This window comes from Pseudoalteromonas amylolytica, from assembly GCF_001854605.1.
Taxonomy (GTDB): Bacteria; Pseudomonadota; Gammaproteobacteria; order Enterobacterales; family Alteromonadaceae; genus Pseudoalteromonas; species Pseudoalteromonas amylolytica.
Genome location: NZ_MKJU01000006.1, coordinates 173,014 through 230,684, shown reverse-complemented (window position 1 = coordinate 230,684; position 57,671 = coordinate 173,014). Strand labels below are relative to the sequence as shown.

General features: G+C 43.0%; 47 protein-coding genes and 1 tRNA gene (2 of these 48 only partly in view). 7 read left to right on the top strand and 41 right to left on the bottom strand.

The features are described 5' to 3' along the window. Together BET10_RS02515 and wecA are read right to left on the bottom strand one after the other, a co-directional pair. Positions 1–678 carry the 5' portion of a nucleotide sugar dehydrogenase gene (locus BET10_RS02515; RefSeq protein WP_070983427.1) on the bottom strand. It extends 507 nt beyond the left edge of the window, so the window shows 678 of its 1,185 coding nt (coding positions 1–678); the start codon lies at positions 676–678; its stop codon lies beyond the left edge, outside the window. Between the two features lie 14 nt (positions 679–692). Continuing rightward, positions 693–1,739 (bottom strand): UDP-N-acetylglucosamine--undecaprenyl-phosphate N-acetylglucosaminephosphotransferase, encoded by a 1,047-nt coding sequence (gene wecA, locus BET10_RS02510; RefSeq protein ID WP_070983244.1) that lies wholly within the window; start codon positions 1,737–1,739, stop codon positions 693–695. A gap of 476 nt (positions 1,740–2,215) precedes the next feature. On the opposite strand from wecA, the gene BET10_RS02505 reads away from it, so the two are divergent. The 4 genes from BET10_RS02505 (at position 2,216) to BET10_RS02490 (ending at position 5,430) form a co-directional block, all read left to right on the top strand. Then, positions 2,216–3,124, top strand: coding sequence for a Wzz/FepE/Etk N-terminal domain-containing protein (locus BET10_RS02505; protein ID WP_070983243.1), 909 nt, complete (start codon positions 2,216–2,218; stop codon positions 3,122–3,124). Continuing rightward, positions 3,121–3,357: a glycosyltransferase gene (locus tag BET10_RS22040; RefSeq protein ID WP_070983242.1), complete on the top strand. Its 237-nt coding sequence runs from the start codon at positions 3,121–3,123 to the stop codon at positions 3,355–3,357. The genes BET10_RS02505 and BET10_RS22040 overlap by 4 nt, the downstream gene beginning before the upstream one ends. A 65-nt stretch (positions 3,358–3,422) precedes the next feature. Then, the gene (locus BET10_RS02495) at positions 3,423–4,136 is read left to right on the top strand and encodes a WecB/TagA/CpsF family glycosyltransferase (protein ID WP_083330404.1); all 714 of its coding nucleotides are present in this window, start codon (positions 3,423–3,425) and stop codon (positions 4,134–4,136) included. A 4-nt stretch (positions 4,137–4,140) separates the two neighbouring features. Beyond that, positions 4,141–5,430 (top strand): O-antigen ligase family protein, encoded by a 1,290-nt coding sequence (locus BET10_RS02490; protein ID WP_070983241.1) that lies wholly within the window; start codon positions 4,141–4,143, stop codon positions 5,428–5,430. 320 nt (positions 5,431–5,750) lie between these two features. On the opposite strand, the gene BET10_RS02485 is transcribed toward BET10_RS02490, so the two are convergent. The 16 genes from BET10_RS02485 to BET10_RS02410 form a co-directional block, all read right to left on the bottom strand. Then, positions 5,751–7,709, bottom strand: coding sequence for a secretin N-terminal domain-containing protein (locus BET10_RS02485; protein WP_170829095.1), 1,959 nt, complete (start codon positions 7,707–7,709; stop codon positions 5,751–5,753). Positions 7,710–7,749: 40 nt separating this feature from the next. After that, the gene (locus BET10_RS02480) at positions 7,750–8,229 is read right to left on the bottom strand and encodes a hypothetical protein (RefSeq protein WP_070983239.1); all 480 of its coding nucleotides are present in this window, start codon (positions 8,227–8,229) and stop codon (positions 7,750–7,752) included. Then, positions 8,226–8,768, bottom strand: a complete 543-nt coding sequence (locus BET10_RS02475; RefSeq protein ID WP_070983238.1) for a hypothetical protein — start codon at positions 8,766–8,768, stop codon at positions 8,226–8,228. The genes BET10_RS02480 and BET10_RS02475 overlap by 4 nt, the downstream gene beginning before the upstream one ends. Further along, a complete protein-coding gene (locus tag BET10_RS02470) occupies positions 8,765–9,718 on the bottom strand; it encodes a hypothetical protein (protein WP_070983237.1) in 954 nt (317 codons plus the stop codon). Before BET10_RS02470 ends, BET10_RS02475 begins: the two co-directional genes overlap by 4 nt. Before the next feature lie 6 nt (positions 9,719–9,724). Further along, the gene (locus BET10_RS02465; protein WP_070983236.1) at positions 9,725–10,564 is read right to left on the bottom strand and encodes a type II secretion system minor pseudopilin; all 840 of its coding nucleotides are present in this window, start codon (positions 10,562–10,564) and stop codon (positions 9,725–9,727) included. Continuing rightward, positions 10,557–11,237 carry a PulJ/GspJ family protein gene (locus BET10_RS02460; RefSeq protein ID WP_070983235.1) on the bottom strand — a complete coding sequence of 227 codons (681 nt, stop codon included), beginning with the start codon at positions 11,235–11,237 and terminating at the stop codon, positions 10,557–10,559. The genes BET10_RS02465 and BET10_RS02460 overlap by 8 nt, the downstream gene beginning before the upstream one ends. After that, the gene (locus tag BET10_RS02455; RefSeq protein ID WP_070983234.1) at positions 11,227–11,652 is read right to left on the bottom strand and encodes a PilW family protein; all 426 of its coding nucleotides are present in this window, start codon (positions 11,650–11,652) and stop codon (positions 11,227–11,229) included. Before BET10_RS02455 ends, BET10_RS02460 begins: the two co-directional genes overlap by 11 nt. Beyond that, positions 11,633–12,136, bottom strand: a complete 504-nt coding sequence (locus BET10_RS02450; protein WP_070983233.1) for a pilus assembly FimT family protein — start codon at positions 12,134–12,136, stop codon at positions 11,633–11,635. Before BET10_RS02450 ends, BET10_RS02455 begins: the two co-directional genes overlap by 20 nt. Further along, positions 12,120–13,310 carry a type II secretion system F family protein gene (locus BET10_RS02445; protein ID WP_070983232.1) on the bottom strand — a complete coding sequence of 397 codons (1,191 nt, stop codon included), beginning with the start codon at positions 13,308–13,310 and terminating at the stop codon, positions 12,120–12,122. Before BET10_RS02445 ends, BET10_RS02450 begins: the two co-directional genes overlap by 17 nt. Then, positions 13,307–14,974, bottom strand: coding sequence for a GspE/PulE family protein (locus BET10_RS02440; protein ID WP_070983231.1), 1,668 nt, complete (start codon positions 14,972–14,974; stop codon positions 13,307–13,309). Before BET10_RS02440 ends, BET10_RS02445 begins: the two co-directional genes overlap by 4 nt. Next, positions 14,955–15,359, bottom strand: a complete 405-nt coding sequence (gene gspG / locus BET10_RS02435; RefSeq protein ID WP_070983230.1) for a type II secretion system major pseudopilin GspG — start codon at positions 15,357–15,359, stop codon at positions 14,955–14,957. Before gspG ends, BET10_RS02440 begins: the two co-directional genes overlap by 20 nt. Before the next feature lie 208 nt (positions 15,360–15,567). Continuing rightward, a complete protein-coding gene (locus BET10_RS02430) occupies positions 15,568–16,275 on the bottom strand; it encodes a DsbA family protein (protein ID WP_070983229.1) in 708 nt (235 codons plus the stop codon). An 82-nt stretch (positions 16,276–16,357) separates the two neighbouring features. Beyond that, on the bottom strand, positions 16,358–18,142 hold the full coding sequence (locus tag BET10_RS02425) for a hypothetical protein (protein WP_070983228.1): 1,785 nt from the start codon (positions 18,140–18,142) through the stop codon (positions 16,358–16,360). 270 nt (positions 18,143–18,412) lie between these two features. Then, entirely contained in the window at positions 18,413–21,010 is a 2,598-nt protein-coding gene (locus BET10_RS02420) for an SLBB domain-containing protein (RefSeq protein ID WP_170829094.1), read from the bottom strand. Between the two features lie 212 nt (positions 21,011–21,222). Further along, positions 21,223–22,008 (bottom strand): DUF481 domain-containing protein, encoded by a 786-nt coding sequence (locus tag BET10_RS02415; protein ID WP_070983226.1) that lies wholly within the window; start codon positions 22,006–22,008, stop codon positions 21,223–21,225. Positions 22,009–22,029: 21 nt separating this feature from the next. Next, entirely contained in the window at positions 22,030–22,845 is an 816-nt protein-coding gene (locus tag BET10_RS02410) for a mechanosensitive ion channel family protein (protein WP_070983225.1), read from the bottom strand. A gap of 184 nt (positions 22,846–23,029) precedes the next feature. Here BET10_RS02410 and BET10_RS02405 point away from each other — a divergent pair. Continuing rightward, positions 23,030–23,105, top strand: a tRNA-His gene (locus BET10_RS02405). Between the two features lie 188 nt (positions 23,106–23,293). On the opposite strand, the gene nagP is transcribed toward BET10_RS02405, so the two are convergent. The 5 genes from nagP to secA form a co-directional block, all read right to left on the bottom strand. Beyond that, positions 23,294–24,595 (bottom strand): N-acetylglucosamine MFS transporter NagP, encoded by a 1,302-nt coding sequence (gene nagP, locus BET10_RS02400; protein WP_070983224.1) that lies wholly within the window; start codon positions 24,593–24,595, stop codon positions 23,294–23,296. A 221-nt stretch (positions 24,596–24,816) separates the two neighbouring features. Then, on the bottom strand, positions 24,817–27,396 hold the full coding sequence (locus BET10_RS02395; protein WP_070983223.1) for a family 20 glycosylhydrolase: 2,580 nt from the start codon (positions 27,394–27,396) through the stop codon (positions 24,817–24,819). Between the two features lie 211 nt (positions 27,397–27,607). Beyond that, positions 27,608–29,674 (bottom strand): M13 family metallopeptidase, encoded by a 2,067-nt coding sequence (locus BET10_RS02390; RefSeq protein ID WP_070983222.1) that lies wholly within the window; start codon positions 29,672–29,674, stop codon positions 27,608–27,610. 115 nt (positions 29,675–29,789) lie between these two features. Then, positions 29,790–30,185, bottom strand: coding sequence for an 8-oxo-dGTP diphosphatase MutT (gene mutT / locus BET10_RS02385; protein WP_070983221.1), 396 nt, complete (start codon positions 30,183–30,185; stop codon positions 29,790–29,792). 56 nt (positions 30,186–30,241) lie between these two features. Continuing rightward, positions 30,242–32,953, bottom strand: coding sequence for a preprotein translocase subunit SecA (gene secA / locus BET10_RS02380; RefSeq protein WP_070983220.1), 2,712 nt, complete (start codon positions 32,951–32,953; stop codon positions 30,242–30,244). Positions 32,954–33,342: 389 nt separating this feature from the next. Here secA and BET10_RS02375 point away from each other — a divergent pair, with 389 nt between their 5' ends. Then, entirely contained in the window at positions 33,343–33,843 is a 501-nt protein-coding gene (locus tag BET10_RS02375; RefSeq protein WP_070983219.1) for a DUF721 domain-containing protein, read from the top strand. Positions 33,844–33,869: 26 nt separating this feature from the next. Here the strand turns inward: BET10_RS02375 and lpxC are convergent, their stop codons facing one another. From lpxC to mraZ, 16 genes are all read right to left on the bottom strand, one after another. After that, entirely contained in the window at positions 33,870–34,781 is a 912-nt protein-coding gene (gene lpxC / locus BET10_RS02370; RefSeq protein WP_070983218.1) for a UDP-3-O-acyl-N-acetylglucosamine deacetylase, read from the bottom strand. An 85-nt stretch (positions 34,782–34,866) separates the two neighbouring features. After that, positions 34,867–36,111: a cell division protein FtsZ gene (gene ftsZ, locus BET10_RS02365; RefSeq protein ID WP_070983217.1), complete on the bottom strand. Its 1,245-nt coding sequence runs from the start codon at positions 36,109–36,111 to the stop codon at positions 34,867–34,869. Positions 36,112–36,131: 20 nt separating this feature from the next. Further along, entirely contained in the window at positions 36,132–37,364 is a 1,233-nt protein-coding gene (gene ftsA / locus BET10_RS02360; RefSeq protein ID WP_070983216.1) for a cell division protein FtsA, read from the bottom strand. Further along, a complete protein-coding gene (locus BET10_RS02355) occupies positions 37,361–38,140 on the bottom strand; it encodes a cell division protein FtsQ/DivIB (RefSeq protein WP_070983215.1) in 780 nt (259 codons plus the stop codon). Before BET10_RS02355 ends, ftsA begins: the two co-directional genes overlap by 4 nt. Before the next feature lies 1 nt (position 38,141). Beyond that, positions 38,142–39,050: a D-alanine--D-alanine ligase gene (locus tag BET10_RS02350; RefSeq protein ID WP_070983214.1), complete on the bottom strand. Its 909-nt coding sequence runs from the start codon at positions 39,048–39,050 to the stop codon at positions 38,142–38,144. Further along, complete coding sequence (gene murC, locus BET10_RS02345) at positions 39,047–40,456, bottom strand: UDP-N-acetylmuramate--L-alanine ligase (RefSeq protein WP_070983425.1); 1,410 nt, start codon at positions 40,454–40,456, stop codon at positions 39,047–39,049. The genes BET10_RS02350 and murC overlap by 4 nt, the downstream gene beginning before the upstream one ends. Before the next feature lie 52 nt (positions 40,457–40,508). Continuing rightward, positions 40,509–41,573: an undecaprenyldiphospho-muramoylpentapeptide beta-N-acetylglucosaminyltransferase gene (murG, locus tag BET10_RS02340; RefSeq protein WP_070983213.1), complete on the bottom strand. Its 1,065-nt coding sequence runs from the start codon at positions 41,571–41,573 to the stop codon at positions 40,509–40,511. Then, a complete protein-coding gene (gene ftsW / locus BET10_RS02335) occupies positions 41,570–42,757 on the bottom strand; it encodes a cell division protein FtsW (protein ID WP_070983212.1) in 1,188 nt (395 codons plus the stop codon). The genes murG and ftsW overlap by 4 nt, the downstream gene beginning before the upstream one ends. Then, entirely contained in the window at positions 42,751–44,079 is a 1,329-nt protein-coding gene (gene murD / locus BET10_RS02330) for a UDP-N-acetylmuramoyl-L-alanine--D-glutamate ligase (RefSeq protein ID WP_070983211.1), read from the bottom strand. Before murD ends, ftsW begins: the two co-directional genes overlap by 7 nt. Beyond that, positions 44,079–45,161 carry a phospho-N-acetylmuramoyl-pentapeptide-transferase gene (gene mraY / locus BET10_RS02325; RefSeq protein WP_070983210.1) on the bottom strand — a complete coding sequence of 361 codons (1,083 nt, stop codon included), beginning with the start codon at positions 45,159–45,161 and terminating at the stop codon, positions 44,079–44,081. Before mraY ends, murD begins: the two co-directional genes overlap by 1 nt. After that, complete coding sequence (locus BET10_RS02320) at positions 45,155–46,546, bottom strand: UDP-N-acetylmuramoyl-tripeptide--D-alanyl-D-alanine ligase (protein WP_070983209.1); 1,392 nt, start codon at positions 46,544–46,546, stop codon at positions 45,155–45,157. Before BET10_RS02320 ends, mraY begins: the two co-directional genes overlap by 7 nt. Further along, positions 46,543–48,015 carry a UDP-N-acetylmuramoyl-L-alanyl-D-glutamate--2,6-diaminopimelate ligase gene (locus BET10_RS02315; RefSeq protein ID WP_070983208.1) on the bottom strand — a complete coding sequence of 491 codons (1,473 nt, stop codon included), beginning with the start codon at positions 48,013–48,015 and terminating at the stop codon, positions 46,543–46,545. Before BET10_RS02315 ends, BET10_RS02320 begins: the two co-directional genes overlap by 4 nt. After that, entirely contained in the window at positions 48,005–49,819 is a 1,815-nt protein-coding gene (locus BET10_RS02310; protein ID WP_070983207.1) for a peptidoglycan D,D-transpeptidase FtsI family protein, read from the bottom strand. Before BET10_RS02310 ends, BET10_RS02315 begins: the two co-directional genes overlap by 11 nt. After that, entirely contained in the window at positions 49,816–50,139 is a 324-nt protein-coding gene (ftsL, locus tag BET10_RS02305; RefSeq protein WP_070983206.1) for a cell division protein FtsL, read from the bottom strand. Before ftsL ends, BET10_RS02310 begins: the two co-directional genes overlap by 4 nt. Continuing rightward, the gene (gene rsmH, locus BET10_RS02300) at positions 50,139–51,074 is read right to left on the bottom strand and encodes a 16S rRNA (cytosine(1402)-N(4))-methyltransferase RsmH (RefSeq protein WP_070983205.1); all 936 of its coding nucleotides are present in this window, start codon (positions 51,072–51,074) and stop codon (positions 50,139–50,141) included. Before rsmH ends, ftsL begins: the two co-directional genes overlap by 1 nt. Positions 51,075–51,098: 24 nt before the next feature. Then, positions 51,099–51,557, bottom strand: a complete 459-nt coding sequence (gene mraZ, locus BET10_RS02295) for a division/cell wall cluster transcriptional repressor MraZ (protein ID WP_070983204.1) — start codon at positions 51,555–51,557, stop codon at positions 51,099–51,101. 365 nt (positions 51,558–51,922) lie between these two features. On the opposite strand from mraZ, the gene BET10_RS02290 reads away from it, so the two are divergent. Continuing rightward, entirely contained in the window at positions 51,923–54,997 is a 3,075-nt protein-coding gene (locus BET10_RS02290; RefSeq protein WP_240503623.1) for an EAL domain-containing protein, read from the top strand. 73 nt (positions 54,998–55,070) lie between these two features. On the opposite strand, the gene BET10_RS02285 is transcribed toward BET10_RS02290, so the two are convergent. After that, on the bottom strand, positions 55,071–56,729 hold the full coding sequence (locus tag BET10_RS02285; protein WP_070983203.1) for an alkaline phosphatase: 1,659 nt from the start codon (positions 56,727–56,729) through the stop codon (positions 55,071–55,073). 229 nt (positions 56,730–56,958) lie between these two features. Next, positions 56,959–57,671 carry the 3' portion of a cation:proton antiporter gene (locus BET10_RS02280; protein ID WP_070983202.1) on the bottom strand. Its footprint extends 484 nt past the window's final position, so the window shows 713 of its 1,197 coding nt (coding positions 485–1,197); the start codon falls outside the window, past its right edge — the gene reads right to left on this strand; its stop codon occupies positions 56,959–56,961.

Sequence of the window (57,671 nt, the reverse complement as noted above, 5' to 3'; positions counted from 1 at the left end):
TGCCTCTGCATAGCTGTCTAACTCATTGAAGTAAGCAACACGCATGGCCAAATAGGTATTCGAGAACAGTTTGATCGCTTCAGCTTCCGTTGAATCCGTAAATAAAACTGGAATATCTTCTTTTTTAGCGCCTTGCACCAACAACCCAGCAAACTGCTTAGCTCGCTCACACTCTCCACCAACAATCACCCTAGAAGGATATAAATTGTCATAAAGCGCCTTTCCTTCTCGTAAAAACTCGGGAGAAAAAGTCAGGTTCTCTATACCAAATTTTTCTCTGATACTCTTTGTATAACCTACAGGAACAGTTGATTTAATGAACACAGACGCAGAAGGTGCAAATTCCATCACATCTTTAATTACTGCCTCAACAGACGATGTATCAAAGTAGTTAGTCTCTGGGTCATAGTCAGTAGGCGTTGCGATAACGATAATTTCAGCGCTTTCATATGCCAGCTTTTTATCCGTTGTCGCTGTTAAATGAAGATCTCTTCGTGCTAGGAAGTCTGAAACATCTTTATCTTCTATCGGAGAAAGGCCGTTGTTTAGCATATCGACCTTTTCTTTTACGATATCTAACGCAATGACTTTGTTATTCTGGGCGAATAAGATTGCATTAGATAAACCAACATAACCGGTGCCAACAACCGTAATGTTTAAAGGTGTTCCATTTTGCATGCGTTGTAGAATCTTCAAGCTTTACGCTTTCTATACCACTTCAATAATCGCCAAACGTGTAAAATGGCGTAATTATAGAGGAAAAATATACCTAAAAAGGTGAAAAACATGATCGATTCAGATACAGCGAGAAGCTCACCTAAAATGCCTACAACCGCAAACAGAATACCAATAAGAGAGATCACAAACAGTGCTTGTCTGGATGTAAAGCCAGCTCTTAGAAAAATGTGATGCAAATGGTCTCTATCTGGACTAAATGGTGATTTACCCTTTCTTACGCGGCGAATAATAATTGCAGCCATATCCATCAACGGTACAGCAACTACCCATAAAGCAGTCACGGGGCGGAACGCACTCACTTCACCTTGCGTATTAGTAACAAGTAGCCATACAACAGTGAAACCAATAAACATACTACCGGCATCACCCATAAATATCTTTTTAAATTGTGTGCCAAATACACCTAAGTTAAAAATCAGATAAGGAACAAGCGAGACAACCAATAAGATTGAGATCAAGCTCGTTTGACCGCTATTGAACAGGAGAATAGAAATAGCTGTGAGCGTGATGATTGCCATAGAACCCAACAAACCATCAATGCCATCAACCATATTAAACGCATTGATCATACCAATGACTGCAACATAGGTGAATATCACACCAAACCAAGCTAGATTGATGTCGCCAAAAAAGAGGATGTTACCTAAGTCTTGAATATAACTATCCACTGAGAAAATCATTAGCGATGCCACTACTACCTGGAAAAACACTCTGAATCTAACACTTAAGTCGTGTTTATCATCCATAACGCCTAATATCACCATCAGGCCAGAAGCAAATAAGTAGCTAGCAAGTTCTGTACTAAATGGGAAGAATAGACTTGCAGTGATCAGCACACTACTGAACACAGCAATACCACCAATCAGAGGAATGTTCCCTTCATGCTTTTTTCTTTCGTTTGGTTTATCGACTAAGTTGAATCGAATAGCCACTGGTCGCACTAAGCCAATCGTTGCTAAAGTCATAGCAAACGAGAAAAACAAGGCTAACATGAGCTCCATTAAAGACTCCCCAACTTCATATGTATTCTTCCACTTAAAGTTAAAATATTTAAACCACCGAATAAAACCACTACACTCGAGGCATATACATACAAAAGCAATGCTCGAAGTCTCACTCAAAGTTCTGCATTATATCTGATGAGAGTTATGAGTGCACTATGAAAACCTCAATCCACCACATGTTTTACTGGGAAATGAGGTAAAAAAAAACAGTTTAGTTGTTATTATTTGTTAAGCCAAAAATAACTATTGAAAAAGCATCGAGAATGAGCAACATGTTATTGCTGTAGTCGTTCAGAATCCAACCAGCTCTATACGACAGAAACAAACTGTCGTTGTTATTTATATACAAGCAAAAACATACCATCACCTTATGTTAACATTTCATATCGTTTTGCTTTCAATTATCAGGTTTATTGATCTTTTTTAATTCTGTATAATCCTGCTTCTTTTGTATTTATGGGATGTCTACCTAAATGACTAACTCAACTTTAAGCATGCGTAAAGAGCCGCCAGAATTTGGCGAGTTAGTTCGGTTCATGTGGTCAGCAAAATTAGTAATATTAGGCATCAGCTTTGCCTGCGCTATTATGGGTGTTGTACTTGCGTTAAGCTTACCGAGTACTTATCGTTCAACAGCAATCCTCGCATCTACTCAAAGCCTTAAAAGTAACTCCGGCGACATAGGAGGGCAACTTGGTGGTCTTGCTGCGCTTGCTGGGATCTCAGCTACAAATGACAACGGATTTAAAACGGAAGTAGCACTGGCCAAGCTGGTAAGTAAAAGCTTTCTATACAAGTTTATCGATGATAATGATTTACGAGTGCCTTTATTGGCATCCGATTCTTGGGATCCAGAAACAAACACGCTACATCTAGACAATGAAATATATGACAATAAAAGCAATAAGTTCATAAACTTAGAAGAAAGCAAACAACTTTGGGAAGCATATATCAAGCTGACAGACTCGCTTACAATTGATAAAGAAAAAAGCGGCCTATATAGCATATCGTATGAACATCATTCCCCTTATATTGCTCAGGATATACTCAAGCAGCTAGTGGTTGAGCTAAACGCCACTATGCAGCGTTACGATATTGATCAGGCAAAGAAAAGTATCGAATACTTAAATAATAAGTTAGAACAAACTAACGTTTCTGATATGCAGGTTGTTTTTTATCGCTTGATAGAGGAACAAACGAAGCAAAAGATGCTGACCGAAATCGAGGATGAATACATTCTAACAACTATCGATCCGCCAAGTTTTCCTGATGAAAAGAGTGGCCCTAAAAGAGCTTTTATCGTGATTATCTGTACCTTTCTTGGTGGTCTGTTGGTTTCAATGATTTATCTAGTTCAGTTTTACATCGCGAGAAATAAATGAAGCAACCGTCACTAGTGACTGTCTTTATGCCCACACACAATCGCTTAAAAAGCCCGAAACGTGCGGTTAGGAGTGTAGGGCCTCAGTGCTATGATAATTGGGAGCTCATAATTATCAACGATGGTTCTTCTGATGGCACAGTTGAATACCATGAGTTGCTACAAAGCAGTAAGAACAGGGTGTTTCATAATTCATCAGCCAAGGCACATGCCACACTAGAAACGTTGCAATAGAAAATGCCAATGGCCATTTCATTAATGAGTTTACTACAGACAAACAGCAGGCTATTTAAGTCACTATGAAAAAATCACTCAATAAGAAAATCCACTCGGGTGAGCAATTTGAAAATATCCGAACGCAAGCTTTGAATTTCGCTAAACCAGTTGCAATTTCATTTGTAAACCCATTTTCTTATTACGAACTTCAGCAACGCGACGATCTTGTCGATGGCATTGATTACTTTTTCTCTGATGGCGCATTGCTATGCAAGCTGCATAACCTATTTTTGCCAAAAATAACACGTGCCAGCTTCGACTACAGTTCAATAGCCGGATCATTTCTACAGTATGTAAGTGAGAGCAAACTGAATCTCGCTGTGATTGGGGCTACAGAGTCTGAGAACAGCAAAGCGGTTGAGGTATTAAGGCAGCAATATCCAAATATCAATATTTGCTACCATCGCAATGGTTATATTAAAGACGCTAGCGCTGTATATAATGAGCTTGAAGCGCACGATATTGACGTTGTTTTGGTTGGCATGGGAACACCTTATCAAGAAGCTTTTTGCGCAAACGGCAAAAAAGCACTTGCACGGCCAATGCTGTTTATTACTTGTGGTGGCTTTTTAACTCAGACATCTATTAAAGCTGATTACTATCATCCTATGATTAAAAAGTTGGGATTGCGTTGGCTACAAAGAGTCGTAATGCATAAGCATGTACGAGATAGAGTAATTCGCCAATATCCTAAATTTGTAGTTTGCTACCTTTACAACATGATCACAAAGAGATAAGCCAATGCAGCGCACTAGCTTTTCTCAGTTTGTTACTTATGCTTGTATATTTTTACTATTCTACTGGCCGACGTATTTCATTCCGTCAATAACTCCATCTGTAATGCAAAAGTTTTATTTCATCGTTATGTTTGCAGTGTTGGCTATAGGAATACTCGTCACTAGAACCCGTCCGCTAGTGCCTGCAATCTCTTATGTTTACCTCTTGCCCCTGCTAGCTATGCTTATAACATTTCCATCTAATTGGGAGAAGTTCTCTGAGTTTCATTTTGCAGTACTCATAAAGCCACTGCTGCTATTCTTTTATACGTTCTCATTTTTCTCACTACTCCAAGCCCATTTCAAGATTACGGATCTTAAAAAGATCAGTAATGTGCTTTTTGTGATGTTGCTTCTGCAACTACTCTTAATTGCACTGCAAATTATACTGGGCGATGTAGCTTTTCTAAAAGTCATCAGCTTTAAAAGAGTTTATTCTGGATATGGGTTCAGAGCTTCAGGCAGTTTCGACTGGGTTTATATCACCTGCTACGTATTAAGTTTTTACCTTGCATACTATATTCTTGAATTTCTCATGGGGGAACAAAAGAAGACCTCAGTAATACTCATTGTATTGATATTTTTAGCGATTTTTCTATCTCAATCTAAAACGGGCTATTTAGCAACGGCATTAATTGCTATTTACTTCACTTTAATTTCAGTCATATTAAATTTGGGCATTGCTAAAAAACTTCTAACTCTTAAATTATTTTTTATATCTATAGCAGTACTTGCGTTCATAAAGTTAGATTTAAACTTGGAATACATCAGCCGCTTTCTAGAACTGATAAGCAACGGAGAAATGGATGGTTCTACATCGACAAGGAAAAACCAAATAATTGTCGCTGTAGAGGAAGGGCTAACATACTGGTACTCTGGCTCCCCTAATGCTTTAAAGGGTCTAATTATAGAAAATACATTTCTGGATTATTTATTCCGATACGGTCTATTTGGGTTAATTGCCATTACACTTTTGTTCTTAGCTTTCTACTTTTATTCACTACGAATATGCTTTGCATCAAGAAGAAATGTAGAGACCTTAGGCTTTAAGCATTTACAGCTAAGTATTGCATGTCATATTGCTATAGCATCTTCGATACTTTACGGCTTTACAGGCACCCCTTTGGACGCCTACCGTTCAGCGATATGGTCTGCCTTTGTTGTCGCATTGATGGCGTACCTTGAATACCTCAATAGGTCTAAATTAGCGAGTGTATTACCATCTAAAACGAAGGGTGAAACGTGTACTGCCTAAACGCGTAGCCACGTCCGACCTTTACTTGCGTGGTGTTTGCGTGTGTGTCATTGTCCGTTACCGTACACTTCAAGTCGGTACTATCGACAACAATGTCCGTGAAACCTTTACTCGTGGAGGTCGATACAGCACTGACAAGGTTTTACTTCGCTTCCATAAGCAAAATTAGCGATTACGACAAAATCGCGTGGTAATTAAAATACGACAAAATCGCTTGGTGTTAATAAACTGAGAAGAGTTTAGCTCAAATCTAAACTGACAGTACCGGTTGAAAAACGGGTAACTGTCAGATCAAGTCTGAGCTAGTACAACTACTGTTACTATTTAATTATGATAGGCGCGCTGTATAACTCAGAAATCGCTTCGCCAAATTCATCCACCTCAGATTCATTTTTGACCACTTTTGTTGTGATTAGCATCATCAACTCTGTTCTTTGCATCGAGTCTTCTTTGGCTTTAAATAAATTCCCCAATACTGGCAGTTCACTTAACCCAGGAACCCCTTGGACGAAGTCACTCTTCTTCTCTTGGATAAGGCCACCCAAGGCAACCGTTTGCCCATCACCAGAGAGCACCTCAGTCGTAATTGAGCGGTTGGTAATGGTTGGAGACGAGACGCCCAATTTATTTGGTTTACCATCACTCACTGACATTGACACTGAGAGTGTTACAACACCTTGTGAGTTGATAATCGGTGTGATCGATACATTTACACCCGTAGAACGATACTGTATTGAGTTTGACACCGAGTTGTTGTTTCCAATGTTCTCAACCGTCTGTGTGATGATAGGGATCTGATCGCCAGAGCTTAACGTCGCCGATTCCCCATCTCTAACAATGAAATACGGTCGTGATAATACTCGCGCATCTCCAATTGCATCATTCCAGTTAAATTCTGCTTTCCAATCACCTGAAATAACTTGGCCAAATAACGCACCTGTAGCTGCATCTAGGGTTAATGAATCACTGCCCGTTGCACCTGTTTGGTTGTACAGCCACTTGATGCCCGAAGACATTTCATCCGTCAGAGTGATTTCTAAAATAGTTACATCTAAGATCACCTGACCTGGCAGTACATCCATTTTCTTCAACAATGACTCAATTAAGCGATATTCATCTTTATCTGTATAGAAAATCAATGCATTTTGTTGCTTGTCTAAACTAAACTGTACATTTGAGCTTTTAGCACTTGTTGACTTTTTCTCGGCACCATCTGAACTACTACCACCTTGAGAGCGCCCTTGCAGCAACACTGAGAGTGCTTCTCGCATATCATCTGCTTTTGCATATTTAGGTTTGTAGATAAAGTACTGTCTTTCATCTCCCGCTAAAGGCACATCGATTTTTCTTGCCCAAAAACCTATTCTTTCAATAGTTTCTTGGTTAGTTGCATAAGCTACAAACGAATTGATGCGTGGCAAAGGAACAAAAGAAACATCACCCTGCTTTGAGATTTCTAAACCATCTTCTTGTAATAACTTGTCGATTTGCTCTATGCCTTCTACTGGCGAAATATGCGCAAATTCAAATAAACGGATCTCTCTGCCAAATGCTCTTGGTACATCCAACATATTGATAATTTTAATTGCACGAGCGATTTCGGCTCTCTCACCCTCAAGCACAATTAGCTTTTGCATCGAGTTAATTGTTACTTTCGCGGTAGAAAGCTTGCTTAAAATACTTGAGACGTTTCTGCTGCTACTATAGATATAAGGCACAATATGGGTAATTGAACCAGCGACATCGGGCACGTCTTCTGCCTTATTACCTATTCCTACAGCGATTGAATTCTTTTGAGCTGCTCCAGATGACTTCGACAAGTAGAGGATCTCGTCTTTTCTGTAACTTGTTACACCGCTTTCTTCCAACGCTTTCATCGCTACGCGATAGAACTCGGGACGTGCAATCTCTGAAGAGAGGTTTAAAGTAATGGTATCCTTTGAGGCAGACAGCTGCGGAGACATAACGTAATTGATACCCAATAACTCTTGAAATACTTTATTGGCAAACTCTTTTACTGGCATTTCATCCGCAGAAAATGTGATCGCAGGCCCTTCTAATTTAGGAGCTATTTTCGCCTCTTCCTTCAGACGGGTAATGCCCCCCCAATCTTCAACTTGCACCTCGCGAAAATCTCTGACCGCACTTACCTGCTCTTGCTTTTCAACAGGCGTACTCGCCTGAGACTGCTTTTTACTCAGCAATGATTTTTCTATCTGTAAATCTTTATCTCGTAGACCTGTTTTACTGGCACAGCCTGAAACCAATATTATTGACATAAGCGCCAAGCAAGCTTTCTTCGAAGGCTTTAAAATCATTCTAAACTTCTCCATTAGTCTCAGGTGTCTTGATTGACACTGTTAGAGGCTTGAACATTTTCAACTGAACAGCTTCTGTATTTTTATCATTTGTCGACAGTGTTATGCTGTTCACGTCAATCTTTACTACTTGGTATTGATACAAGGTGTCACCCGCTCGAAGATTCAGTATTTCATTGCTGTTACTTTGGCTCACTTTCACTCTTGCTACCGCAAGATCACCCGACGTGTATATCGCATTTAATGAGAACTTTGCTTCTAAGAATTGAGGAAAATCAACTTCTTTTGCATCCAGAGCAATAAACTCAACACCTAAATTCTTAGATAATGCGGTTATATCAAGCGGCATATCCTGCTTAATAGAAATATCCGCCAGTGCCACTTCTTTGTCATTAACATCTGGGTAGGATGAAATCACTACGTGTGCCATCCAGCACAGTGCGGCGATCACCACACCAAATAAAATTAGAAGGTTTTTCATTTTGTTCTGTACACCCTCACAAATTCAATATTGGCAGTCACTTCTCCGCGCTTCGCACGATGCTGATTAAGAGATACTTGCCTTACACGATTCCCTTGTGAAATATTCTCCAACTCATCCAGTAGATTAAGAATTTTATTATATTCACCCGAAGCACTTATTCTGCCCGTAAACGCAGAGTAATCGTCATTGATCACAACAGCACGTTGTGGCGCTTTATTTTTAACCGTGGCTTCCACTCTCGCAATAGCTGCATCAACCACTTCAAGCCAAAGCAAGGCTGGATCCTGATTTTTCTCCAGTGTTGGTAACTGAGCATAAAGTGCAGTTTGCTCTTTCAATTCAGCCAATTTGCTTTCTATATCTGCATACTGGCTAGCGACATTATTTTGTTTTGCTGCAAATGTACGAGCGTTGAGAATTTCGTTTTTTGAGTGTTCAACCCAATCCAGCCAAGGGAACACAACAAACTCCAGCGACACAAGCAGAGCAATCGCTGCGCCCCCCCACTTTTTTAGTATTTCTTCTCTTGAGTTCACAGCCACTCCACTTCAATTGTAAAGCCTTCTCCGCCCGTTTTCTGTTTCACTACCGGACCTGAGAATTTCGCTTCTTTTATTACATCTGACGCAACAATTTGTTTTAGCAAATCCGTAGCTGATTGATCTGTCACGCCTCGAAGTTCAACTCCTTTAGGGTTCACTGTCACTCTGTCAAAAATGACACCTTGCGAGTTCAAATTAAGACGTGCGAGCCGAGCTAGAACATTCGGGTTCTGCTGCAAAAATGTCTGCAACTGAGTAACAGATGTAACCTCACGATTATACTTTTGGCGCATCTCCAAAGACTCATTAACCAGCACTTGGTTCTGCGTCTTCGCCGACTGTAAATTCATTTGGGTCCAATAAATATAACCAGATAGAGTAGCAACGGTAAATACACCTGTTGCCAGCAAGCCATACATCAATCGAGTTGTTGACAAGCGTTGCTGTGACTTAGTTTTCTCTCTGGTGATTCTTAGCCCAATCAAATCTAGCCAAGGAATCGGGGCCTTTTTGAGATCATGAGAGTCATCACTAGCATAAGACAATGTCAGTGGCCACTGTGTTTGCTCATCGGTATCGTTATAAAGGGGTAACACAAACTGACATGAGTCAGGGATCAGTTCAAAGTTCTCTTTTGGGATAACGAAATAATCGATGCTGAATTGTGCAGCCCCCAAATCCCTAGCGCGCCATAAAAACATCCCCTCGAAAGGTGGCAATTCTTTGCTTTGTGCTTTAACAATATTGAAGACCTCTTTGAGAGATGACTTTGGGTAGTGCCTTGTGGTCGCCCAGAATAAATCTCGATCAATAACACACGCTTCAGCGAGCTTTATTTTTGGCGCATGATTTTGTACTTCCACAAGCTCTTTGTGACGATTCAAAAAGAACTTTTTATGCACCACGTACTCAGATGCGTCGTTTATATTTCGATTAGCCAACATTATGAACTAGTCCACTATTTGCTCATTACTTATAAAATATGGTCGAAAACCAATCCCTCTTTCAAAGATGAACCGCTTTGAGTACATTACTGCTTCGTTGTGAGAAATTTGAATTAAAAGTTTACCACTGGATAGCGGGCTTTCGACGCCTTCAACATTACTTTGTTCCGATACCTTACCCTCAAAACCAAAGGCAGAGTATAAAGATTTAGGTGTAAATTGTCGAACAATATCAGGGTAGCTACCAACCATTAAGAAAGGCTGAATCTGTTCATATAGGCTGTCGTTTTCAAGGATGTACCTGAGTTCCTCGATCATCTGTATATCAGTATTGGCTGGAAGGTAAGTTTGCAGATAGTCCCCTTTTTCGGCGCCCTCAATTCGGCGTAAGCCGTCTGCATCTTGCCAATCATCAACTCGGTCTTGAATCCGGATCACATCGTCCGATGATGCCCCATAGTGTCTGAGTAGTCTTTCAAACGCTTTTTCGTTCATTGGAGATATCGACACTAAACCACTAACATCTTGGACTGTAACGGTTAGCCTATCTCGATGAGTTGGCTCACCGACAAAATTTGTTACCGATGGGTTTTCAGGCTTAATACCATTGTAACTACCATTTGGCCCAAGAATACCAAGTGATGTGGTCATCAGTTCGTTGATGAGTTCTGCTTGTGCGCTATCTACTCTTAGCTTAGCTTGACTATGTTGTTTGATCAGGTTAGCCATTCGAGCTGAATTAGCGCCTTTTTCAGACATATAGATCATGATACTCGCCATCACCGCGGCAATCATTAATACCAGCAACAGTGCTGCGCCTTGATTTTTTGATGGATAGTTACTCACTGGAAACTCCAAACAATGAAGGAGGTACACGCATCAACTTGTATATAAGCTGTTCCTCTTGCTCTTTGGTTTCTTGGCTTACATTTAGCCTGACAAAAATTGGCATAATACGACGCTCTGATGCATCAAAGTTTGCGCTCCAACGCGGCTTAGGTTTTGTTGCAATATTAAAGTAGGGGGAATAATAATTGCTCAGCTCCAGCCAATCTTTCCAAGCATAATATTCAAAGTTAGCTTTGCTAACGCTCATAAAGGTCAGGTGTTGCTCACAGTCGTCACGGTTAAAACGATAGTGCTCTAATGAAACGGAGCCAAAAGGAGCCTCACAGTAGCGTATTTCTTTCCCACTTAGATACAAAGTCGCAATGCTTACAGGTGAAGAGATAAGTATGGGTGAACGATTGACAAAGCTAAAGCTGTTACGAGTACCTACAAAAAAAGGCACGTTCTCTCTCAGTTCCTTGCGGTAACCGTAAGGAGTCGCTGCGCGAATCGCACGGTTTACGAGTTTTACTTTAGAGAGTTGTTCAACATTATGATTCGTCTGCTCTTTGGTAAGCTGCTGCAATGAAAAGCGATAACTCATTACTGCTAGAGCTATGACCATAGAAAAAATCGTCATTGCGATCAAAACTTCAACTAGGGTGAAACCCTTTGCTTTATCATTGTTCACGCCAATACACACTCTTAAACTCTGCTATTTTCTTAGGGCTTGGTGACAACTGAGAAAAGACAGAAGTTGCATATAGAACCATCGTGCCGTTGGCAACTGAGCTTTCTCCATCCGCAGCGAGTTCTGTCATCACAGGTTTTTCCGATAACACCTCTACCTGCCAAAAATAGGTAGAGCCCGCAAATTGATATTCCCCCTCGCGCTGTCGCTCGTATTCGAAGCGATAACTTACCTCATCTTGAATATACTCAAAAACAAAAGCACGTTCAGTTGCTCTGGATAGACGCATTTCATTAAGCAGCATCGCTTTGGATACATAGCTAATAGCACTAATAGAGATAAACAAGATCACTGATGCGATCAATACCTCTATCAGGGTCATGCCCTTTTGATTATTAAAACTGAATGGTTTCACGTTGCTGGCTATTCATATGGACAAAGGTGATACTCTTATCAAGAAAGTAAGTTTTTGATGATACTTCAACAGTTGCCTCTTTCTCAAAACCGATATAAGCAAATGAGATAAGCTTTAAGGGTTTGACACCTTCCACATCTTGCTCATTTTCGCTGTCTTGCTTTGGTGTATTTATAAACTCATCGAAAGCCTTAGGTGCCATCTCTGTGTTTTGAGGTATGTTTTGCTGAGCCGAGATTTTGACTTCTCGCACTTCGATTGAGTTTTCAGCGACTTTAATCTCCAGCCTCTTGCCTGAATACACCGCGTATTGTTTGGCATAATGCAGCAAAGACGTCAGCTGCTGCTTTTCGGAGTAACGTTTTACTTGCTCAAACTGCTTCCACATATTAGGTAGTACTACAGAGCTGGTTAAACCGATTAACACTATCACAATTAAAAGCTCTACGAGTGTAAAGCCAGAATGCTTAGAAGGAGACATCATTCATAGACACTATACTAAGTAGCATGATAATCACAACCGACCCAACAACACCACCCATTATGAGAATGAGTAAAGGTTCTAACAGTGCTGTAAATTTTGTCAGCCAACTTTCAAAACTGTTCCGCGAACGTTTAGCAATCTCGTTAAAAGAGCTTGCAAGACTACCACTTTCCTCACCTACCGTTACAAGTGAAACTGCAACCTCATCATATAGCCCCAAGTGTTTAAGTTCATGGCTAAGCACTCCGCCACTACTGACAACGGTTGCGACTTTGCCTAATTTTGCCTGTAAATTGGGGTTTGCAACGGTCTGCATAGCCAGCTCTAAGCTGTCTGACAAACTCACTCCACTTTCCAACGTCAACTGCAATGCTGTCGAGAATTTAATGCGATCTGAGTGATTGACTATTTGCTTTACGATGGGAAATTTTATAACACTAGCAAATAAAGCGGCCCTTAACGAAGCTTTTTGCAGCGCACTATATAGCCCAACCCCAGCTAACAATATGCTGACCAATAAATGCACTTGATAGTTTTGCACCCAGCTGGACATATCCAACAACAATTGTGTGTACTGTGGTACCGCAGCACCATTGTCAAACATCGATGACATACTAGGAATAACAAAGTTAAAAATAGCCCAAATAGCAGTAAGGCATACAACCAGAATGAACAGCGGGTATGTTGAGGCTTGAATCACTTTACTGCGCAGCGCGCTCTGGAACTCAAGGTTTTGGCTAAGCCTCGCAAAAACTTGTGGTAGATTGCCCGTTGCTTCACCGATTCGTACCATTTCGATATACAAAGTAGAAAAGATATCAGGCCGGCTCGCCAAGGCATCGCTAAGCACCGCCCCTTGCTTAATCTCATTCAATACCAAAGACCAAACTTGTCCTAGAGCTGAGTTTCTGTTTGATTGCGCTAATACTTCCAGGGCTTTATCAACACGCAGACCATTATGCAATAAAGTCGATAACTGACTCGTTGACTGCTCAAGTTCATTTAAGGATACTCTTTTACGTATAGCCCTCGCGCTATCTTGCTTAAGCTCTAGAATTAACAAGTTTCTTGACGTCAGTGCGCTATGCGCTGCAGCTTCATTTTCAGCAGTGATCTCACCCCGTTCAACTTCACCACTGGCATTACAAGCCTTGTATTTAAATACCTGACTCACCCAGCTACCCTCAAGACTTCTTCAATGGTTGTTTGCCCAGTTACCGCCTTCAAAAAGCCATCCTGTTTGAGAGAGCGTAGCTTTTTCTCACGCATCAGTTCATATAGGTTATCTAGCAGGCGCTCATCTTTTGCGAGCTTTTTAACGTCCCCATCACATGGCAGGTACTCTAAAAATGCCACTCGACCAGAATAGCCAGTATTCTCACACTTCTCACAGCCTACAGCTTGATAGAGCGGCGCAATTTCACCTGCGGTCAACTCAGATAACGCGTACTTATTGTATAAATCCCGCGTTTCAAGCTCGCTAAGCGGCTGCTTGCAATGTTCACACAAAGTTCGAGCTAAGCGCTGAGCCATGATTGAGACTAAGCCCGCATTTAGCAGATACTCTTGTATGCCCAAGTCCATTAAACGTGTATATGCCGATGGTGCATCATTGGTATGCACCGTGCTAAACACTAGGTGTCCAGTTAATGCTGATTGCAAAGCGATTTTGGCCGTTTCATTGTCTCGTATTTCACCCACCATGATAACATCAGGGTCTTGACGAACAATGCTGCGCAAACCTGCTGAGAAGTCATAGCCAATTTCAGCGTTCACTTGTACTTGGTTTATGCCTGGTAGCTGATACTCAATCGGGTCTTCTAACGTAACGATTTTAATATCCGGACGATTTATTTGGTTTAAAAAAGAGTAAAGAGAAGTCGTTTTACCCGAGCCGGTTGGCCCTGTCATCAGAATAACACCTGATGTTCTTTTTAAATCCTGATTTATTTTTTCTACTAAGTCTTCAGAATAACCAAGCCTTTTCAAGTCAAACTTAACTGCGTTTTTAATGAGAAAACGCATAACAACACTTTCGCCCATACCAAGAGGCAGTGTTGAGCATCGAATATCCAAGTCCGTAGTACCGGCTTTCATCTCGATTTTGCCATCTTGAGGTCGCCTCTTCTCAGCGATGTCCATTCCCGACAAAATTTTAATTCTTGAAATAACAGCCAACTGTAAGTTATGAGGTATTGGGTCCGCCTCTTTTAATATACCGTCTATTCGATATCTAGCGCGATATTTGCCATTGACAGGCTCAATATGTAAGTCGGATGCACCCAGCTTAACCCCTTTATTTATAAGGCTATTAACCAAGTTAACCGTCGGAGCCCCAAGCGCAAGCTCTTTAAGCGCACTGAGATTATCCGTGGAAATGGGCACATCTGGTACATCGCTAAGTAGCGCTCTACATTGTTCGCCTAGTAATTCCAGTTCTTTGGCAGAAACTGCAAAGAATCTTTTGTTTTGTGGAATAAAACGCAAGTAATCGAGCGCTTCTTTACCATGAGGGTTTGAGAAAGCGATATCAATTTGTGTACTATCAATAAACACAGGCACCATGTTATGGGCTAACAACAACTCAACATTGGTTGATTTTAAGTGCTCAATAAACTCTTTAGATGTATCTAGCCCTTGCTCCCACGTACCGCAGTTTAAAAGCTGACAATACATATCTCGCAGCTGGTCCTCATCAATCCAACCTGAATTTAACAAAATCAGTTCTAAGTTGGATTGCTCGTCTTTTTCAAAATCAGCTAGTTGCTGCAATCTGTCATGGTTTAATATTTGCTTTTGTGCAATATATGCATGAACTTTAGAGTTCCACGTCTGCATCTTCACCTTCACCGCCAGGTTTACCATCTCTCCCCAAGCTCTTTAGCTCAAATTTCTCTGTGCCATCTTCACTAATGGCTTTGTAGCTATACGGGTTGCCCCACGGGTCGTTCGGAATTTGTTTAGGAAAATACGGACCGTCCCACATTTGGTGGTTGCTTTGTAGTAATTCATTCAGCTCTTTTGGATAGTAGCCTATGTCTAATCGGTACGAGTCCAAAGCGGTGGATAATACTTGCATTTGCGCTTTGGCTGTCCCTTCTCTAGCTGTGCTGACTTTACTGAACATACGAGGCGCCACAACTGAAGCCAGTAGGCCAAGTATTACCATTACAATTAATAACTCTACAAGCGTAAAGCCCTTATTAGTTCTTAACTTCTTCATGTGAAAGCTCATAATAATGCGATATTGTTAAAATTGAAATTTACTGTCCGCCTAGGACTACAAAGACTAGCGTAAGTTCAGGTAAAACTTATATCCTAGGTACAAAAATTAGTAAGCGATAATACTGCCAAGCTGAATGTATTCCAAGTGCAGTATTAATACCGTTGCAATCTAACATACAACGGTATTATTTTGAACTATTGGCGTGTTACTTAAGTGCCTTAATCGCAGCACCTAATTTCTCCAAACTACCGCCCACTATAACTTGATAGTCAACTAGCATTCCATCTTTTTGTCTGCCTACGACAAACGAAGGCGTACCACCAATCCCCAATAGCTGAGCATCTGAAATTGAGCGGCCAACGGCTTCATGAACTGATGTATCTGCTAAGCAAGTTGTGAGTTTTTGCTCATCTAAGTTAAACTCCTGCGCAACTTCAGCAGTCGTTTCTTGAGTGATTGAATTGCCTATCTCAAACAACTTATCTTTGACTTGCTCATACTGCCCTTGTTGATTTGTACAACGCAAAAATACCGCTGCATAACCTGCTTTTGGGTGTAACTTGCTCAAAGGTAATTCTCTAGCCAATACTGCAGCTTCACCTGTATCCACATATTGCTTTTTGAATTCAGGCCAAATTTCTTGCTGAAATTTTTTGCAAAATGGACAGTGAAGATCTGTATATTCGATCACGACAACGTCATTTGACTTATCACCTATCCATTTTCCCTCTTGTGATAGAGGAAGGGTTTCAGGTTTAACTAACTCCGCCAAACCCACCCTCACTGCGACCTGTTGCTGAACACTCTTAAGTTGTTCAACCTCAGCTCTTAATGCATCCAATTCTGCCTGCTGAGTCGTGTTACACCCAGCCAACACCGATGATAAAGCAATTGGCAGTATCCAGTTTTTCATTAAAGGTCCTCAATTTAAAGAGATAAAAAAACCCTCGCAAAGCGAGGGTTTTCAAACTTAAAAGTTAGTAATTAAGTAATAATTACTGTGACCAGTCGTTTTGGTCAAGAACTGGCATTACGCGGTCAGAACGGCCAACAACTTTCTGTACAGAAACGCCGTGTACTGAGTTCTTAGGCGCAGTAACAGTGAATGTTACTGAGTGACGGTTCGGGCTGAAAGAACCGTTTGAACCTAGGTCACCGTAACCACCGTCAGCACCTTCATATTGCTTCTGGCTAACAGCTTCTGAGATAAGTGTAGGTACGAAGTAAACTACTGAAGACTTAGCAGGAACTGAACCAAGCTCTACAGCCATTACTTTACGAGTACCGTCGTTACCATCAGCTGATTCACTGAATACGTCAACTGTTACTTCTGCAGACTCATCGTGCTCGTTAGTGATACGTACGAAGTTACCTTCGCTGTTAACTACGTAAGGAACTTTAAGAACCGCACCGTTAACACCTACTTCGTGAGTAACTTTGTTATCTGCACAGTGATCAAGCTCACCAGCTGTACCGAAGTCAAGCGTGTAGTGAGTAGTCACGTTGTAGTTGAAGTTCATGATGCCGTCAGTTGGGTTGTTTTCAACAACGTAGAACATTTCGTTGTAATCAGCGCCAAGTAATGGAGCAGCTGTTTGAGGGTTAGTTTCAACGTCACCTGCACCATCTGATTCAGTGAACAGAGTTACCGCTTCTGTGTTGTACACAGTTGCTGTGCCTTGAGTCAAACCGAATGCACCTGGAGTTGTACCTGTTTGAACTTCTACAGCTGTGTCAAGAACACCAGTTGCTGCTGTACGGCCGTTGTATAGACGCATTTTAACGTTTGCACCTGGCTCAGAAGACGCTACAAATGCAGTTTCAACGTGATCATCAGCATCTAAAGTGATTGCTTGATCAAGAAGTGATGCACGGTTGTAGTAACCAGTTTTGTAGATAGCTTGTGAGCTAGTCGCGATTAAACGGTCAGTTGCATCTGCATTGTATACAAACTGAGTACGCGCTACGATTGCAGTGCCTTCAGAGTTTGAGCTCTCAGCGTTAACTTGAACTTCAGCAGTAGTACCAGCATATAGCGGGTAGAACTGTGGAGAGATATCAGCAACTTTCTGAGCGTTAGAAACCGCACCTTGGATGTTATAACCAGTACCACCATCTGTTACCGCAGAAGTAGCTGCGATAGTTACAGATTGAGACGCTTGGCTTGTAGAAGTACAAGTCGTGTTAGCAATCTTGATACCAACAGGGTCAATAGCTGTAGAGTCAGCACCAGTCGATACGCGAGAGAACGCTAGACGCGTACCAGCACCGATTGTGATACCAGCTTTAGTTAGGAACGTGATAGTTGAAGCACCATCAACTGTACCATCTGAAGAAGCAACCGCTTCGAAGTCAGTACCTGCGCCAGCACCATCTGTATCTTTAACTAGGTGGATCTGGTTAGAGTTACCAGCAAAAGTAGCACCTGTTAAAGCGATAGTGATTTTAGTACCACCAGGGATATCAGTCGTTGGGATGTAAACGATGTGTTGGTCAGTGTTAGTACCGTCAACCGCATCGAAATCAACTGTTAGGTCACCAGTTAACTCGTAAGCGATACCAGCTTCGTTAGTAGCTTCTAAGTTGTCTGCTGCTGCGCCTGTACGGCTAGCTTCAGCAACACACGCTGCGCCAGTGTAGATAGTGTCAAAAGCAGTAACGGCTAGAGCGTCAGCGCCTTTGTAAACTTCGAAACAAGCTTCAGTACCTGCATATGCATTACCTGCTAATACAGCGGCAACTGCAGCAGGGATTAAAGCGACTTTATTAAAACGCTTCATTTTTATCTCCATGTATCCGGTGGACACTTTATGTTTTCAGTTAAAATTTACACACTCTGAATACCAGAGTAAGCAAAACGTTAAATAATTTAAAGGGCCCGACCGACACTGCAATAACATGTAGCATCAAATCTAGGCTCCCACATTATGATAAGAACTACTATTTAATTCAAGTCCCATCATAAATTAAAATTTCTACAAAGTTAATAATTTATCAGAATAATTTAAAATTCTATCCTGTCTGAATGCCTTTTGTACATTTATTAAACACTACAATGCATTCAACGCTGCAACCGCTACACCCATCTGATAGATGATCTGGGTTGCCTTGCTCCATAGGGTTAGATTATCAATATGTTCGTAATCCAAAGGTACCACTATTGTATCACCCGGTTGGATCTGGTTTTCGGCAGAAACCGCAAACCAAGAGCTTCCAGATGTTTTTTCAACCATACCATTGGCTTTTATAATGTAAATACTATCTCCGTCAGCTTTTTGTTTTAATCCACCACTGCTATTTAAATAGTCTTCCAAGGTCATTGCTGGGTCGTATTGCATTGAAGTAGATACATTTACTTCCCCAACTACGGATACTGTATCCACTTTTCTAGGGATAAACAATGTATCTCCATTTCTCAACAAGATAACTTGCTCATTTTCTATTACCTTAGGCAAGTCAATAACCATTCGCCCAAGCGCTTCTTGCTGCGAAATATCGTTGATTAAGTTATCCATATCTTCATAAGAAAGATTCGCGCTACTAACAGACTTTTGGAAACTTGAAGATGCTAAGTCCGCGCGTAACGTTTTAGACAGATCTTTTAACAACTCTTGCTCTTGTTCGCGTAGATATTCTCTAGTAAAAACCGCTCCGCCCTCAAAAGCGTAGTCTGTCAATCCGCCGGCTCGTTCAATTACATCGTTTAGTGTCTCTCCAGCAGAAAGCGTATAGCTGCCAGGAAACCTTACTTCTCCAACAATGTTTATCTTTGAAGAATCTTGCCACTTCGGCTTTGAAAATACAGAAATAACGTCTTTGCTGTTAACTTTAAAGTTACCAGTCAATTTCTTAAGATTCAATTCAATATGACGAATGCCCTCAACGCCATCTTCATACGCCAGACGCGAAACTTCGATTTTTTCAGGGTAAGCCGACTCTTTAAGCCCCCCTGCAGCCTCAAGTAAGCCAGGAATATTGGCGTTAACAGGCAAAGGGTATAGTCCTGGATAACGCACCTCACCGTTTACACTCACAACTGGCGCAGCTCCGTCTGGTGAGCCTTGTCTGTTAAGCTCTCGGATAATGGGGCGCAGTAATCGCTGTCTACTATATAAGGAATAGTTATTTTCAGACACTTCCTGTGACTTACCTTGCAAAATTTCTCTTGTTGTTAACGGTTGAGACTTTTCTGTACTTGTCGATGAAAGCAAACTCTCTCTACCGATAGATTCAAAGAACTGTTCACGCTTATACTCCTCGAGAAGCCTATCCTTCTCCATTTTAAGTACTTCGTCGGCAACATATGCAAAACGCTTTAGTTCATTAACTTCTTCTATCGCACTCTCAAAGCGGCTAAAAAAGACGACTTGGTCTCCAGAAAGCAACTCAAGATCAGACGTTCCTGTGACGATACTCTTTGGTGAAAACTGAAGCACAAATTTGTCAGAGTCTTCCTGTTCTTCCCTGATTATTAAAGCGTAGTCTTTATCGGTAATCGGCAACAAGTCGCTTTTCAAAGACGCTAAAATATCAGACAGTTTAAGACCTACACGCCACTGTCTAGGCCCTGGATGCGTTACTGCACCGATCAGTGTGACCGCCTTTTCCAGCTCACTTGAGATGGTCGGGATTTTTATCTCATCACCATCATGTAACTGCGCATCACCACTGCGGCTTAAATCAACCGACAGCACTGTTTTTCTGTTCTGTTGAGTGTATCTAAGTATTGTAATGTTTTGCTTTGAACCACCGGCTGCAACCCCTCCGCCGATTTTTAGCAGGTCTTGCAAATGCTCACCGTTTTTCAGCTCATAAATTGCGGGCCGATTTACAGCCCCATCAACTATCACTCGTTTCTCAATTGACGGTACAAAAACCACATCGCCATTGCGTAAGATTGTGTCTGAAGAGTTATCACCTGATAAAAGCAAGTCGTATAAGTCTAGATTCGATACAGGCTTCCCTTTACGCTTTTGCTGGATACTTCTCAAAGAACCTAACTCAGTAATACCGTCGGCATGATTGAGCGCTTGGGTAATATTAGTCAATGCAGGAAGCGTATAAATACCAGGCTTTTTAACCTCACCAGCAATCGTGACTCTAATTGGCTGTAATTCACCCGTAGTGACAATCGCTTCACCACCAATGACCTCTTTCTTCACTTTGGATAGGATCAGGGACTTCACTTCATTTAAAGTTAATCCCAACACATTTACTGGTGATAAACCTGGGATCAGTAACTGCCCTTCACCATTTACTTGAACTTCATGTGTGATGTCTAGTTTGCCATAGAAACTAACTATCAAATAATCACCAATATTCATTGGATAATCACCCGGCGCAGCTTGCGTCGCCAAGTTCACTCCTTGCTCGACATTTTTCTTTTCAAACAAGTCGTAGCCAAATAACTTGAGTTCTTCTTCCTCTTCTTTTTCTTCCTCTGGCAGTCGCTCTTGATTTGGGTCACCCAAAGTATCCTCTTCCAACTCTTCTAAAGGATTATTTTTCTTCTTTGGTAAGCGATTGGAATTTAAATCATCTACACTGACCCCGTACTGTTCAGCCAATTCTCTTTTTTCACTGGCAGAAAGGCTTTTAATGTGAGCTAGTTGCTTTGGAGAAAGTTGTATAGCGATGGATTTGCTCATAAAGAATACTGAGCAAAAGACCAAAAATCCAATGAGTCGAAGTCCCATATAAGTTATTTTCCAGAAAATAAATCAAAATTGGCGGCAATTCTACACTAATTAAAAACATTAAAAAATGCACGACATTGAATCAAAGACTAGAAAGTGATGAATTACACACTAAGAGGAATAATAGTAGGACTTCAACAAACGATGAAGTCCTACTGAGAACGTTAGAAACTATAAACCAAGGTCAATGAAGTCTCTGTGTCTGTGTTGTCTTTCTCTGGAGCAACATCAGAGTTATGGATGACGTTGTAGGCAACTTTCATCTGTAAAGAACCATTAATTTTGGTCATCAATGCAGACTCTGCGGTCGTCTTTGTGTTACTTTCACCATATTCAATGGCTACCAGCTGAGTAAAACGTGCGTTCTTAGAAATCTGCCAGTTAAAGTCTAGTTTACCCACGCCAATCAGCTCACTTTCAGATTCACCAGCCAGCGGGTTACCATTGTCGTCCAACTCTGTACTATCTTGATGATGCTCAAAGCGCTTTATACCAGGACCAACTTCTGCGTTTAAATACATGTCATCAGTACTAAATAGCCTTTGACCATAACCCACAGACACCACCGTTTCATTTCGATATGCACCAAAATAATCCGATACGTAAGAGCCATAGATAAACAAGTGGCTATGATCTTCTTGAAGCTTATAGTTACCTTGTGTCGATAGAGAATACTTTTCATTGGTACGCTCTGTAACGCGCTCACCTTGGTCGTTCTCGATCTCATCTTCTTTATAGATACCACTGACTTTATACTCATTGTGCCAGCTTTCTAAGTTGTGCTTTGCTTTTAGAGCGCCCTTTAAAGTGGTCGTTTTAGTATTACCACTGGTTATTATGGCACCCACCTCGCTGGTAACATCCCAAGTCTTTTTTACATCTGTATCGTTTGCATACGCATTATTTACTGTGGCTGCAATCACACACAGAGATAAAACTTTTAATTTCATTTCGTTTTAACCTTTCGAAAATTAGTCTTTATGAAGATGTACATCCATTTGTGGGAATGGAATCGTGATATTCGCTTCGTCTAAAGCTATCTTAATATTCTCGACCAACTCAAAGTAAGTCGGCCAATAGTCAGGGGTTTTTACCCAAGGGCGTACCACAAAGTTCACGCTAGAATCAGCCAGCTCCAATACCGCAACCGTGTAAGCTGGGTCTTTTAAAATACGCTCTTCTTTATCCAATACTGATTTTAACACTTGCTTTGCTTGTCGTAGATCTGCATCGTAACCAACGCCTATTACTAAATCAATACGACGTGTTTTTTCTCTTGAAAAGTTAACGATTGCACCCGACATGATGGCAGAGTTTGGCATGATGATGACTTTATTATCTGGAGTCTTCAACTCTGTAGAGAAAATTTCTATCTTTTGAACACTACCCGCTTTGCCACCTGCCTCGATGTAATCACCTGCTTTGAACGGTCGCAAAATAATAATTAACACGCCCGATGCGAAATTTGAAAGGGAACCTTGTAGCGCTAAACCTATCGCAAGACCTGCTGCACCTAAAATAGCGATGAAGGACGTGGTTTCAACACCAACTTGTGATAATGCCATCAGGACTGTTGCAGCAAAAACGACGGCAAAAACAATATTCGCGACAAAACCACCAACCGCTTTGTCTATTTTTCTCTTTTCAAAAGCTTTGACAGTTAAAGAGTCACACATTTTTGCGACCTTCAAACCTACAAATAAAATGATTAAGGCTATAACGGCCTGTATCGAGAAATGAAGTAACATATCTGAGTTTTCATTTAGCCACTTAATAGCTACATCCATAAGGCCTCCTAGGCATGAGTTTTGATTTTGTGCGGATCATACATAGATTATATGAATATTGTCTGTATGTAAGGATTTTTTTATTTGTATTTTTTTTCTAAAAAATTACATTTTTCTCTTTGCAAGTGCCAGATATTTATGTATTATGCGCGCCACACCAAACGAGGTGTTCAATTCTTTTGTGGCGGCTGTAGCTCAGTTGGTAGAGCCCTGGATTGTGATTCCGGTTGTCGTGGGTTCAAGTCCCATCAGTCGCCCCACTTTTCTCTTTGTATCAATTCGATACTGAATAAACATTGTTTTTCTATCCCTGAATCAACTGCCTGCGCAACTCTCAGTTATTTAATTTTTCCATTGATGTTCGTTCATGCTCGAATTTTAAGCAAAAAAATGCCACCTTTCGGTGGCATTACACACGGGATTATTTCTACGTATAGATAGAAATACTTTACTTCCAACTTCTCATTTTGTGACCTTTCACAGCATAGAAGAGGATAAATAGGTAACTTGGGATCATTAAGCTATACGCACCTTGTGCACCTAAGCCTGCAACGTTACCCAGACCAATGAGTAACGGCCCTAAGGCGCCACCTGCGATGCCCATAATTAACAGGCCAGACGCTGTACCAGTTAATCGCCCTAATCCTTCTAATGCCAATGGCCAAATAGCGGGCCAAACCATAGCATTAGCAAAACCAAGTAATGCAATACACAATAACGGATCTGGCAACTCAGGTCCACCAAATGGTACCAGTAACAAGTTCGCTATAGCAAAAGATTCGTTACTACCAAATACAACGGCTAATACAGTTACAATACCTGCAATTCCCGACATCATCAACGCATTTTGTTGAGACATAAATTTAGGGATCAAAGCGATACCAATTGCATATCCAACAAGCATACAGGTCATTGTATAAGAAGTCATTACAGAATAATCAGCAATACCCAACTGCAAAGCGTAAGAGCCAATGGTGTCCGCTGCAATAACCTCCACAGCCACATACAAGGCAATACCGATTACGCCTAAAACCAAATGCGGGTGAGCAAGTGTTTCTTTAAGTTCCCCTTTACTGGTTTTGCTTTCTTCACTAAATACCAAGTCGGGTAAAGGTGCAAATTTCGCAAATAAAGCAAACAGGAAAATTAAGCCAGCGATAGCCATATAAGGCGCGATTAGACTGTTTGCCATGATATCTTTTTGCTCTTGAGTCAGCTTCGCAGCCCCTTCAACTAAGCCACTTACCACCACAGCAGCAAATACGATAGGCACAATCACACCAGCCGACTTATTTAACAACCCCATGATACATACTCGAACTGCAGCAGACTTCTCCGAGCCCATTTTAACGACATACGGATTGACTGCGGTTTGTAAAACGGTTTGCCCAACACCAATCATCAGCTGAGCAAATAAGAAAATTTCTATCATTTGCATTTTAGCTGCGGGTATATACATCAAGGCTGAAGCCGCCATAATGACACACCCTATTGCCATACCATTTTTATAGCCTACGCGCTTGATTAACATCGCTGAAGGGATGCCTGCGACCGTCACAGCAATATAAAAAGACGATATAATAAAAGAGGCTTGTAACGGTGTTAGTTCAAGCATCTGTTGTAAAAACGGAGTAATCGCGCCATTGAGCCAAGTGATACACCCCAGAATGAAAAACATTGAACCTGCAAGTATCATCGGGAGCCAAATACTCTGCTTTTCTTTATCTTCAATTTCCACGATTGCTTCCATAATTCTCTTCTTGTTGCTAATTAATATCATTATTTTGACTGTCATGCATTGCCATAAAGCAAAAGCTAGATGCATTATCTTTGCATGGCAGCAAAAAATGACAGCGCTGACATTTAACTTTACGTTAAAATTTTACTTTTGACTAGTTAGATTTTAAACACAATTGTAACTAAAACTGAAACATTAAAATTTTAGTGACTTTGCGCCTGAATAGGGCTAAATCAATTTAGCCCCGTGACACGACTTACATTATTTTTCCCAACGCGTGTTCGCAAACGTACAACTGAAGGGTCACTCACAGCGACCGGTGCACTATACGCTTGCCAACTTTGGCCTGCGTCCAAACTATATTCGATTGTTAAATAAGGAAATGCGCTATTGGCAAACAAATTACCATTTTCCAGCTTCGCGCCAGGTACTGGTAGATTTGCGTTGACTTGATCGTGCTGTAGCTTTGCTAATTCTTTAACTGACAAGGCAGCAGCAAACAACTGCCAATCTTTATCAAACTCCTTGGAATTTAACCCTACGCTTTCCCACTTAGACTTATGCCACGCCCGCTCTGCAACAGCTAGAATACGTGGAAAGATCATTGCTAATACTTGCTCTTCAGTACGTATTGTTTCACTCCATACTTGTCCCTGCATTCCTACAATATTCTCAGGCTTTTCGAGTGGAGGTAACTCTCGACCAACCAGCGCTTCTAGATTTACAATCGGCTCTCTAGTACGGGTAAAGTCAGCATTGCCATACACATCATCTGGCATATAGCTAAAGGTTTTTTTGGTATCAATATAACGTGTTGCCCAGTAATAACCTCGTTCTTGTGGATGTGCTTCATAGGGGTGGTCAAAATACAGATGCGTGCCATGGGACAAAATAACTTGATAGCCTTCATTGGCTAAACGGTATGCTCTGTCTGCCACGCCCCACTCCCAAATGTTATCCCATACATTAGCCGTAAATGTTTTGTTTGGAAAAGCTGAGCGGTTGAAAGGGTTAACGCGGTCATACATCAAGCCATCTTCCCAAGCACCAGGTGTGATCCCGCGCTTATTGAGCATTTCTGCCACGCGCTGAGTAAAGTATGGTTTTAAATCCGCAACACCTGACACACCATTATTGGGTTGCGCAAATAAATTTTGACAGGCTTTAGACTTTCCCCATGACCCGGCCCCAACTTCATCGCCACCAAAATGTAAGTTAGTTAATCGTGTACCTGCGTCACGATACATACTTTGTAGTTCATAGGTCACTTTTTCCATAAATGCATAACTAGAATCAAGACAAACATTTATAGAATTATCAGTATAGCTTTGCACCGTAATATATTGAGATTCATCTCCAGGCTCACTAAGTAAGTAAGCGCTAGCCTCCGCCTTTTTACCCTGCTTTATCAACTTATTATATCTTGCTTCCATTGCTTTGATGGATGCTCTCGCATGTCCAGGGCTCTCTATTTCCGGCACTATATTAATGTGCCTAGCCTTAGCAAACTTTAGTAACTCAACAAAGTCTTCTCTTGTTAAGTAGCCATTGCCAGAGCCCGATTTAAACGGCCCAGTTCCCAGTTGAGTCAATAAACAGCTTTGCTCAGTCAAATCAAAACAGCGATGTCCACCAATCTGTGCCAGTTCAGGTAAACCTGGGATATCGAGTCGCCACCCTTCATCATCAGAGAAATGCCAATGCAAAACATTCATTTTATAGCGCGCCATTTGCTCAACTAACTTAAACATCGCTTCTTTGCCATGAAAGTTACGTGCATTATCGTAATGCATGCCACGCCAGCTTAACCTTGGACTGTCTTCAATCTCTACATTCTGTAACGTTACACTCTCACGCGCATCAGCGGGAAATAAAGCCAACAAACTTTGCATACCATAAAATACGCCTGCGTTGTCCACACCCACAATTTCAATTCGCTCATCATCAATTTCAAGACGATAGCTTTGGGCTTTACCATCAGCAATAGAGCTATCAACTTTTAAAATAATTGTTGGCTGTTTTGGAACGGCAATGTGATCTGGCTGTGCGTCCAACGTTAACCCGTATTGTGCTAAGTCCTGCTGAAAAACCGCAAGTTCAGATTTCAACCGACCAGCAAAGCGAATTTGCCAATTGCTATCGAGAATGGCTTTGCCACGATTGAAATCCACCTTGTTGGGTTTGGGAATAATTCTTTTGCGCGCTTCTTCTTCTGACACTTTGACACTGTTTTGATTACGTTCATAGCGCAGTTTCGCCGTCGCTAGCTGAGTACGATCTACAGGTTCATTGTAACGCCTCAGTTGGTTTTCTCTCTCAATGGGTGCAATAAATTGTTGTAAGTCTTCGGTATCAGTATTAGCAAAAATAGCAGGAATCTGTTCTTTAACAACCATAAATGCACGCGGCATAAAGTCACTGTACGCGGCAATCCAAACATTTGCTTCAAACTTGATAGTTAATTGCTCACCACCCGCAAGCCCGGGGAACTCAGCCGTCGGTACGAAACGATGTAAATCACCATTGATATGCTCAACTTTAAACCCTGATGCCTGTTTTGTATGGATCTTACGTACCGAATGAATATAAATCTGCCAATCGCCCTCGCCTTTAGGTAGCGCCACACCAGAATTGTTTGTCAACGTCATGGAGCCTATAAAGCTCGATGCCCCATTGTGGAAGTTGTCTTCTACCGCAAATGTTAGCGCAGTACCTTGGGTAAAGCGTTGCAATTCACTATCCGACAGTGTTGCATTGGCAAGTAAGGGGACGGAGGCTAACACGCTAGCCATTATCGTTTGCTTAAAACTCATCGTATGCTCCTTTATAAAGCGGTAGTCTCTTCGCTTCGTTTCTATTCTTCTATAAGCGAGTTGATTAATTATTAGCTGATTCATTTCTCCTTCATCATATAAAAACTAAAATGACAGCGCTATCATTATTTTTTCATAGTTTTGAAACAACCAAGATTTATAAGTAAAGAAGCCCGCAATCGCGGGCTTCTTTATTAGCTAAAGCAGGTGCTTACCAAATTTTCACACGCTGCTCAGGCGCCAAATACATCTGATCGCCTTGTTTGACATCAAATGCCTCATAAAACTCCGGCATATTCGGTAATACGCCAATTACACGATAATGGCTCGGTGAGTGTGGATCCGTAACCAAACGGTTACGCAATTCTTCCTCGCGGTATTTTCTACGCCAGATCTGTGACCAGCCCATGAAAAATCGCTGTTCTCCAGTATAGCCGTCAATAACTGGCGCTTTTTTATCACCTAGAGAGATTTGATAAGCTTTATAAGCAACTGTTAAGCCCCCTAAGTCACCTATGTTTTCACCTAAGGTAAACTGACCGTTGACGTTTGCATCTTCAAATGGCTTAAATTGATCGAATTGCTCTACTAGGTTTTTGCTTCGCGCTTCAAACTGTGCAAGATCTGATTCGCTCCACCAGTTGCGCAAGTTGCCATCACCATCATATTTTGCACCTTGATCGTCAAAGCCATGACCTAGCTCATGACCAATGACGGCACCTATCGCACCGTAGTTAACGGCGTCATCTGCAGCAAGGTTAAAGAATGGTGGCTGTAAAATAGCAGCAGGGAAAACAATTTCATTGTTTACCGGGTTATAATAAGCATTTACTGTCTGCGGTGTCATGAGCCACTCTGAGCGATCCACTGGCTTGCCCATTTTATTCACCATCTCTTGGTATGACCATTGAGTATAGCGTACGTGGTTACCAAGCAGGTCATCACGGTTGATTTGTAGTGCCGAGTAATCTTTCCACTTATCAGGGTAGCCAATCTTAGGTGTGAACTTGCTTAATTTTTCTTTGGCTGCAATTTTAGTCTCTGCGCTCATCCATTCAAGATCATCAATAGCCTGTTCAAACCCTATGATCAAATTCGCAACCAGCGCTTCCATTTTAGCTTTCGCTTGTGGTGGAAAATGCTGCTTAACATAAGTTTTACCCAGCAACTCACCCAATACTGCATTGCTTGCATCTACTGCTTTTTTCCAAGTAGGAGCTTGCTCTTCAAGGCCTCTAAGCTTTTTATCAAAGAAGTTGAACTTAAGCTCAACCATATCTTTGTTTAGCAAAGTGGCGTGGTTGTTTACAAAGTGAAAGGTAAGATATTGCTGCCAGGTTTCAAGTGACGTATCGCCATAGATTTCTGACAAACCTTGTAAATATGAAGGCTGACTGACGATAAGCTCTTTAAGTTCTAGCCCAAAGGTATTGAAGAATGCTGGTAATTCAAACTGTGGCATCAACTGATCCACTTCGGCTAGCGTCATTTTATTGTAAGTCTTAGTCGCATCACGGCTCTCTACACGTGTCCACTGTGCATCAGCCATAGCCTTTTCTAGTGCTAGAATGTTTGCTGCAATCTGTTTTGTATCTTTATGGCCAAGTCTGGTAAAAACCTGTTCAATATATTGCTGATACTCTTCACGTATGTTGTTGAATTTATCGGTGTCTTTTAAGTAGTAATCTCTGTCTGGTAAACCCAAACCTGACTGGTACACATACAGTGCGTACTCAGTTGAGTTCTTCGCATCATTATTAACATACCAACCAAATGGGGTGTTTCCACCTTGGCTCAGCACCTTTGCCATTAAAGCGGGTAATTCGGCTTTGTCTTTAACCGCATTGATCTCACTAAGGTAAGTTTTTATGGGCGATAGGCCTAGCTCTTCGCGTGCGGTTTCGTCTATATAGCTCGCATAAAATGCACCTAACTTGTGTTCATCGCTGCCTGGCGCAGCCTGAGCATTTGACTTGGCACTTTCCAGTATTTCTTTTAGGGCTTTTTGAGACTCATCATAAAGCTGTGAAAATGAGCCATAGTTTGATTTATCTGCAGGAATTTGTGTTTTTTCAAGCCATTTTCCGTTCACGTGATAATAGAAATCATCTTGTGCTCTTACGGTGCGGTCAATATTGTTTAGGTCTATTCCCGACACTTTAGCAACTTGCTGGGATTGCTGCTGAGCTGCAGCCTGAGTGTTACTTGCAGGTTCACTGCACCCCAACAAACCAAGTGTCATTGCGACGCTCGCCGCCGTTAATTTAATTTTATTCATTTATGATATTTCCATAAGTTGTACCACATTATCTTAAACCGCTTAACGTCCAGAAAACAATTTCAATGGACGAATAAACCTATATTCAATGGTAACAAATCGTGTACATACTCACTTAAAAGTCCGACTGTAATTTGGAGACAATTTCTCGATTTGCTTCAGGAAAAGACAATTCATGTAGGTTCTCAATCGCAACCCATTGACATAACTGTCCTTCTAGCCCCTTAGCTTCACCACTAAAGTCTTCCACCAAATGTATATCTAGGCAAACGTGCTTGTCTCCGTAGTCGTGCTCAATACGCATTAATGCTTGTGAACTATTGACGGTAATATTCACTTCTTCTGCGAGTTCTCTTTTGAGGGCGTGAAAAATACTTTCTTGTGCTTCTACCTTTCCGCCAGGAAACTCCCACAAGCCGCCTTGGTGCTGGTGTTCAGCACGTTTACTGACAAACACGTGTCGATTTTTCATGATCACACCAACAGCAACATTTACTATCTTCTTTTGCATTATCGCTCCCGAAAAAAAAGCGACTCAAGGTCGCTTTTTCGTTACTCTTTTATTTATTACTTAAGTTTACCGCAACACTGCTTATATTTTTTGCCTGAGTTACAAGGACAAGGTTCGTTACGGCCAACCTTAGGTTCAGTACGCGAAGCTACAGCTGCAGCACCTTCTGGTACTTCACCACCAACTTGCTCTGCGTCCGCATGCTGGTATTCTCTTGGTGCTTGCTCGCTACGACGATGTTGTTGCTCTACTTTTTCAACATCTTCTTCTGCACGAACCTGTACTTTACTCAAAATACCCACGACATCGACCTTCAAGTTCTCCAACATTTCTGAGAACAACTCGAAAGACTCACGCTTGTATTCCTGTTTTGGATTCTTCTGCGCATAACCACGTAAATGAATGCCCTGACGCAAGTGATCCATCGCTGCCAAGTGATCTTTCCAGTGCTGATCCAGGCTCTGCAACATAACTGCTTTTTCAAACTGACGGAGCACTTCAGGACCAACCATCTGTTCTTTTTGCTTGTAAGCTGATTCTACTTCTTCGATGATACGATCACGAAGCTTCTCTTCGTACAGTTTCTCATCATCAGCCAGCCATTGAGCAATTGGTAACTCAAGTAAAAAGTCAGCTTTCAAGCGTTCTTCTAAACCTGGGATATCCCACATTTCAGCTAAGCTTTGTGGCGGAATAAACTGATCGATAGTGCTATTTAGCACGTCGCTGCGAATAGCAGTGATGGTCTCTGAGATATCGCCTTCTTCTAGTAGCTCATTACGCTGCTCGTATACAACACGGCGTTGGTCGTTCGCCACATCATCATATTCCAGAAGCTGTTTACGAATATCAAAGTTACGTGCCTCTACTTTACGCTGTGCATTTTCAATCGCGCGATTTACCCATGGGTGTTCAATCGCTTCGCCGCGCTGCATACCTAGCTTTCGCATCATGTTGGTCATGCGTTCACCTGCAAAGATACGCATTAATGCATCATCCATTGACAGATAGAAACGACTCGAACCCGCGTCCCCTTGACGGCCAGAACGACCACGTAACTGGTTATCGATGCGACGAGATTCGTGGCGTTCAGTACCGATGATATGCAAACCGCCAGCAGCAAGAACAGCATCATGCGTTTGCTTCCACTTTTCTTTGATCTGAGCGATTTGTTCTTCCGATGGGTTCTCGAGCTTGGCCACTTCTGACTGCCAGTTACCACCAAGAACAATATCTGTACCACGTCCAGCCATGTTAGTAGCAATGGTCACTTTACCTGGCAAACCAGCATCAGCAACAATATCAGCTTCTTGGGCATGGAATTTAGCGTTTAGTACGTTGTGTTCAATTTTTTCTTTCGTTAAGAAATGAGAAAGGTATTCAGAGCTTTCAATTGAAATAGTACCTACTAATACTGGTTGTCCACGCTTTTGGCAATCACGAATATCTTCCAAAATTGCTTCAAATTTTTCTTCTTGAGTTAGGTATACCAAGTCAGCGCGATCATCACGGATCATCGGTTTATTCGTTGGAATAACAACCGTGTCTAAACCGTAGATTGACTGGAACTCAAATGCCTCAGTGTCTGCGGTTCCCGTCATACCAGCGAGCTTTTCATAAATCCTAAAGTAGTTCTGGAAAGTAATTGATGCCAGTGTCTGGTTCTCATTTTGAATGCGAACACCTTCTTTAGCTTCAACTGCCTGATGCAGACCTTCAGACCAACGACGGCCTTCCATAGTACGACCAGTATGCTCATCAACAATGATAACTTCGTTATCTTTTACTACGTAGTCTACGTCCTTTTGATACAGTTTATGGGCACGTAACGCCGCATATACATGGCTCAACAACGTAATATTGCCCGCTGAATAAAGTGAGTCTCCCTCTTCAATCAAGCCATTGTCTATGAGTAACTCTTCAACTTTAAGCTGGCCACGCTCGGTCAGGTGAACCTGTTTTGACTTCTCATCTAATGTAAAGTCACCATCGCCTTCCACGCCTTCTTCATCTTCTTTTTCTTGTAGTTCTAAAGAAGGTACTAGCGTATTGATTTTCGCGTATAGCTCAGAACTGTCTTCTGCAGGACCAGAAATAATCAATGGGGTACGCGCTTCATCAATTAGAATCGAGTCCACCTCATCGACCACGGCATAATAAAGCGGGCGCTGTACTCGTTCAGCAATGCTAAATGCCATATTGTCGCGTAGGTAATCAAAGCCAAACTCATTGTTAGTACCATAAGTAATGTCTGCAGCATACGCTTCTTTTTTCTGCTGAGGCATCATGCCAGGCACATTACAACCAACGGTTAAGCCCAAAAACTCGAACAATGGGCGATTCGTTTCGGCATCACGTTTGGCCAAGTAGTCATTGACCGTAATAACATGCACGCCCTTACCAGTTAAACCATTTAAGTATGCAGGTAAGGTCGCGGTAAGTGTTTTACCTTCACCCGTACGCATTTCAGATATACGGCCTTGATGCAAAACGATACCACCTATCATCTGTACATCAAAGTGGCGCATATTGAATACACGCTTAGAGGCTTCTCTAACCGTTGCAAACGCTTCTGGCAAGAGATCGTCTAAGCTTGTACCTTGCTCATAACGCTGTCTGAATTCTGCTGTTTTAGCCTTTAGTTCTTCATCCGAAAGGGAGCTGTACTGTTCTTCTAACGCATTGATTAGGGCGACCGTTTTTCTTAAGTTTTTAATAGTGCGGTCGTTGCGACTACCAAAAATCTTGGTAAATAAATTAGCTATCATGTTAAAACCGTTTCACTCTTGTGATGGCTGACCTTCGCCATATCCATATTGTTATTTATTGGCATATGAGGCCGCACTGTTCGCTTTGGCAGCAAGTTAATTAAACCTCGCTATAATGCCTGAAGTTAAAATTATGCCCTATCATACCAGACTCAGCGAGTGTGCAAACCACTGAAATGAAATCAACCGCGTTTTCCTGTCAATTAACGGTTGGAACGTAAACTTAAGTTGCTACGTTGTAAGTCAGCTGCTTGTAATGCTCAAGAAGGTATCCGAGGTCCTACCAATATATGGGTACGATTTAATGCAATTCAAGAGCGCAAATACTTCTGTTGCGCCTGATGCAGCGTTATACTGAGCTGAGTATCAGCAAATAGGCTACTTTCGGTATGGCAAAAAACCGCTATGATCCAAAACAACTCAATGAATTGATGGGCAAGTGGTCAGATAAGCTAAGTGACTATACCCACAAATCACAAACAATGGCGCATCTTCAACATACTTTAGAGGCTGCAATAGGGCCTATTTTGAGTAAAAAAGCCCGTGTTGCTAACTACCGTGATGGCACACTCGTTATTGAAGCTGCATCAGCAACTTTGGCCACAAGACTCAATTATCTGAAGATGGAAGTTTTATCGAAGTTTAGACAAGCAGGCATGATCGAGTGTACACAAGTTAAGGTAGTCACTAACCCTGAAGCTCAACAGCGCTTAACCCCTAGAGACAACAAACAGGGCCAATCAAAAGAACCGAACACAGGAAGGGTAATGAGCGAGCAAACAGCAGCGCAATTAGTTGAACTGGCACAAAATGCTCCCCCTAGCCTCCAAGAAAAACTTTTGAAGCTAGCCACTCATGCCCAAAAAAAAGGTAAAAAAAATGACGCTTGAGAGCGTCATTTTTTTGCTTTCTTATTTCAAGCCGTGGCAACTTCCAATCCAGGTGCAGGCATTGCGACAGGCTCATCAAATGTTGCCCATTCCCATGCCGACTCAGTCGCCATAATCGTACGTAGCAACTTATTGTTCAAACCGTGGCCTGACTTATAACAGGTGATTTTACCTAAAATATTATGACCTGCCATGAACATATCACCAACACAGTCTAATATTTTATGTTTCACAAATTCATCGTCATAGCGCAAGCCATTTGGGTTTAGCACCTTATAGTCATCAAGCACTACCGCATTGTCCATGCTGCCACCTAACGCAAGGTTATTAGCATGCATGTACTCGATATCTTTCATGAAACCAAAGGTTCTGGCTCGACTTATTTCTTCTGTGAAGCTCTGCGCTGTAATATCAAGCGCAATACGCTGACGGCTATCATTGATAGCTGGATGGTCAAAAGCAATTTCAAAGTCTATGTGGAAGCCATCATAAGGGGTAATTTCAGCCCACTTATCGCCCTCTTCTACACGCACTTTTTCTTTGATACGAATAAAACGCTTAGCCACGTTTTGTTCTTTAATACCGCCCTTTTGCAATAAATAAATGAATGGTAATGCACTCCCATCCATAATTGGCACTTCAGAGCTATCCAGCTCCACAATCAGGTTATCAATACCCATCGCAGCAACAGCGGCGATTAAGTGCTCAGTGGTCGATAGACGGATGCCATCTTTGTTTGTCAAACACGTACATAGCTGGGTATCACCCACAGCCTCAGGCGTAGTTTCAAAGTCAACTACTGGGTCAAGATCCACACGACGAAACACCACTCCGGTGTTTTCACTCGCAGGTCGGAGAGTGATCGTGACCTTTTCACCTTTGTGAAGCCCTACACCCGTTGCTTTAACAACTTCGGCAATTGTACGTTGTCTAATCATAGCTTCGCCCACTTTTATTACACATAGACGGCGGATTGTATCACAGATACGACCACCTGCCAATCGTTTAATCTATAGCCAAATGTTAATCTGACTGCTTACGCAAAAACGCTGGGATATCGAAGTAGTTGTCTTTCTCTTTATCCGCGTCTTTGCTGCTCGGTTTACTTGATTCCGTAGTGCTAGACTGACTGCTACCCGCTGTTGAGCTACTGTTGCTTGGCACACTTTCTTGTACGGTTTCTGTTTGTGGCTGCGTAAAGCTTGGTACAAACATACCAGCCGACTGACCACTTTCTTGGGTCGCGCCACCTGTATCAGAACCAACAACCTTTTTAAAACCGCTATCTACAATGCCAAACTGAGGACGACGTTCACCGCCGAGGCCTGTTGCAACAACCGTCACTCGAAGCTCTTCGCTCATTTCTGGGTCAATAACCGCACCCACAACTACCGTTGCATTCTCAGAAGCTAACGCTTTAACATGGTTACCAACAATTTCAAACTCTTCAATAGTGATATCCATACCCGCGGTAATATTCACTAGGATGCCTTTTGCACCTGTTAAGTCTACATCTTCTAACAACGGACTTGAAATCGCTGCTTCTGCCGCTTCTTGTGCTCTATCAGGGCCTGAAGCAGATGCCGTTCCCATCATTGCAGTTCCCATTGCTGACATGACCGTTCTCACATCCGCAAAGTCCACATTGATCAAACCAGAACGCGTGATCAACTCAGCTATACCTTGCACAGCGCCATATAGAACGTCATTCGCTTTTGCAAACGCGTCTAATAATGTAGTGCCTTTACCAAGCACTTTCAGTAATTTGTTGTTTGGAATTGTAATAAGTGAATCTACAATTTCTGACAACTCGCTGATCCCTTGATCTGCCGCGGCCATACGCTTCTTACCTTCAAGATCAAATGGGCGTGTCACCACCGCTACGGTCAAAATACCTAGCTCTTTTGCTACGCGAGCCACCACTGGCGCAGCACCTGTGCCTGTGCCTCCACCCATACCAGCGGCAATAAAGACCATATCAGCACCCTCAAGCGCTGATTTAATCGTTTCTATGTCTTCTTCTGCGGATTTACGACCTACCTCTGGGTTGGCTCCTGCACCTAAACCGGATGTGATCTGCGTACCTAGTTGTACCGTTACATCTGCTGAAGATTTGCGTAACGCTTGCGCATCAGTGTTAGCTGCAATAAAGCGAACACCTTCAATTTCTTGTTTCACCATGTGCTCAACGGCGTTACCACCACCGCCACCGACACCAATAACTTTAATTACAGCTTCTTCGCTGTGCTGTTCCATAATATCAAACATTTTCACTCTCCGACTTGAGCTTAAAACTCACCTTGGAACCATCTAGTAATGCGGCTCCACCAACTTCCTTCCGATTCTGCTTTCGACTTTTGTGCATTCATCGATTGCAGCGTTCGGCCGTATTGTAACAAACCTACCGCAGTTGCGTATGCAGGATCGTTAACATAATCTGTTAACCCAGTGATACCAATGGGTTTACCAATTCTCACTGGCATTTGGCAAATATCTTCGGCAACCTCAAGGGCACCGGCCATTTTTCCACTGCCTCCAGTAATCACCAGGCCAGCAGCAATTTGATCTTCAAAACCTGAGCGGCGAATTTCTTCCAACGCCAACTCTAATAACTCACGAAACCTAGGTTCAACCACCTCAGATAGTGTGTGCCTAGACATTAAACGAGCTGGACGCCCCCCCACACTAGGAACCTCGATCGCTTCTTCGTTGCTAGCCATTTGGCTACTCGCACAGGCATATTGTACTTTTAGTGACTCCGCATGAGAAATAGGGGTACGAAAGATTTTCGCAATATCTCCCGTTACCTGATTGCCTGCAACTGGAATAACCGCTGAGTGACGAAGTGCGCCATTTAAATAAATGGCAATGTCCATCGTACCGCCACCAATATCCACAACGGCAACGCCCAATTCTTTCTCATCTTCTGTGAGCACCGAATAACAGGACGCCAATGCGCTAAACGTCAACTGATCTACCTGCAAACCACAACGTTCTACACACTTTTCTAAGTTTTTTGCCATATCATTCGAGCAGGTAATGATATGTGCTTTAGCTTCCATTCTTACCCCACTCATGCCGAGTGGGTTTTTGATACCTTCCTGCATATCAATGCTATATTCTTGTGGCAATGAATGTAACATTTTGCGTTCAGCGGAAATTGGCACAGAACGCGCTATATGGATCACATTGGCAATATCATCATCACTTACTTCGGCGTTATTAATTGCCACAACACCGCTTTCGTTTTGACACTGAATATGCTTACCTGAGATCCCTAAATAAACCGAACTAATTCGACAATCAGCCATTAGCTCAGCTTCATCAATTGCACGACGAATCGACTCAGAAACAAGGTTTAGATCGTTCACACCACCTTTATCCATACCATGGGAGACTTGGTTACCCACTCCCACAATACTAAGCTGATTGTCTGCGGTGATCTCGCCAACAGTCGCAACCACCTTTGAAGTACCTACATCTAACCCTATCACTAGGTTTCTTTCTGCTGACTTAGTCATGCTTCACTCTTACTTTGTTGTTCTTGTTCTTGCGGATACTTCCAACTTACCGCAAGCCCGATATCGTAACGCAGGTCTACCACGTCTAACGCAGCGCCCTCAGGTGCTCGCATTTTCGGATAGACATCAATAAATCTTTGTACCCGCTTCGCTATTTTCTCACGACCCAAATTTAATCGGATCCCGCTGTCTAGCCACAATTGCCAAGCAAAGCGCTCTGACAGCGCTAAACTAACCAATTTAAAGTCATTCACACCCAGCATGTCTTTAAACTGCAAAAATGTTTGCCATGCTTCTTGCTCACTGCCTTCAGGTCCATATAACTGAGGCAACTGTTCACTCACCAAATCGCTTTGTGCCTGAAACACTTCACCATCTTGGTTCAATAACAAGTCACTGTTCCAAACCGCTACAGGGGTATGCTCTACAACATAAACTTGCAGCTGATCAGGCCATTGCTTTCGCACAGAAACATGTGCAATCCAAGGCAGTGCTTTAACCTTGCTATGTACAGACTGAACATCGAGCTCAAAATAACTGCTTAAATCAACCTGTTTGATCGCGGCAATAATATCAGCTTCTTTTGTGTAGTGCGGCTCACCCAGTACAGTTAACTGCTTGATTTGCGCGTCTTTATGCTCCACCAACCAGTCACTAACCCAGTAGGTCCCTCGCACTACACTCACTATTACTAAAATGAAAAAGCCTATTCCGAGCAACAACGACCAATTAAGGCGTTGATTCATTTGTTTAGCTTTTTCAAAAAATGCACGCATCTTAAAGCGTTTGCTCCAAAATGCGAACAACTAATTGCTCAAAAGTTATGCCTTGTGCTTTTGCCGCCATCGGCACCAACGACTTTTGCGTCATGCCTGGTACAGTATTCACTTCAAGTAAATAAAAGTGACCATTTTCATCTTGCATTGCATCAACTCGGCCCCAACCACTTGCACCAACCAATTCAAAAGCATGTTTCGCCATTACCTGCAGCTGAGCACTATGCGCATGTGAAATATCAGCAGGGCAAAAATATTGTGTACTATTTACCTGATACTTTGCCTCATAGTCATAAAAACCACGTGGCGTCTTCATTTCAATCACAGGTAAAGCTTCATCACCTAACATGGCAACAGTGAATTCTCTGCCAGTAATCCATTGCTCTACTAACACTTGCTCATCAAACTCAAAGGCATTCGTCAATGCCGTTGTTAGTTCCTGCGCATTAGTCGCTTGCGCCATACCTATGCTAGATCCTTCATGAGAAGGTTTAACCATCACTTTGCCAAATTCCTTTATGATGGCATCAGCATTAAACCCGGCGTTAGCATCAACCACCGCATATGGCGCGGTGCTGAGTTTGGCTGACTTAAATAAATGCTTGCAACGTACTTTATCCATCGCTAAAGCACTGCCTAATACACCACTTCCTGTGTAGGGAATACCCATATATTCCAAAGCACCTTGGATGGTGCCGTCTTCACCACCTCGGCCATGCAGCGCGATAAACACACGCTCGACTGCCAGACTCTTTAACTCCCACAGGTTTCGTTCTGCCGGGTCAAATGCAATTGCATCAACTCCTGCACTCAATAATGCATTGAGTACAGCTTCGCCTGATTTTAAAGACACCTCACGCTCAGCTGAACTTCCGCCCAGCAATACTGCTACTTTTCCAAACGTGCTCATGCATCACCTTGCTGTAGTGCTGCCACCGACATTTTGGTAGCAGCTAATTGTTTTACGATTTGACCAATGTTGCCTGCACCTTGCGTGATAACCAGATCATTATCCTGTAATGTTTCAGCCAATATTGTTGATAACTCGGCGTGATCTGACACATGGATTGGCTCAACACCACGCTGACGTAAGCTACGGCATAAACTCTTGCTATCAGCCCCCACAATTGGCGCTTCTCCCGCGCTATATACATCCAGTAGGATCAACTGATCGACTTCTGAAAGCACTTTGACAAAATCTTCATACAGATCGCGGGTTCGAGTATAACGGTGCGGTTGATAGATCATCACTAAGCGCTTATCGGCCCATCCGGCACGCGCAGCCTGAATCGTCACTGCAACCTCTGACGGATGATGACCATAATCATCAACCAACATGACTTTACCTCGCTCATTGTCAAACTCACCGTAATGCTGAAAGCGTCGGCCAATACCTTCAAATTTCTCAAGTGCTGCTAAAATTGCTGCATTATCTATGTCATGATCTTTTGCAACGGCAATGGCAGCGGTCGCATTGAGCGCATTGTGTCTGCCCGGCATATTCAATTTAACTTCAATCGCTTCACCTTTTTTGGTTACCACAGTGAATTCGCTACTACTTACCGTTTGCTTAAAGTTTTCCATGCGATAGTCCGCAAGTTCTGACTCACCGTAAGTAATAGTTGGACGCGCGAAACGTGGGATCAAATCTGCTGCAACTTCTGAGTCTATACACACCACAGCTAAGCCATAAAACGGCAAATTATGGATAAAGTCCACATAGGTGTCTTTCATTTTTTCAAAGTCACCTTCGTATGTATCCATATGATCTGCTTCAATATTAGTGATTACAGAAACCATTGGCTGTAAATGCAAAAACGAAGCATCACTTTCATCTGCCTCAGCTATCAATACATCACCAGTGCCTAGCTTTGCATTGGTGCCCGCGCTGTTTAGCAATCCTCCGATCACAAATGTTGGGTCAAGTTTTGCCTGCGCAAATATACTGGCAATGAGGCTGGTTGTTGTTGTTTTACCATGGGTACCCGCGATGGCGATACCATGACGAAAACGCATCAACTCTGCGAGCATTTCAGCACGTCTTACAATGGGAATACGTGCGCCCTTTGCCGCGATTATTTCTGGATTGCGTTCATCGATAGCGCTTGAAACCACAACCACATTAGCGTCTTTAATGTTATTTTCGTGATGACCAATAAATACTTCTGCGCCAGCTTTCAATAACCGCTCTGTCATCGCATTCTTTGCAATATCAGATCCAGTGATGCGATATCCTTCATACGCTAGTACTTCCGCTATGCCGCCCATACCGGCTCCACCAATACCAATAAAGTGTATGGTGTTAATTCTTCTCATAGCTCGACGATTACTGGTTTCTTTCACGCGTTACTCTTCAATATTAATAAGTTCAAATTCGCGAGCTTAATTGCTCACATACTTTTGCCACTGCTGATGTGGCATCAAGTTTTGCTAATTGCTTGGCGCGTATTGCCAACTGTTCAATGCGTTCTGGCTGTTGTACATACGGCAACAACAATGCACAAACCGACTCTACACTTAGCTCGCTTTGTGGCAACAGTAGTGCTGCTTGCTGATCAACCAAATATGCCGCATTGGCCGTTTGATGGTCATCAACCGCATGAGGATAAGGCACAAACAACGCCATTTTTCCTGCTGCAGCAATTTCACTGACAGTCAATGCGCCAGCACGACAAATGACGATGTCTGCCCAATCATAGGCTGTATCCATATCATCAATAAATTCAGCTACTTCTGCGTTAATTTTCAACTGCGCATAGTGTTTGTTTAATTGCGCTTTATGGCCTTTACCACTTTGGTGTCTAATAGCCAATGGTAACGAGGCATCATTCATTAGTTGTGCAAATGCTTTTGGCAATGTGTCATTGAGCGCTTTTGCACCCAGCGACCCGCCAACGACTAAACAATTTACTTGCTTCGATACAGTCTTAGGGCTTAAGTTTGCCACCGAATGACGAACTGGATTGCCCACGACCTGAGCCTGCCCAAAGGCACTCGGAAAGGCCGCCAGAACTTTGTCTGCAATTTTCGACAACAATTTATTGCTCAGCCCAGCTACAGCATTTTGTTCATGGATCAGCAAAGGTGTGCCCGTCAGCTTTGCAGCAACCCCTACGGGACCCGTCACATATCCGCCCATTGCGAGTATCACATCTGGGCGGCGCTGTTTAATTACTTGCCTAGCCGAGACAATAGCTTTGATTACCATAAAAGGGGCTGTTAGAAGGCGTTTAATACCATTTCCGCGTACCCCTTTTACCTTAATAAAGTCAATCTCAAAGCCATTGTTGGGTACCACTCGGGCTTCCATACGATCTTCAGTGCCAATCCAAGAAATTTCCCAGCCTTGGGCTTTTAATTCATTCGCAACCGCGATACCTGGGAATATATGCCCCCCAGTTCCGCCTGCAGCAACCAGCAAACGTTTACTCATCGTTTACCTCCACGAGCACCACTTCTCGACGTTGCTTGCTTGCTAGCCATTTTGGTCTCAAAATCCACGCGCTGTAATACTCCTGCAGCCACTATCATCACCAATAAACTAGAACCGCCATAAGAAACAAAGGGCAAGGTTAAGCCTTTTGTCGGTAAAATCCCTGCACTAGCACCAATATTCACCATGGTTTGAAAGGCAAACCAAATGCCAATCGCCAGTGCAAAGTAGCCTTCATATTCCTTGTTTGCTTTGAGTGCCTTTTGGCCTATCAACAAAGCCCTAAACACTAAAGTGCCAAGCAGTAGGATAATACTCACCACACCAACAAAGCCCAGCTCTTCTGCAATGACTGCAAAAATAAAGTCATTATGTGCCTCTGGCAGGTATTGTAATTTTTGAACACTATTGCCCAAACCTTGACCAAACCATCCGCCTTGCCCATACGCCATAAGTGATTGAACTAACTGATATCCCTTACCGAAAGGGTCATCCCAAGGCTCTAAAAAACCTACGACTCGGGCCATTCGATAAGGCTCAAAGATGATCAGTAACACTACCAATAAAACACCAGTGAGGATCAAGGCAAAGAACTGCCACAACTTTGCCCCTGCCAAAAATAATAACCCTACGGTCGTCACAAACATGACCACCACAGTACCTAAATCTGGTTGCATCAAAATCAAAAATGCATACACCGAAAATACGGCAATAGGCTTAGCAAAGCCTTTCAAGTTCTCCTGAACTTCTTCTCGTTTACGCACTAGATAGCCCGCGATATAACTGAAGAAAAACAATTTAGCTAACTCAGCGGCTTGAATTCCCACTGGCCCGACCGGGATCCAACGCTTCGACCCATTTACCTCGCGGCCTATCAACAGCACCAGCACCAGTAACCCCAGACCAAAAAGCAGCAAATAGGGATTGCACCGTTTCCACCACGTCATAGGCGCGCTGGTGCTAATCCAGAACAACACAAACCCCATACACAAAAATGCCGCATGGCGGATGGTGATATGGTAAGGATTATTAAATAACCTTTCAGCCACCGGCATTGAAGCACTCGTCACCATCACAAATCCAACGCCCAATAAACACAACATGGCATATAACAGTGGGATGTCGTATAGCGCATTGGACTGCTTAAATTGAAAGTTTAGGTTCAGTTGTGACAGTGCTAGCATCTGGTCACCTCATCGACTAAGCGGCAAAACTCTTCGCCTCGTGCCATGTAATTTGGGTACATGTCGATACTGGCACACGCGGGGGCGAGTAAAATACAGTCACCATTGCTGGCGATGGCTTGCGCTTGTTTAACCGCATCTTCTAATGTCGCGACCAAGTGGCTGTTGCGATGCATAGATAAAAACAGCGAGCCATCTTTGCCAAAACCATATATCGCTTTGCAATATTTGCCCATAGGGCCAGCTAGTGGCGTAAGATCGGCGTCTTTTGCGTCGCCACCGACAATCAAGATGATCTTACCCTCTGTGGTCGCTAAGCTCTCCAACGCAGCAACCGTTGCTCCTACATTTGTCGCTTTAGAATCATTGAAATATTTAATCCCCTTGTAATCCGCCACAAGCTGGCAACGGTGGTCAAGCCCCTTAAATTCACTAAAGGCCTGTTCAAATGCAGCGAGTGGCAACGAAAATGGCGCAAGTAAGGCCATGACAGCCAACGCATTAAACTGGTTGTGGTTGCCTTGCAACTTCATGCACGAAACAGGTAGCAGCGCTTTACCATGAGCAGCAAAATAACGCTCACCATCATGTGTCACAAGCTGGTAATCGGCATTATCCAATGCCACGCTGACACCTAGCTGGCAGTTACTAAATGTGTTCTCATCGTTAGCGTTGAACACCAAATGCTCTGTATGCTGATAAATACGTTGTTTAGCTTCACAATATGCCGAAAAGTTTGGATAGCGATCCATATGATCTTCGGTAATGTTCAAAATCATTGCACTGGCGCATTTTAAGCTGTGAGTGGTCTCAAGTTGAAAACTAGACAACTCTAGTACAAATACATCAACATCTTGGTCTAAAAGATCCAACGCAGCGGTGCCAATGTTGCCACCGAGTCCAACTTTTATCCCAGCTTTATTCAATACTTGAGACGCCAGCGTCACAACGGTAGATTTGCCATTTGAGCCTGTCACCGCAACCACCGGCTTGTCATTTAGGCGTGCAAACAACTCAATATCACCAATCACTTCAACGCCATCGGCAATGGCTTGTGCAACAGCGGCCTCATACAGCGCGATCCCCGGACTGATAATAATCATGTCTGCGCTCGATAAACCCGCTTCAGCCAGAGGACCAAATACCGCTTCACAATCAGGCTCATTGTCAGCAAGCCACTGTGCGCCAGGCGGCACAGGACGGCTATCCACAATGCGTGGCACAATATTATGTGACAGCAGAAAACGCACTATACCTAAGCCAGTTACCCCCAGCCCAAGCACAGTAATGTTTTTATTTCTGATGGCGTTTAAATACTGCATTACCTAATCTTCAATGTTGCAAGTCCGGCAAGTACCAGAACGATAGAAATAATCCAGAAGCGCACGATAACACGGGGCTCTGGCCATCCTTTTAATTCATAGTGATGGTGTATCGGTGCCATGCGGAATATTCGTTGTCCACGTAGTTTGTATGAGCCCACTTGTAGGATCACCGACAAGGCTTCCATCACAAACACACCACCCATAATCATCAGTACTAGCTCTTGGCGAACCAAAATAGCAATAATGCCCAATGCGCCACCTAGCGCCAGTGAGCCTACGTCGCCCATAAACACTTGTGCCGGATAGGTGTTAAACCATAGAAAACCTAACCCAGCACCCACAATAGCGGTACAGACTACGACTAATTCACTGGCTAAGGGTATATGAGGAATGTGTAGATAATTTGAGAAATTCACATTACCTGTTAAATAAGCGATGATCGCCAACGCTGACGCAACCAAAATAGTGGGTACGATTGCCAACCCATCTAAACCATCCGTCAGATTTACTGCGTTTGAAGTGCCAACAATCACGAAGTAACACATCACTAAGTAAAACAGCCCGAGTTGCGGCATAACCTCCTTGAGAAACGGAACGACTAGGGTCGTTTCTGCCGCTGAACTGGAAGAAAAATACATATAGCTTGCCACTGAAATCGCAATCACCGACTGCCAGAAGTATTTCCATCTGGCTATTAGGCCTTTGCTGTCTTTTCGGATCACTTTTCGGTAATCATCGACAAAACCCACAATCCCCAAACTTCCAACCACAAACAACGTTACCCAAACGTACTTATTATCTAGATCGCCCCACAATAGCGTGCTGGTAAAAATCGCAGCTAATATCAGTAGTCCTCCCATCGTAGGAGTGCCTGATTTCGATAAGTGTGATTGTGGACCATCATCGCGTACAGTCTGACCAATTTGCATTTTCTGCAAAGCCACAATCAATTTGGGGCCAAAATATAAAGAAATGAACAGCGCCGTCAAAATTCCCAGAATCGCCCTTAGGGTCAAATATGAAAAGACATTAAAGCCACTGTAATACTGAGTTAAATATTCCGCTAACCAAACTAACATGCTGAGGCCCCATCAGTGCCTGAGTTATGGTCACTGCCTACTAATTCTTTGACTAATAATTCCATACGTGAGCTTCGTGAGCCTTTGACTAACACAGTGCATATCCCATCCTGTGTGTTTAATTTTTGCTGTAGTGCCTCTAATAAATGCTCTCTCGTTGAAAAGTGTCTTTCTGGTTGGTCAAACACGTCACTGCTGTGGCGACTTAGTACGCCCAGTGAATACAACGCATCTATACCTTGCTGTTGAGCATACTCACCAACTTCTTGATGATATTCACGCGCCTGCTCACCAAGCTCTCCCATATCACCGAGTGCTAAAATACGGTATCCAGGCATCTGCATGAGTAGATCGATGGCTGCTTTTACGGAACGCACGTTAGCGTTATAGGTATCATCTATCACGTTAAGCTTGGTAGACGCTTTAATTAGATTCACCCGCCCTTTAACTGGGGACATCCCCTCAAGCGCAGCTGCAACATCATCTAATGTCGCCCCCAGCTCGGTCGTTAGAGCAGCGGCAATGATGGCATTAGTGACATTATGCTCACCCGGCAAAGCAAGCTGTACAGGGACTTTTTCAGAATGTGTACATAGTAGAAAGCTAGCATGAGCGGTGTCGTTCAAGCGGACCTCTTCGGCCCAAATATCTAAGTTTTGGCTGCAGGAGAAGCGCTTAGTGGTTACGTCATGTAAACCCTCTTGCCACATATCAACAAATTCACAGTCGCAATTTAAAACAGCAACACCGCCACTTTTTAATCCAGAAAAAATCTCACCTTTGGCCTTTCCGACCCCCTCAATAGAGCCAAACCCTTCAATATGCGCAGGTGCGACATTGCACACAACAGCAACATCCGGACTGGTCAGTGACGTTGTATAAGCAATTTCGCCAATGTGATTCGCGCCCAGCTCAATGACTGCAAACTCATCGTCTTCACACAAACGCAGTAACGTCAGTGGTACGCCAATATCATTGTTGAAGTTGCCTTTTGTTGCCAGCACCTTACCTTTACGCGCTAAAATGGCCGCACACATCTCTTTGACGGTTGTTTTGCCAACACTGCCCGTTATCGCTATGGTTTTTGGGGCTACTTTATCAATGACCGCTTTGCCAATCTTTCCAAGTGCCAAGCGAGTGTCTGGTACAACTAATTGTGTGATATCACAAGCAACTGGTGTATCAACTATCGCGGCTATTGCACCGCTTTTTTTCGCTTCCTCAACAAACTGGTGGCCGTCAAAGTTTGGCCCCCTAAGTGCAAGAAAAACGTCATTATTATTGATGGTTCGGGTATCTGTGTTGATATTGGCAATTGCCAAATTTTTCCCATTTAAGGGAGTATCAAGTACCGCTGCAAGCCAAGCCAAATCTACTTTGATCATGCACTTTTCTCCCGTAAAACTGCTTCCACATAACGTCTGTCACAAAATGGCAGACGTTGGTCTCCAATTATTTGATAATCTTCGTGCCCTTTACCCGCAACCAACACCACACCATCTTTTGGTGTGTGTTCAATGGCATAGCGGATGGCCTCTGCCCTATCAATTTTGCACACAGCATACTGTGGATTGCTGAGTCCAGCCTTAACATCATCGATAATTTGCTTAGGGTCTTCGCTGCGAGGATTGTCACTGGTTATCACCAGTTGGTCGGCGTTGCGCTCCACCGCCTGAGCCATTAGTGGTCGTTTGCCTTTATCTCGGTCACCGCCACAGCCAAACACGCACATCACGTTGCCCGGCACATGCTGCTGTAAAGCTTGTAACGCTAACTCTAATGCTTCGGGTGTATGCGCATAATCTACAATGCAAGTTGGCTTATTAGCAACGCGAAACGCTTGCATACGACCTGCAACAGGTTGTAGCCTTTCTGCAGCGGCAAGTAACTTATCTAATGCAAAGCCTTGTGTCAGTAACGTTGCAACAGCCGCAGTTAAATTATAAATATTGAATAAACCATACAGTGGCGCACGTAGCTTACCTTTACCCCAGCTGCTGCTGATTGTGGCCTCAAAACCCAGCGCATCACACTTCACATCATCGAACCATACAAAGTTTTTAAAAGCGTGGCTCTGCGGCTTTTTACCGTATACCACTAGGTTGTTAAAAGAATACTTATTTAGCCACTGCTGTGTATATTCGTCATCAGCATTGAGTACACTGAACTTTGGTTGATGATGCTGGAATAAAGATAATTTGGCCTCGGCGTAACTTGCCATATCTGTGTGATAGTCCAGATGGTCACGAGAAAGATTAGTAAATACCGCAACATCAAAGGTCGTTTCGTTTAATCGACCTTGTACTAAACCATGAGAAGATACCTCCATTGCCACTAACTTATTGACCTGTGCGAGTTGGGCTAGGATGCGTTGCAAGTCTATGTTGGAGGGGGTGGTATTTGCAAGCGGCGTCAAGCTTTCAGGTTGCCCATAACCCAGAGTCCCGATAATTGCGGATGGGTGTTCACATTGTTTCGCCAAATTGGCAATCATAGTGGTGGTTGTGGATTTACCATTGGTGCCCGTTACGCCAACTGTGCACATTTGCGTGCTGGGATACTGATAAAACTGTGCGGCTATCTTGGCAATGTGAGCGTTCAAGTTCGGTACGCGAACTAGTAATGTTTCATCCACATCCACTTCAACTTCACTGCTTTCATCGATCAACACACAAACAGCACCGCGCTCAAGTGCGGATAAAATATAATCTTCGCCATTTTGTTGATGGCCGCGCAATGCAACAAATGCATCGCCTTCATTTACTTGGCGACTATCCAAGCGTAAATGCGCCACTACGATACCACAGCACTGTACGTTAAAGCATTTCAACACTTGGCTAATATCACGACTCATTACCAAGCTCCGAAATATAGGCTACACGCTCTTTGTCTGGCGCTACATTTAAAATACGCAATGCATTAGACATAATTTCTGCAAAAGCAGGGCCTGATGTATGACCACCATAATACACATCGCCGCCGGGTTCATTCACCATCACTACAACCGCTAAGCGAGGGTCGCTCACCGGTGCAATACCTGCAAAGTACCCCACATATTCATCACCATAGCCGCCTGCAATTGCTTTTTTTGAAGTACCTGTTTTACCAGCGGCACGATAGCCATCTACTTTAACACTCTCAGCGGTACCACCTCGCTCAAATACGGACTCCATCATCTCAACCACAGCACGAACATCTTCCTCAGCAAAAACACGCTCTCCCTCTGGTGGGCTTGTTTGCTTTAAAATTGTCAGCGGTCTTAGCACACCACCAGACCCAAATAGTGAATAAAGACGTGCTATCTGTGCGGTGCTTGCGGATACCGCGTAGCCATAGGCTAATGTTGCTATTTCAAAATCTGACCAGCGTCTGTTGGGGTAAAACAATCCGCTACTTTCTCCCACCATCATAGTGCCAGTATCTTCACCAAAACCCACTTTTTGATATAAGCCAACCATATAATCTTTGGGCAGCATTTGACTGATTTTTGCCACTCCCATGTTACTGGATATCTTCAATATCTCACGCAACGTCATCTCGCCATTGTTACGCGTATCTTGTACTAAACTGCCCCCTAAGCGCATCCATCCAGGATAGGTATCAACCGTGTCTTGAGCTTCAATTGCGCCATAATCAAGACCCGCCAGTACAGCCAGTGGTTTGAGTGTTGAGCCAGGTTCAAATAAATCGGTGATGGCTCGATTTCTACGTTTATAAGGTGCAGCATCACTCATATCATTGGGGTTAAAACTTGGGCTGTTAACCATTGCCAGCACTTCCCCAGTTTTAACATCAACGACCATCGCTGAGCCTGAGGTCGCTTTATAACTGAGCACCGCACTTTTGAGCGCACGATAAGCAATGGCTTGAATACGTAAATCAATACTCAGCTCGATGTTTTCAGGTTCCACGCGCTGCTCTTCGGAGAGCACCTGTACTTCTCGACCTTGTGCATCCTTACGAATGGTGCGCTTACCTTCAGCGCCAGTGAGTGCAGTTTCAAATAAACGTTCAACGCCCTCAATACCTTTACCATCAATGTCAGTAAAACCAAGTATGTGAGCGGTTACCTCACCACTTGGATAGAAACGTTTTGACTCATCAAGTAAATGAATACCTGGCAGCCCAAGTTGACGAATATAATTAGCAACCGCCGGAGTGACTTGACGCTTTAAATACACAAAGCGCCTGCTGGGATCGTTGCGCAAGCGTGTATCTACATCCGAGTTTTTGATTTGTAGTACATCCGCCAATTCACGCCAACGTAATTCGTTTTCGTACCATTGTTGTTTACGGCGCGCCATTTCCTGTTCGTTATCAGCCAGCGCTTTGTGGTCTTCACCATTTTTACGTGCCGTTTTTAACACTTTTTTGGCGATTGATTTATCCAACGCTAATGGGTCCGCATAGACACTAACCACAGGCACGCTCACGGCAAGCTCCTTGCCGTTGCGGTCAAAGATCATGCCCCGTTGTACTTTGAGCTTTTCTACCCTTACCGTACGTTTGGCATTCTCTTCACGCGCTTTATCTGGCTCTATCACCTGCAAATAGGCGGCACGTGCCACAAGTGTAATAAATACCAAAACTAATAAACAACACACCAGAGCAAAACGCCAGGTGATTAGGCTCGTGACTATTTTTCCTCTATTGTTCACTGTAACACCACCACTTGCTCATCTTTGCTGGTTGGACGCTTCATATTGAGTTGTGTTTTGGCTATCTCCTCTATGCGCGCGTGCTGAGAGTAAAATTCCTCTTCAACAACTAGATAACGCCACTCTAAATCTAATTCATCCCGTTGTTGTAGTAATTCATCCTGACTGATCAACTGTGTCCTTGTCAGGTGCGTTACCTGAACAACCGCCAAAGCAGTAACCAAAATAGATAGCAGCAAAAACAGGGTCAACTTGTTTGCAAGTAACCCCTGAATGATCTCAACGAATAGCTTTGGCTGTCTGTCTATATGTTTGTTCATTAAAGCTTTTCCGCCACTCTTAACACTGAGCTTCTTGCCCTTGGGTTTTCCGCGACCTCTTTTGCGCTTGGTTTAATGGCTTTGCCCACTGCCTTTAACGTCAGATTTTGTTTAAGTTGTGCATCAGTTAAAGGCAGACCTCTGGGCATCGCTTCTCCCTTACTCTGCTTCTTGATGAACTGTTTCACAATTCTGTCTTCCAGTGAATGAAACGAGATCACCACCAAACGTCCTCCTGGCTTCAACACCTCTAAAGACGCCTGTAATGCGGTTTGAATTTCTTCCAATTCGCTGTTGATATAAATACGGATAGCTTGAAAAGTACGCGTTGCAGGGTGCTTATGCTTGTCCTTCACTGGCACAGCGTCATCAACTAATTCAGCAAGCTGCTTAGTCGTTGTAATAGGAGTGTGAACGCGCGTTTCCACGATTTTATGTGCAATACGGCGACCAAATTTTTCTTCACCGTACTTTTTAATCACAAATGTAATGTCTTCCAGATCCGCCTCAGCAAGCCACTGTGCGGCACTGCGCCCCGAACTTGGATCCATACGCATATCCAGCGGGCCATCATGCATAAAGCTAAAGCCTCGTTGTGCATCATCTAACTGCGGAGAAGACACTCCTATATCAAGTAAAATACCGTCAACTTTCCCCAATAAACCCGCTTGCTCAGCAACCTCTTTGATATTTGAAAAGCGCGAGTGTGCTATTGAAAAGCGGCTATCATCAGCAAACTTTTTCGCAGCTTCTATGGCTTGCGGATCTTGATCGATGGCTTGTAAACGACCTTGCTCACCCAAACGTGACAAAATTTGCCCTGAATGACCACCTCGACCAAATGTGCCATCGATGTATATGCCTTGTGGATTGATTGCAAGCGCCTCTAGCGTCTCTGCCATCAATACCGACACATGTTGAAATTGCGCCGTCATGCTCAAATTTTGCCTTACTTTCTGTTACAGCGAGAAATTATCAAGTTCTGGAGAAGACTCAAATTCACCACCTCGCTCAAGCTCAGTGTCAAGTTGCATCTGTTGATGCCAACGATCTTCGTCCCAGATCTCAAACTTATTCAACAGCCCTACCAACATGATCTTCTTACTTAACCCTGCATGAGTTCGTAATGAAGGTGCTAGCAAAATGCGGCCATTCTTATCTAATTGATATTCAGTAGCGTGGCCCAGCAACATACGCTGTAAGCGCCTTGCTCTGGGATTCATATTGGATAGTTTTTGTAAGCGAGCTTCGATTTCATACCATTCGCTCATGGGGTACAACCATAAACATGGTTCGTTAATAGCAATAGTGCAGATCAGTGCGCCCTGTTCTTCTGACAGCAGTTGTTGACGATACTTCGTTGGTACCGCAAAACGCCCTTTGTCATCTAAGCTCAGTGAGCTTGCACCTTTGAACATTAAAAAACCAACCCCAACCTGCCTAGTACTCAAGATCCAATTTGATCCACTAAAAACCACTTTTTACCACAATACTACAGTCTAGGGCTTGACAGCACTTTATGTCAAGCAAATATAGGGCGGTATATGGCTTTTGAGACCAGAAAAAATGCGGGTTTCGCGAAAGTCTATGAATTCGGTGGAAAAAAGTGGGAACAATGAAAAACTACGACTTCATAACAGAAAAATTACAGGAATTTAGCAGCAGGAAAAATAAAAAATTCTTCCAAAACTGAGCAAAAATACGTCCTAACGCTCAATCTCATCAGCTAATAATTAATAAAAAACTCCCAACTACTTGGCGATAAAGCTCACAGTTTAGTATTATGCGTTGTTGTTTAATCATCGCTCTGGGTGTGATTATTTCTAATTTATCAATACCAAAACGTTTTTATCGTCTGCTATTTCTTATTTGTATCCCTGGTTTATTGGTGATACTGGCTCAGTTACTCGATGAACGTTCCGAAATACTAGAACAAAGTGAGCACCACGCACTGCTGCTTGCTCAGCATATTGTTGCAGTACAGAGCACGGAAATTAATAACACCAAGGCGTTATTACTTAAGCTCTCCCAGCAAGTGACCGTTCGTGATTTCACACAGGGCCAATGCCCTCCATTGCTGGATCATGCACAGATCCTATCAAATGATATTGCCAATATTGGCATTGTTGCATTGAATGGGCAGGTAATGTGCTCACTACAAACAGGCACACGTTCAATCAACATCAATGATAGAGATTATTTTCAAACAGTACTCTCGACTAATCAATTTGCGATAGGCCACTATCAACAGGACCGCTCTGTGCATCGCGCTACCGTCAATTTTGCCATGCCAATCTTTAATGACGCAGGGGTACTGAAAAGCGTATTGGTTGCGGTAAAACCGCTGGATAAATGGAGCCAAGCACTGGCCAAGCTGCCGCTGCCTCAAAACAGTCAGGTTATGCTCAGTGATGCAAATCACAATATCATTGCACACTCTCCCTTTAACCAAGCATTACTAGGCACCCACAGTGATGACTACTGGCCGAAGATCAATCCAAATCAAGCACAAATATTAGATGACGATAACGGGCATAGACGTATTTACTTCACTCTGCCACTTACTAAAGATAGTACTCCTAATCCATTGACAGTCCATGTTTCTCTACCGTTTGAGCAGGCCATAGCTCAGGCTAATAAAGAAGTGGCAGTCATTTTACTGCTATTTTTCCTCGCTATCGCAGTATTAATGTGGCAAGCCCACTGGAATCTGCAACGCGTTATTTTACGACCGTTGCAAAATCTCGTTGACGCGATTGAAGAGCTTTCTCAAGGTTTACCAGTGCGTTGGTCACAAAAATCACAAACCCCTGAATTTAATGCCATTGCTATGAGGTTTGAGCAAATGGCCAATATTCGCCTGAATATTGAATCTGCGCTGTCACATAAGCATGCAGAACTTAGTGCGCTGCTCGAATCTATGCCCGACAGTTACCTGCGGCTCAGTAAACAAGGCAAAGTATTAATGCGCCATGGCACATTCGCCAAGCAAGCACAGCAATTAGAGGACATGTTTCCTGAACATATCTACAAACGTTTGATGAGTGAGCTATCTAAGCTAAATGAACATAGCCATTGTCAACTTGAGTTTTCATTGCATGACAACCAAAACAGACATGTGTACGAGTGTCGTCTTAGCCCGATTACGCATTACCAACAAGCAATCGTAGTGATCCGTGATATCAGTCAGCGTAAAAAACAAGAAGAAGCCATCAACCTCGCGGCGTTAGTTTACAACAACAGTAGTGAAGGTATGGTGATCACCGATGCTAATGGGCACATTCTTGATACCAACCCGGCCTTTAGCCAAGTAACAGGATTTAAACGTTCGGAAGTGATCGGTAAAACCACGGCCATTTTAGCCTCTGGCAAACATGAGCAAGCTTTTTACGAGCAGATGTGGCAGCAACTAGACAAAGATGGCAACTGGCAAGGTGAGATAGTCAATCGCCGTAAAAATGGCGAGCTATACACCGAGTGGCTGACGATTAATAGCGTCTACAACGCCAACAATGAGCCCTATCGCCGCGTTGCAATTTTTACCGACATAACTGAAAAGAAAAAACAGGATGAATTGATCTGGCGACAAGCACACTATGACCAGCTCACTGAGCTTGCTAATCGAACCCAGCTGAAGCGCCACCTTAAAAGCAGGCTTGGGCAAAGCAAACAGGCACTGGCCATTTTGTTGCTTGATTTGGACCACTTCAAAGATATTAACGATACGCTAGGACACTTTTACGGAGACCAGCTGTTGATGGAAGTCGCTAACCGACTGACCCAACTCAGCCCTTTGTGCAGTCTGCTCTCACGCATTGGCGGTGATGAATTTGTGTTGGTCACCCGTTATTTGGATGATGAGGCACTTGCTGAACTTGCCGATAAAGTGTTGCAACAGCTACAACCAAACATCAATATTGGTAATGAATCCTGTCATATTAGTGCCAGTATCGGAATTGCCCGTGCGCCAAAAGATGGCAACACCAGTGAACACTTACTCAAAGCGGCCGACCAAGCCATGTATCAAGCCAAACAGCAGGGTCGCAGTGGCTATACATTCTTTAGCAATGACATGCGTGAGCAAGCTGAAAACCGCATGAAACTACTCAAAGACTTACGTATTGCGCAGCAACATCAACAGTTTTGTCTTTATTATCAGCCCATTGTTAACCTTAATACCCTGAATATAGAAAAAGCTGAGGCACTGATCCGCTGGCAGCACCCACAGAAAGGGTTAGTCAGCCCCGATGTATTTATTCCATTAGCCGAAGAAACACAATTGATTCATAAAATTGGCGAGTTCATTTTTGCCTCAGCTTGCCAGACTTTAGACAAGGTGAGAAAGAACGGCGAAAACTTGCAACTCAGTATCAATGTCTCTCCGGTACAGTTCACATCTAAACATTGCTACTTAAACCAATGGCATACACATCTAGAACAGCATAATTTAGCACCTCATGACATTGTGATTGAGATCACAGAAGGGCTAATGATGAATGCTCAGCCAAGAACACAGAAGAGACTCAACAACCTCACCGCACAAGGGTTCTCGCTGGCGTTAGATGACTTCGGTACAGGCTACTCGTCATTGGCTTATCTCAAGCAAATGGATACGGATTACATCAAAATTGATAAACGCTTTGTGGATGGTATTGCTGACAACAAAGATGATTTGGCCCTGTGTGAGGCCATGATCATGATGGCGCATCAGTTAGGCTTGCAAGTCATCGCAGAAGGTATTGAAACACAAGCTCAACATCAGCTCTTACAGCAAGCAGGATGTGATTTTGGGCAGGGCTATTACTACGCTAAACCTATGCCAGAAGAAAGCCTCCTCGCTTTACTATCCAATGATTAAAAATGAAAAGGCCACCCAACGGTGGCCAAGGTCCAAGGGAACTTGCTGTTTAATTCACCTCAACTGAGATTTATTACTCTTGACTAAGGCCAAGTGCTACCATCATTTTCTGGCCAATATCAACATGGTGCTGCATGGTAGAAAACTGTTTAGTAACACCTTCTGGGCCAAATGCATAAACAGGTACTGGTGCTGATGTGTGAGTACCAGTGCCCCAAACTACGCTTTGTTGAGCCGCAAGTACGCGCCCAACTTTAGCCGTAAAGTCTTCGGTGTCATACACATAGAAATCTGAGAAGTCTTCAAATTTCGGTAGCGGGTAACCATCGCTATTAAAATCTTCAGCCGCGTTCACTTTTGCAGCTTGCTCATAAGTTACGGTGTAAGGCGTGTACTTCTCAATTGCGTCTTTCCATTGTTGATCTGTGGCATTCGAGTAATCATAGCTACCATTTACTTCGCCTATCACATCGTAGAAAGTACCAGTCTGCGAATAGAGAGTATCTAATATCTCTAAACCACCGAAGTTAAACTTAGGCTTATAATCCTTACCTCTCATGCCATCACCGGGTAATGCCACAGCATCTGGTTTGTTGTGACTTGAGTAACTAAAGCCAAAACTACCTGTTTCGTGGTCTGCTGTAACAAGCACAAGTGTGTCATTGCGGTCTTTCACCCACTCATATACTGCTTCAACGGCTTCATCAAACTTTAATAGTTCATTGAGCATCCAACCGGCATCATTTGCGTGACCCGCCCAGTCAATCTGACCGCCTTCGATCATCAAGAAAAAGCCATCTTCATCCTTTGACAAGATATCAAGCGCTTTGACTGTCATCTCTTTCAACGAAGGCTGTGTACAGCTGTTATCTGCTTTACAGGCTTTATATGCGATACCATCAGCCATACCAGAGTTAGCAAATAAGCCCAGCAACTTGCTGGCATCACTATTGGCGAGTTGCGCTTTATCAAATGCTAGCGTGTAACCGTGCTGCTCTTTAGCTTCTAAAGCGATATTGCGCTCGTCACTACGTTTTGACTTTTTATAGACACTTTCAGGTGCGCCCAAATCGGCCATCACTTTTCTATCGGCTTCATCCGTGCTGATATCTGAAGGGACGAATACACGAGCACCACCGGAAAGCATCACATCTACCATGCCACTTTCTACCATCTGTACGGCAATTTCGGCTTCATAAGAACGATGTGGCTGGTGAGCGGCAAACGCAGCTGGAGTAGCATGGGTCAAACGTGTATCTGATACCAAGCCCGTAGCCTTACCCGCTTTTTTCGCTTTTTCTAAAATGGTTTCAACGATGTAGCCCTGATCATCCAAACCAATCATTTCTGAACCCGCAGCTTTACCTGTCGCCAGTTGCGTTGCAGAACATGCAGAATCGGTTACCAAACTGCCATTTTCGCCATGAGGGGCGTTCAGTGATAGGCCTAAGTGTCCATTGTTGGCAAGCTTTGATAAAGCCGTTTGATTGCTACGCGTGTTATAAGTTGAGTTAGGTGCGCGACGCGCATACTCTTCTAACAATCCAACTTGTTGAGCCCCCATGCCATCACCAATCATCAGGATGACGTTTTTCACAGAAGTGACCGGGGTAACGGGTACTTCTTTAATGACTTCAACTTCCTTAATAACTTCAACTGTTTTGGTGTCGTCGTCATTACACGCGGTGAGTAAAACAGCCGAAACGGCTACTGCCAGCAATTTTTTGTTCATTATGTTTTTCCTGTAACGTGAGCGATCAGTTGCCAAAATCGCAACTGATTAAATTGCGGCATAGTTTAAGGAACATTAATGACTTTTTAATTTCAAAAAAATGACAATTTGAGTGCAAACTCTAAAGTTGGAATATAATAACTGGAAATATTAGTAATATATTTCAGTGAGTTATTTTCACTTGGCTACGCACTTCATTTAGCAAAACAAAATAAAGCACCGTTTATCCCTAATCACTTTTCTTTTGAAGAAAACGCAATGCAATAGGTCGCGTGCTGAGCCCATGTAAAAACACACTGAGCAAAATAGTGTAGGCCGCAACCTGTGCAATAAGCTCAGTACCCTCAATATTTGCTTGTAGTAGCATCAGTGTCAGGACCACTGACGCCAGTCCTTTTGGCCCAAACCACGCCAGCGTCAACTTCGCTTGAATATCTATTTTCGTTGGTAATAAACTTATAAGTACAGGAACGATACGAGTTACGCTGACCGCCAACAAAGCATACAACCACGCGGATGGCTGCTCATTTAATAGCACGGTTTGGCTAACAATCACGCCAAACAAAACCCATATCAACAACGTGGCAAAGTCAGCAATATGTTCACTGTCTTCAATGAGTTGCTCCTTAAAACTATGTTGATAGAACCTATCAAATAACAGGCCACTGACGAACACTGCAATAAAACCACTGCCATGAAGTAATTGAGTACATGAAAATATAGCCATCGCAATACCAACAAATACAAATGGGCTAGAGTTAAGCGCAAACAAATGCCTTTTATGAGCAGCGACAATGGCGGTAATCGCCAACCACGTCAGCACACCAGAAAGCAACAGCGCAATCCCCACCTCTTTAGCGAACAAGCCCAGTAGCTCAAACCAGCTTGCTTGCGTCTGCCCCACCATTACCGCTAACAAAAATACAAAAACAGGAATACATA

Excerpts from the sequence above, each read along its gene's own strand:
- BET10_RS02495 (WP_083330404.1), top strand. The coding sequence starts at position 3,423 with ATGAAAAAATCACTCAATAAGAAAATCCACTCGGGTGAGCAATTTGAA.
- ftsW (WP_070983212.1), bottom strand. The coding sequence starts at position 42,757 with ATGCTAGCACTGTCACAACTGAACCTAAACTTTCAATTTAAGCAGTCC.
- ftsA (WP_070983216.1), bottom strand. The coding sequence starts at position 37,364 with ATGACTAAGTCAGCAGAAAGAAACCTAGTGATAGGGTTAGATGTAGGT.
- BET10_RS02415 (WP_070983226.1), bottom strand. The coding sequence starts at position 22,008 with ATGAAATTAAAAGTTTTATCTCTGTGTGTGATTGCAGCCACAGTAAAT.
- BET10_RS22040 (WP_070983242.1), top strand. The coding sequence starts at position 3,121 with ATGAAGCAACCGTCACTAGTGACTGTCTTTATGCCCACACACAATCGC.
- ftsL (WP_070983206.1), bottom strand. The coding sequence starts at position 50,139 with ATGAACAAACATATAGACAGACAGCCAAAGCTATTCGTTGAGATCATT.
- BET10_RS02440 (WP_070983231.1), bottom strand. The coding sequence starts at position 14,974 with ATGCAGACGTGGAACTCTAAAGTTCATGCATATATTGCACAAAAGCAA.
- murD (WP_070983211.1), bottom strand. The coding sequence starts at position 44,079 with ATGCAGTATTTAAACGCCATCAGAAATAAAAACATTACTGTGCTTGGG.
- BET10_RS02420 (WP_170829094.1), bottom strand. The coding sequence starts at position 21,010 with ATGAGCAAATCCATCGCTATACAACTTTCTCCAAAGCAACTAGCTCAC.
- gspG (WP_070983230.1), bottom strand. The coding sequence starts at position 15,359 with ATGAAGAAGTTAAGAACTAATAAGGGCTTTACGCTTGTAGAGTTATTA.
- BET10_RS02490 (WP_070983241.1), top strand. The coding sequence starts at position 4,141 with ATGCAGCGCACTAGCTTTTCTCAGTTTGTTACTTATGCTTGTATATTT.
- mraY (WP_070983210.1), bottom strand. The coding sequence starts at position 45,161 with ATGTTAGTTTGGTTAGCGGAATATTTAACTCAGTATTACAGTGGCTTT.
- BET10_RS02375 (WP_070983219.1), top strand. The coding sequence starts at position 33,343 with ATGGCAAAAAACCGCTATGATCCAAAACAACTCAATGAATTGATGGGC.
- lpxC (WP_070983218.1), bottom strand. The coding sequence starts at position 34,781 with ATGATTAGACAACGTACAATTGCCGAAGTTGTTAAAGCAACGGGTGTA.
- murG (WP_070983213.1), bottom strand. The coding sequence starts at position 41,573 with ATGAGTAAACGTTTGCTGGTTGCTGCAGGCGGAACTGGGGGGCATATA.
- BET10_RS02450 (WP_070983233.1), bottom strand. The coding sequence starts at position 12,136 with ATGATGTCTCCTTCTAAGCATTCTGGCTTTACACTCGTAGAGCTTTTA.
- BET10_RS02470 (WP_070983237.1), bottom strand. The coding sequence starts at position 9,718 with ATGTTGGCTAATCGAAATATAAACGACGCATCTGAGTACGTGGTGCAT.
- BET10_RS02320 (WP_070983209.1), bottom strand. The coding sequence starts at position 46,546 with ATGATCAAAGTAGATTTGGCTTGGCTTGCAGCGGTACTTGATACTCCC.
- BET10_RS02480 (WP_070983239.1), bottom strand. The coding sequence starts at position 8,229 with ATGAAAAACCTTCTAATTTTATTTGGTGTGGTGATCGCCGCACTGTGC.
- BET10_RS02350 (WP_070983214.1), bottom strand. The coding sequence starts at position 39,050 with ATGAGCACGTTTGGAAAAGTAGCAGTATTGCTGGGCGGAAGTTCAGCT.
- mutT (WP_070983221.1), bottom strand. The coding sequence starts at position 30,185 with ATGCAAAAGAAGATAGTAAATGTTGCTGTTGGTGTGATCATGAAAAAT.
- BET10_RS02395 (WP_070983223.1), bottom strand. The coding sequence starts at position 27,396 with ATGAGTTTTAAGCAAACGATAATGGCTAGCGTGTTAGCCTCCGTCCCC.
- BET10_RS02425 (WP_070983228.1), bottom strand. The coding sequence starts at position 18,142 with ATGAAGCGTTTTAATAAAGTCGCTTTAATCCCTGCTGCAGTTGCCGCT.
- ftsZ (WP_070983217.1), bottom strand. The coding sequence starts at position 36,111 with ATGTTTGATATTATGGAACAGCACAGCGAAGAAGCTGTAATTAAAGTT.
- BET10_RS02430 (WP_070983229.1), bottom strand. The coding sequence starts at position 16,275 with ATGAAAAACTGGATACTGCCAATTGCTTTATCATCGGTGTTGGCTGGG.
- BET10_RS02390 (WP_070983222.1), bottom strand. The coding sequence starts at position 29,674 with ATGAATAAAATTAAATTAACGGCGGCGAGCGTCGCAATGACACTTGGT.
- wecA (WP_070983244.1), bottom strand. The coding sequence starts at position 1,739 with ATGGAGCTCATGTTAGCCTTGTTTTTCTCGTTTGCTATGACTTTAGCA.
- murC (WP_070983425.1), bottom strand. The coding sequence starts at position 40,456 with ATGAGAAGAATTAACACCATACACTTTATTGGTATTGGTGGAGCCGGT.
- BET10_RS02290 (WP_240503623.1), top strand. The coding sequence starts at position 51,923 with ATGCGTTGTTGTTTAATCATCGCTCTGGGTGTGATTATTTCTAATTTA.
- BET10_RS02410 (WP_070983225.1), bottom strand. The coding sequence starts at position 22,845 with ATGGATGTAGCTATTAAGTGGCTAAATGAAAACTCAGATATGTTACTT.
- BET10_RS02505 (WP_070983243.1), top strand. The coding sequence starts at position 2,216 with ATGACTAACTCAACTTTAAGCATGCGTAAAGAGCCGCCAGAATTTGGC.
- BET10_RS02315 (WP_070983208.1), bottom strand. The coding sequence starts at position 48,015 with ATGAGTCGTGATATTAGCCAAGTGTTGAAATGCTTTAACGTACAGTGC.
- mraZ (WP_070983204.1), bottom strand. The coding sequence starts at position 51,557 with ATGTTCAAAGGTGCAAGCTCACTGAGCTTAGATGACAAAGGGCGTTTT.
- rsmH (WP_070983205.1), bottom strand. The coding sequence starts at position 51,074 with ATGACGGCGCAATTTCAACATGTGTCGGTATTGATGGCAGAGACGCTA.
- BET10_RS02485 (WP_170829095.1), bottom strand. The coding sequence starts at position 7,709 with ATGTCAATAATATTGGTTTCAGGCTGTGCCAGTAAAACAGGTCTACGA.
- secA (WP_070983220.1), bottom strand. The coding sequence starts at position 32,953 with ATGATAGCTAATTTATTTACCAAGATTTTTGGTAGTCGCAACGACCGC.
- BET10_RS02355 (WP_070983215.1), bottom strand. The coding sequence starts at position 38,140 with ATGCGTGCATTTTTTGAAAAAGCTAAACAAATGAATCAACGCCTTAAT.
- BET10_RS02285 (WP_070983203.1), bottom strand. The coding sequence starts at position 56,729 with ATGAACAAAAAATTGCTGGCAGTAGCCGTTTCGGCTGTTTTACTCACC.
- nagP (WP_070983224.1), bottom strand. The coding sequence starts at position 24,595 with ATGGAAGCAATCGTGGAAATTGAAGATAAAGAAAAGCAGAGTATTTGG.